General features: G+C 62.4%; 58 protein-coding genes (1 of these 58 cut by a window edge). 30 read left to right on the top strand and 28 right to left on the bottom strand.

Features of this window, described 5'->3' with window-relative positions:
- The first annotated feature begins 53 nt into the window (after positions 1-53).
- Positions 54-1955 carry an ATP-binding cassette domain-containing protein gene (locus ATF69_RS20840; RefSeq protein ID WP_146872133.1) on the top strand — a complete coding sequence of 634 codons (1902 nt, stop codon included), beginning with the start codon at positions 54-56 and terminating at the stop codon, positions 1953-1955.
- A gap of 80 nt (positions 1956-2035) precedes the next feature.
- On the opposite strand, the gene ATF69_RS20835 is transcribed toward ATF69_RS20840, so the two are convergent.
- The 7 genes from ATF69_RS20835 to ATF69_RS20805 all read right to left on the bottom strand — a co-directional run bounded on the left by ATF69_RS20835 (position 2036) and on the right by ATF69_RS20805 (position 8534).
- Entirely contained in the window at positions 2036-3142 is a 1107-nt protein-coding gene (locus ATF69_RS20835; RefSeq protein ID WP_099729194.1) for a protein-glutamate methylesterase/protein-glutamine glutaminase, read from the bottom strand.
- 15 nt (positions 3143-3157) lie between these two features.
- Positions 3158-3907 carry a chemoreceptor glutamine deamidase CheD gene (gene cheD / locus ATF69_RS20830; protein WP_146872132.1) on the bottom strand — a complete coding sequence of 250 codons (750 nt, stop codon included), beginning with the start codon at positions 3905-3907 and terminating at the stop codon, positions 3158-3160.
- A gap of 30 nt (positions 3908-3937) precedes the next feature.
- Positions 3938-4843, bottom strand: a complete 906-nt coding sequence (locus ATF69_RS20825) for a CheR family methyltransferase (protein WP_099729192.1) — start codon at positions 4841-4843, stop codon at positions 3938-3940.
- Between the two features lie 103 nt (positions 4844-4946).
- Complete coding sequence (locus ATF69_RS20820) at positions 4947-5435, bottom strand: chemotaxis protein CheW (RefSeq protein ID WP_015015794.1); 489 nt, start codon at positions 5433-5435, stop codon at positions 4947-4949.
- A gap of 55 nt (positions 5436-5490) precedes the next feature.
- Positions 5491-7635 carry a chemotaxis protein CheA gene (locus tag ATF69_RS20815; RefSeq protein WP_146872131.1) on the bottom strand — a complete coding sequence of 715 codons (2145 nt, stop codon included), beginning with the start codon at positions 7633-7635 and terminating at the stop codon, positions 5491-5493.
- A 40-nt stretch (positions 7636-7675) separates the two neighbouring features.
- On the bottom strand, positions 7676-8038 hold the full coding sequence (locus ATF69_RS20810) for a response regulator (RefSeq protein WP_015015796.1): 363 nt from the start codon (positions 8036-8038) through the stop codon (positions 7676-7678).
- 49 nt (positions 8039-8087) lie between these two features.
- A complete protein-coding gene (locus ATF69_RS20805) occupies positions 8088-8534 on the bottom strand; it encodes a hypothetical protein (RefSeq protein ID WP_056065760.1) in 447 nt (148 codons plus the stop codon).
- 188 nt (positions 8535-8722) lie between these two features.
- Here ATF69_RS20805 and ATF69_RS20800 point away from each other — a divergent pair, with 188 nt between their 5' ends.
- Positions 8723-9832 carry a hybrid sensor histidine kinase/response regulator gene (locus ATF69_RS20800; protein WP_146872130.1) on the top strand — a complete coding sequence of 370 codons (1110 nt, stop codon included), beginning with the start codon at positions 8723-8725 and terminating at the stop codon, positions 9830-9832.
- A complete protein-coding gene (locus tag ATF69_RS20795) occupies positions 9829-10458 on the top strand; it encodes a response regulator (RefSeq protein WP_146872129.1) in 630 nt (209 codons plus the stop codon). Before ATF69_RS20800 ends, ATF69_RS20795 begins: the two co-directional genes overlap by 4 nt.
- Before the next feature lie 9 nt (positions 10459-10467).
- Here ATF69_RS20795 and fliR read toward each other — a convergent pair whose 3' ends face one another.
- The 13 genes from fliR to fliF form a co-directional block, all read right to left on the bottom strand.
- Entirely contained in the window at positions 10468-11238 is a 771-nt protein-coding gene (gene fliR / locus ATF69_RS20790; RefSeq protein ID WP_056065753.1) for a flagellar biosynthetic protein FliR, read from the bottom strand.
- Between the two features lie 125 nt (positions 11239-11363).
- Positions 11364-11633: a flagellar biosynthesis protein FliQ gene (gene fliQ / locus ATF69_RS20785; RefSeq protein WP_015015801.1), complete on the bottom strand. Its 270-nt coding sequence runs from the start codon at positions 11631-11633 to the stop codon at positions 11364-11366.
- Positions 11634-11644: 11 nt separating this feature from the next.
- Positions 11645-12436 carry a flagellar type III secretion system pore protein FliP gene (gene fliP / locus ATF69_RS20780; protein WP_208758755.1) on the bottom strand — a complete coding sequence of 264 codons (792 nt, stop codon included), beginning with the start codon at positions 12434-12436 and terminating at the stop codon, positions 11645-11647.
- Entirely contained in the window at positions 12429-12794 is a 366-nt protein-coding gene (locus ATF69_RS20775) for a FliO/MopB family protein (RefSeq protein ID WP_056065746.1), read from the bottom strand. Before ATF69_RS20775 ends, fliP begins: the two co-directional genes overlap by 8 nt.
- 7 nt (positions 12795-12801) lie before the next feature.
- Positions 12802-13242: a flagellar motor switch protein FliN gene (fliN, locus tag ATF69_RS20770; protein WP_099729186.1), complete on the bottom strand. Its 441-nt coding sequence runs from the start codon at positions 13240-13242 to the stop codon at positions 12802-12804.
- Positions 13232-14236 carry a flagellar motor switch protein FliM gene (gene fliM, locus ATF69_RS20765; RefSeq protein ID WP_056065744.1) on the bottom strand — a complete coding sequence of 335 codons (1005 nt, stop codon included), beginning with the start codon at positions 14234-14236 and terminating at the stop codon, positions 13232-13234. Before fliM ends, fliN begins: the two co-directional genes overlap by 11 nt.
- A gap of 22 nt (positions 14237-14258) precedes the next feature.
- A complete protein-coding gene (locus tag ATF69_RS20760; RefSeq protein ID WP_146872128.1) occupies positions 14259-14855 on the bottom strand; it encodes a flagellar basal body-associated FliL family protein in 597 nt (198 codons plus the stop codon).
- Positions 14856-15050: 195 nt separating this feature from the next.
- Positions 15051-15458: a flagellar hook-length control protein FliK gene (locus tag ATF69_RS23350; protein WP_244303779.1), complete on the bottom strand. Its 408-nt coding sequence runs from the start codon at positions 15456-15458 to the stop codon at positions 15051-15053.
- A 971-nt stretch (positions 15459-16429) separates the two neighbouring features.
- On the bottom strand, positions 16430-16879 hold the full coding sequence (locus ATF69_RS20750; protein ID WP_146872127.1) for a flagellar export protein FliJ: 450 nt from the start codon (positions 16877-16879) through the stop codon (positions 16430-16432).
- Between the two features lie 21 nt (positions 16880-16900).
- Positions 16901-18295, bottom strand: a complete 1395-nt coding sequence (fliI, locus tag ATF69_RS20745) for a flagellar protein export ATPase FliI (protein ID WP_146872126.1) — start codon at positions 18293-18295, stop codon at positions 16901-16903.
- A complete protein-coding gene (locus tag ATF69_RS20740; protein ID WP_146872149.1) occupies positions 18279-19019 on the bottom strand; it encodes a FliH/SctL family protein in 741 nt (246 codons plus the stop codon). Before ATF69_RS20740 ends, fliI begins: the two co-directional genes overlap by 17 nt.
- On the bottom strand, positions 19006-20001 hold the full coding sequence (fliG, locus tag ATF69_RS20735; RefSeq protein WP_056065732.1) for a flagellar motor switch protein FliG: 996 nt from the start codon (positions 19999-20001) through the stop codon (positions 19006-19008). Before fliG ends, ATF69_RS20740 begins: the two co-directional genes overlap by 14 nt.
- Before the next feature lie 36 nt (positions 20002-20037).
- Positions 20038-21732 (bottom strand): flagellar basal-body MS-ring/collar protein FliF, encoded by a 1695-nt coding sequence (gene fliF, locus ATF69_RS20730; RefSeq protein ID WP_146872125.1) that lies wholly within the window; start codon positions 21730-21732, stop codon positions 20038-20040.
- A gap of 175 nt (positions 21733-21907) precedes the next feature.
- On the opposite strand from fliF, the gene fliE reads away from it, so the two are divergent.
- Entirely contained in the window at positions 21908-22219 is a 312-nt protein-coding gene (gene fliE / locus ATF69_RS20725; protein ID WP_056065729.1) for a flagellar hook-basal body complex protein FliE, read from the top strand.
- Positions 22220-22547: 328 nt separating this feature from the next.
- Here the strand turns inward: fliE and ATF69_RS20720 are convergent, their stop codons facing one another.
- The 4 genes from ATF69_RS20720 to ATF69_RS20705 all read right to left on the bottom strand — a co-directional run bounded on the left by ATF69_RS20720 (position 22548) and on the right by ATF69_RS20705 (position 26479).
- The gene (locus ATF69_RS20720; protein ID WP_007860919.1) at positions 22548-22847 is read right to left on the bottom strand and encodes a flagellar protein FliT; all 300 of its coding nucleotides are present in this window, start codon (positions 22845-22847) and stop codon (positions 22548-22550) included.
- 2 nt (positions 22848-22849) lie between these two features.
- Positions 22850-23299, bottom strand: coding sequence for a flagellar export chaperone FliS (gene fliS / locus ATF69_RS20715; RefSeq protein ID WP_121941107.1), 450 nt, complete (start codon positions 23297-23299; stop codon positions 22850-22852).
- Between the two features lie 60 nt (positions 23300-23359).
- The gene (gene fliD, locus ATF69_RS20710; protein WP_146872124.1) at positions 23360-24802 is read right to left on the bottom strand and encodes a flagellar filament capping protein FliD; all 1443 of its coding nucleotides are present in this window, start codon (positions 24800-24802) and stop codon (positions 23360-23362) included.
- A 225-nt stretch (positions 24803-25027) separates the two neighbouring features.
- The gene (locus ATF69_RS20705; protein WP_146872123.1) at positions 25028-26479 is read right to left on the bottom strand and encodes a flagellin N-terminal helical domain-containing protein; all 1452 of its coding nucleotides are present in this window, start codon (positions 26477-26479) and stop codon (positions 25028-25030) included.
- A 325-nt stretch (positions 26480-26804) separates the two neighbouring features.
- Between ATF69_RS20705 and ATF69_RS20700 the strand changes: the two genes are divergently transcribed.
- The 10 genes from ATF69_RS20700 to ATF69_RS20655 all read left to right on the top strand — a co-directional run bounded on the left by ATF69_RS20700 (position 26805) and on the right by ATF69_RS20655 (position 38102).
- Entirely contained in the window at positions 26805-28283 is a 1479-nt protein-coding gene (locus ATF69_RS20700) for a flagellin N-terminal helical domain-containing protein (protein WP_146872122.1), read from the top strand.
- A 275-nt stretch (positions 28284-28558) separates the two neighbouring features.
- Entirely contained in the window at positions 28559-29419 is an 861-nt protein-coding gene (motA, locus tag ATF69_RS20695) for a flagellar motor stator protein MotA (protein ID WP_056065696.1), read from the top strand.
- A 47-nt stretch (positions 29420-29466) separates the two neighbouring features.
- The gene (gene motB, locus ATF69_RS20690) at positions 29467-30399 is read left to right on the top strand and encodes a flagellar motor protein MotB (RefSeq protein ID WP_056065694.1); all 933 of its coding nucleotides are present in this window, start codon (positions 29467-29469) and stop codon (positions 30397-30399) included.
- A gap of 72 nt (positions 30400-30471) precedes the next feature.
- A complete protein-coding gene (gene cheY / locus ATF69_RS20685; RefSeq protein ID WP_010466076.1) occupies positions 30472-30858 on the top strand; it encodes a chemotaxis response regulator CheY in 387 nt (128 codons plus the stop codon).
- 4 nt (positions 30859-30862) lie between these two features.
- Positions 30863-31480 (top strand): protein phosphatase CheZ, encoded by a 618-nt coding sequence (locus tag ATF69_RS20680; protein ID WP_056065691.1) that lies wholly within the window; start codon positions 30863-30865, stop codon positions 31478-31480.
- Between the two features lie 223 nt (positions 31481-31703).
- Positions 31704-32858 (top strand): EscU/YscU/HrcU family type III secretion system export apparatus switch protein, encoded by a 1155-nt coding sequence (locus tag ATF69_RS20675; protein ID WP_056065689.1) that lies wholly within the window; start codon positions 31704-31706, stop codon positions 32856-32858.
- Positions 32855-34936 carry a flagellar biosynthesis protein FlhA gene (gene flhA, locus ATF69_RS20670; RefSeq protein ID WP_056065684.1) on the top strand — a complete coding sequence of 694 codons (2082 nt, stop codon included), beginning with the start codon at positions 32855-32857 and terminating at the stop codon, positions 34934-34936. Before ATF69_RS20675 ends, flhA begins: the two co-directional genes overlap by 4 nt.
- Positions 34933-36429 (top strand): flagellar biosynthesis GTPase FlhF, encoded by a 1497-nt coding sequence (gene flhF / locus ATF69_RS20665; protein WP_146872121.1) that lies wholly within the window; start codon positions 34933-34935, stop codon positions 36427-36429. Before flhA ends, flhF begins: the two co-directional genes overlap by 4 nt.
- Complete coding sequence (locus ATF69_RS20660) at positions 36422-37219, top strand: hypothetical protein (RefSeq protein ID WP_056748013.1); 798 nt, start codon at positions 36422-36424, stop codon at positions 37217-37219. The genes flhF and ATF69_RS20660 overlap by 8 nt, the downstream gene beginning before the upstream one ends.
- A gap of 166 nt (positions 37220-37385) precedes the next feature.
- Positions 37386-38102, top strand: coding sequence for an RNA polymerase sigma factor FliA (locus tag ATF69_RS20655; RefSeq protein WP_056065675.1), 717 nt, complete (start codon positions 37386-37388; stop codon positions 38100-38102).
- A 112-nt stretch (positions 38103-38214) separates the two neighbouring features.
- Here the strand turns inward: ATF69_RS20655 and ATF69_RS20650 are convergent, their stop codons facing one another.
- From ATF69_RS20650 to flgA, 3 genes are all read right to left on the bottom strand, one after another.
- Complete coding sequence (locus ATF69_RS20650; protein ID WP_146872120.1) at positions 38215-38586, bottom strand: hypothetical protein; 372 nt, start codon at positions 38584-38586, stop codon at positions 38215-38217.
- Between the two features lie 42 nt (positions 38587-38628).
- Positions 38629-38949, bottom strand: coding sequence for a flagellar biosynthesis anti-sigma factor FlgM (flgM, locus tag ATF69_RS20645; protein ID WP_056065669.1), 321 nt, complete (start codon positions 38947-38949; stop codon positions 38629-38631).
- 94 nt (positions 38950-39043) lie between these two features.
- Complete coding sequence (flgA, locus tag ATF69_RS20640) at positions 39044-39856, bottom strand: flagellar basal body P-ring formation chaperone FlgA (RefSeq protein WP_244303778.1); 813 nt, start codon at positions 39854-39856, stop codon at positions 39044-39046.
- 231 nt (positions 39857-40087) lie between these two features.
- Here flgA and ATF69_RS20635 point away from each other — a divergent pair, with 231 nt between their 5' ends.
- The 12 genes from ATF69_RS20635 to ATF69_RS20580 all read left to right on the top strand — a co-directional run bounded on the left by ATF69_RS20635 (position 40088) and on the right by ATF69_RS20580 (position 52428).
- Positions 40088-40558 carry a flagellar basal body rod protein FlgB gene (locus tag ATF69_RS20635; protein WP_056065666.1) on the top strand — a complete coding sequence of 157 codons (471 nt, stop codon included), beginning with the start codon at positions 40088-40090 and terminating at the stop codon, positions 40556-40558.
- Positions 40559-40594: 36 nt separating this feature from the next.
- On the top strand, positions 40595-40999 hold the full coding sequence (gene flgC, locus ATF69_RS20630) for a flagellar basal body rod protein FlgC (RefSeq protein ID WP_056065662.1): 405 nt from the start codon (positions 40595-40597) through the stop codon (positions 40997-40999).
- A 31-nt stretch (positions 41000-41030) separates the two neighbouring features.
- Positions 41031-41684 (top strand): flagellar hook assembly protein FlgD, encoded by a 654-nt coding sequence (locus ATF69_RS20625; protein WP_056065659.1) that lies wholly within the window; start codon positions 41031-41033, stop codon positions 41682-41684.
- 38 nt (positions 41685-41722) lie between these two features.
- On the top strand, positions 41723-43003 hold the full coding sequence (gene flgE, locus ATF69_RS20620; RefSeq protein ID WP_056065656.1) for a flagellar hook protein FlgE: 1281 nt from the start codon (positions 41723-41725) through the stop codon (positions 43001-43003).
- A 46-nt stretch (positions 43004-43049) separates the two neighbouring features.
- The gene (flgF, locus tag ATF69_RS20615; protein WP_056065654.1) at positions 43050-43790 is read left to right on the top strand and encodes a flagellar basal-body rod protein FlgF; all 741 of its coding nucleotides are present in this window, start codon (positions 43050-43052) and stop codon (positions 43788-43790) included.
- 43 nt (positions 43791-43833) lie between these two features.
- Positions 43834-44616 (top strand): flagellar basal-body rod protein FlgG, encoded by a 783-nt coding sequence (gene flgG / locus ATF69_RS20610; RefSeq protein ID WP_110961860.1) that lies wholly within the window; start codon positions 43834-43836, stop codon positions 44614-44616.
- Positions 44617-44654: 38 nt separating this feature from the next.
- Positions 44655-45377, top strand: coding sequence for a flagellar basal body L-ring protein FlgH (locus tag ATF69_RS20605; RefSeq protein WP_055398313.1), 723 nt, complete (start codon positions 44655-44657; stop codon positions 45375-45377).
- A gap of 265 nt (positions 45378-45642) precedes the next feature.
- Complete coding sequence (locus ATF69_RS20600; protein WP_146872119.1) at positions 45643-46794, top strand: flagellar basal body P-ring protein FlgI; 1152 nt, start codon at positions 45643-45645, stop codon at positions 46792-46794.
- Between the two features lie 51 nt (positions 46795-46845).
- A complete protein-coding gene (gene flgJ, locus ATF69_RS20595; protein WP_146872118.1) occupies positions 46846-47763 on the top strand; it encodes a flagellar assembly peptidoglycan hydrolase FlgJ in 918 nt (305 codons plus the stop codon).
- A gap of 25 nt (positions 47764-47788) precedes the next feature.
- On the top strand, positions 47789-49765 hold the full coding sequence (gene flgK / locus ATF69_RS20590) for a flagellar hook-associated protein FlgK (RefSeq protein ID WP_146872117.1): 1977 nt from the start codon (positions 47789-47791) through the stop codon (positions 49763-49765).
- 28 nt (positions 49766-49793) lie between these two features.
- Positions 49794-51047 (top strand): flagellar hook-associated protein FlgL, encoded by a 1254-nt coding sequence (gene flgL, locus ATF69_RS20585; RefSeq protein WP_146872116.1) that lies wholly within the window; start codon positions 49794-49796, stop codon positions 51045-51047.
- Between the two features lie 136 nt (positions 51048-51183).
- Complete coding sequence (locus ATF69_RS20580) at positions 51184-52428, top strand: HDOD domain-containing protein (RefSeq protein ID WP_146872115.1); 1245 nt, start codon at positions 51184-51186, stop codon at positions 52426-52428.
- A gap of 68 nt (positions 52429-52496) precedes the next feature.
- Here the strand turns inward: ATF69_RS20580 and ATF69_RS20575 are convergent, their stop codons facing one another.
- Complete coding sequence (locus ATF69_RS20575) at positions 52497-53993, bottom strand: aminotransferase-like domain-containing protein (protein ID WP_146872114.1); 1497 nt, start codon at positions 53991-53993, stop codon at positions 52497-52499.
- Positions 53994-54156: 163 nt separating this feature from the next.
- On the opposite strand from ATF69_RS20575, the gene ATF69_RS20570 reads away from it, so the two are divergent.
- The 4 genes in view from ATF69_RS20570 to ATF69_RS20555 are tightly spaced (at most 5 nt apart) and all read left to right on the top strand, a layout consistent with a single transcriptional unit that may run on beyond the window.
- A complete protein-coding gene (locus tag ATF69_RS20570; RefSeq protein WP_056747996.1) occupies positions 54157-54771 on the top strand; it encodes a LysE family translocator in 615 nt (204 codons plus the stop codon).
- Positions 54768-55685 carry a DMT family transporter gene (locus ATF69_RS20565; RefSeq protein WP_056065632.1) on the top strand — a complete coding sequence of 306 codons (918 nt, stop codon included), beginning with the start codon at positions 54768-54770 and terminating at the stop codon, positions 55683-55685. Before ATF69_RS20570 ends, ATF69_RS20565 begins: the two co-directional genes overlap by 4 nt.
- On the top strand, positions 55682-56152 hold the full coding sequence (locus ATF69_RS20560) for a RidA family protein (protein WP_146872113.1): 471 nt from the start codon (positions 55682-55684) through the stop codon (positions 56150-56152). The genes ATF69_RS20565 and ATF69_RS20560 overlap by 4 nt, the downstream gene beginning before the upstream one ends.
- A gap of 5 nt (positions 56153-56157) precedes the next feature.
- A protein-coding gene (locus tag ATF69_RS20555; RefSeq protein ID WP_108496888.1) for a DHCW motif cupin fold protein crosses the window boundary here: on the top strand, positions 56158-56281 show its start. The gene runs 206 nt beyond the window's last position; the window shows 124 of its 330 coding nt (coding positions 1-124); the start codon lies at positions 56158-56160; its stop codon lies off the right edge, out of view.

The raw sequence follows: 56281 nt of genomic DNA, 5'->3' as shown, positions 1-56281 counted from the left end.
ATGTGACTGGCGCAAAAAATCCCGCCAGAGCGCGACACGGATAATCCCGCTCTATGGCACTTATCACCTTACTGGACGCCCAACTCGCATTTGGGCATGTTGCACTGCTGGATCACGCCGGCTTTTCCCTGGAGACCGCTGAGCGGGTTGGCCTGATTGGCCGCAATGGCGCGGGAAAGTCTTCCCTTCTCAAAATCCTGGGAGGACTTGCCAAGCCGGATGATGGCTCTTTGCAAGTTCAGCAGGGGGTACGCATTGCCTTCGTCGCACAGGAGCCGACGTTAGACCCCGATGCCACCATTTTCAAGGCAGCCTCCGAAGGCCTGCAACGCGTGATCGCTATCCGCGATCAATACCTCTCGGGGGCGGATGGACTGGATCTGGATGCATTGCAATCGGAGATCGAGGCCTACGACGCCTGGAACTGGGAGCAGCGTGTAGAAGAAACCCTGCAGAGGTTGCATCTCGACCCGGAAGCCGTGGTCGGAGCACTCTCTGGCGGCACCAAAAAACGCGTGGCGCTGGCGCAGGCGCTGGTGGCACGCCCTGACGTGTTGCTGCTCGACGAACCCACCAACCACCTGGATCTGGACTCCATCGAGTGGCTGGAAGACCTGCTGCTGGACTTTCCGGGCAGCGTCGTGACCATCACCCACGACCGGTCGTTCCTTGACCGTGTGGCCACCCGCATCGTGGAGTTGGACCGCGGTCAATTGCGCTCCTACCCCGGTAACTTTGCTCAATACCAGATTCAGAAAGAAGAGCAGTTGGCGCAGGAGGCAGTGATCGCCGCCAAGGCCGACAAGCTCCTGGCACAAGAAGAAATCTGGATTCGGCGTGGTGTGGAAGCGCGCCGCACCCGCAGCCAGAGCCGTATCAGCCGCTTGGAACAGTTACGCGCCCGGCGGGAGGCTCGCCGTGAGGTCGTTGGCAGTGTGCGCATGGATGTCGCCACCGGAAGCTCCAACGGCTACCAGGGCAAGATCGTGGCGGAACTGCAAGGAGTGAGCAAAGCCTTCGGCGACAAAACCATCGTTCACAATTTCTCCGGGACGATACTGCGCGGGGACAAAGTGGGCTTGATCGGCCCGAACGGCGCCGGTAAAACCACGCTGCTCAAGATTATCTTGGGCGAACTGCAGGCCGACAAGGGCACCATCCGGCAGGGAGCGAACCTGCAAGTAGCCTACTTTGACCAGATGCGCCACGCTGTCAACCTCGACGCCACATTGGAAGACTTCATCAGCCCTGGCAGCGAATGGATCGAGATCGGCAATCAGCGCAAACACGTCAAGAGCTATCTGAGCGACTTTCTGTTCTCCCCCGCGCGCGCGCACTCCCCAGTGCGGTCGCTGTCCGGCGGGGAACGCAACCGCCTGCTGCTCGCCCGGCTGTTCGCCCGACCGGCCAATGTGCTGGTGCTGGATGAGCCCACGAACGACCTGGACATTGACACCCTGGACCTGCTGGAGGAATTGCTCGAAAACTACGAAGGCACGGTGTTCTTGGTCAGCCACGACCGCACCTTTCTCGACAACGTGGTGACCAGCACCCTCGCTTTTGAAGGCAACGGCCTGTGGCGCGAGTACGAAGGCGGCGTACAAGACTGGTTGCTCCAATCCAAACGCAGTCGGTCACTGCAAGCTGCTGCTGCAACGTCCTCCAAACCACCTACACCGGAAGTTTCAGATCAAAGCACGCCGGAGCGCACATCAAATAAGCCTGCACAGCTATCAAAAAAGAAGCTGAGTTACAAAGAGCAGCGCGAACTGGATCAACTGCCTGGTCTGATCAGTGCACTAGAGACGGAACAGAAATCCCTTCAAGACGCACTTTCCGACGGCTCACTCTTTGGTACCGACCCCACACGCGCGGCAGCCATGACAAGCCGAGCAGCCGCCATCGACGAGGAGCTGATGACCGCGTTGGAGCGCTGGACAGCACTCTCTGAATAGGCGCCAAACCGGTTCATGGCGCGAGGCTCTGGCGGGGACACACATGGTGAAGGCCCGCCGCCAGGGCTCGGTAATCGCCCTTAAATCCGGTGGTGCAGGCGGTCCGTTGTTCCGCGCAACCGGGCAATCAAGGCAGGAGCAATCTGCCCCAGCGGCAGCACCTCGTCGGCGGCACCGTGGGCAATGGCTTCCCGCGGCATGCCAAACACGATGCAGGTCGCCTCATCCTGCACATAGTTGTAGCTGCCGGCGTCTTTCATCTCCCGCATGGCAACAGCGCCATCGTTGCCCATGCCCGTGAGCATGATGCCAAACGCGTTGCGCCCCACCACCGCCGCTGCGGACTTGAAGAGTACCTCGACCGAGGGCTTGTGGCGATTGACCGGAGGGCCATCGTCCACCACCGCCACATAGTTGGCGCCACTGCGCGCCACATGGAACTGTGTGCCGCCCGGTGCGATGTAGGCATGGCCGGGCAGAATCCGCTCGCCATTCACCGCCTCCTTGACGGTGATCTGGCACAACCCGTTCAAACGGGCCGCAAAACTGGTAGTGAACCCGGGAGGCATGTGCTGGGTGATCACGATCGCGGGCGAATCCGCAGGCATCTGGACCAGCACCTCCTTGATGGCTTCGGTACCACCGGTGGACGCCCCAATGCAGATGAGCTTTTCAGTGGAAAGGCGACCCAGCAGACCAGCTGCGGGTACGGCGTGGGGCAAAGGAGTGCCCCCCACAACACTGGAGGCTGGGCCTGCATCACGCACAGGGGCGCGGCGCACTTGTGCGACGGCAGCAACGCGGATCTTGTCCACAATCTGTGCCGCCAAATCGTTGAGCCCGCTGGCCAGCCCCACACGCGGTTTGGCCACAAAGTCGACGGCGCCCAACTCCAGGGCCTTCATGGTGACCTCCGCGCCACGCTCGGTCAGCGTGGAGATCATCACTACCGGAGTGGGCCGCAGACGCATCAAGCGCCCCAGAAAATCAATGCCGTCCATGCGTGGCATTTCAACGTCCAGGGTGATGACATCCGGATCCAATTCGCGAATCATCTCGCGCGCCACCAGAGGGTCGTTGGCCGTGCCAATGCACTCCATGTCCCGCTGGCGGTTGATGATCTCTGACAGCAGACTCCGGACCAGCGCCGAATCGTCCACCACGATCACCCGGATTTTCCTGCTCATTAACTCAAACCTTTATCAAAACAGATCCACAGAACCACCCGACGTGGTCTTGGCAACAGTGGCCGCGTTGCCACGAACCTCCTGGGCCACGAGGGCTTCGGGATGGGCATGCGCCAACCGTTTCACCATCGCTTTGCCAGTCACTGGAAAGAAAACCACCTTGCGCGGATAGATGTCGAGCACGTCCTCGGAGACGATCGGAATGCGCTCAGTGTGCAAATAGTTCAACACAAAATTCGTGTTGCGCTCACCCACATTCATGGTGGTGAAGTTGTGCATCACCTGGGCCCCACCAAAAATCTTGGCCTGCATGGTTTCACGGCGTGCACCGAGCTTGAGCATTTCATTGATCAACAGCTCCATCGCGTAGGAACCATAACGCCCGGATGCGTCCGCCAGATCGCCGTCCGGCAGCATGAAATGGTTCATTCCTCCCACACGTGCGCGGCTGTCCCACAGGCAGGCAGCGATGCATGAGCCGAGCACGGTCATGATGACCATGTTCTCATCCGACACGAAATACTCACCAGGCAGCACCTTCACCGCGTTGTGCTGGAAGTGGTGATCAAGGTAAAAAAACGAGGCCTCTCCTGGCTTGCGGCTGCGGGCCTTGAGCTCCTGCAGCGACGACTCGCGCGCGGGCCCGTTGCCAGAGCTGTAGATATCGGCACTCAGCGGCGCAATACGCGGAGCGCGGCGCCTTTCGGAACTGCCGGGCACAGCAGTAGCATTGGAAGGGGATGAACCTGTTTGAATGTTGGTCATGGTTGCAATGTGCAGGACAACATGGACAGGTCAGCGGCGCTCGTACACCGTCTTGCCACGCAGGGTGAACAGGTCTTTGGACTCGCTGAAGTTCTCGGCGTGCCCCACAAACAACATGCCACCCGGCTTGAGCACGCGGTGGATTCTTTCCAACACGCGCCGCTGTGTAGGGGCATCAAAGTAAATCATCACATTACGGCAGAAAACCACGTCAAAGGGCTCCTTGAATGGCCAATCGTCGCGGATGAGATTCACACTCATGAAGTCGATGGCGCGCCGCAACTCCGGCTTGGCGCGGACCATGCCCGCGTTCCCGCCTTTGCCTTTGAGAAAGAATTTCTGCAAGCGCTCAGGGCTCAAGCCCTTCACACCGTCGAGCCGGTACACGCCCTGCGCCGCGGTGGCCAGCACGCGCGAATCAATGTCGCTGGCTGTCAGTTTGAAAGATGCGTTGGCGCCGAGCGCCTCCAACGCGGTGATCACGATGGAGTAAGGCTCTTCGCCCGTGGAGGCAGCGTTGCACCAAACCCGCCAGTTGGCGGATGGCTTGGAGCGCAGGTGCGACGCGAAAATCTCGAAATGATGCTGCTCGCGAAAGAATGCCGTGAGGTTGGTGGTCAGCGCATTCACGAACTCCTGCCACTCCGGCCCGTCATGGTTCTCCAGCCAGCTCAGGTAGTCGTGAAAGCTGGTGTGCCCCGTGTCGCGCAGCCGCCGCGACAGGCGGCTGTACACCATGGCGTGTTTGCCATCATGCAAGCTGATGCCAGCGCGCTGATAGATCAGCGCCTGCACACGGGCAAAGTCTGCATTGGTCCAGACAAATTCTCGCCCCTGGGCCAGAGGGCCAGAGGGCGCTGCGGCTGCGGCATACGCAGGATCTACCCGGGCTGGGCCTGACCGGACTGACGCCGAAGCACTGGTGGTTTGGGCCATATTGATCGTCCGAGGGGAAGTCCTGTTCGCTCCAAAAGGTCTGTGAGCACAGCTCACAGCCTGACATGCGCCTGCGCCACCACTGGCTGCTGACTGCTACGCCTTATTCGTTGGCGGTCACCAAGCCCATGTCCACGCTGGACATGAGCTTTTCAATATCCAGCAAGATCAGCATGCGCTCGCCCACGGACCCCAAGCCCAAGATGCAGCTGTTGTCGATCGCACTCTCGATATCAGGGGCCGAACGGATGCTCTCTGGCGTCAACTCCATCACATCGCTCACCGAATCCACCACAATGCCCACCACACGGTTGCGCAGGTTGAGGATGATGACCACAGTGAAACTGTTGTAGTCCGCCTGCGCACAGTTGAACTTAATGCGCATGTCCACGATGGGAACAATCGTGCCGCGCAAATTGACCACGCCCTTGATGAAGTCTGGCGCGTTCGCAATGCGGGTGGGAGGTTCGTAGCCCCGGATTTCCTGCACCTTCAGGATGTCGATGCCGTACTCTTCCTGGTCGAGGCGGAACGTCAGATATTCACGAGCACCCGTTGGTGCAGCGTCTGCAGTTTTACCGATCACACTCATGGTGCATTCTCCTTTCATGGCGGCGCAGCGCCCCCAGGGGCGCCCGCACCTGTATCTAGTGGCGCGCCCGACGCACCAAGCCACCCGTGTCCAAAATCAAGGCCACGGTGCCGTCACCCAAAATGGTGGCGCCCGACACATTGGGCACCTTGCGATAGTTCGATTCCAGATTCTTGACGACCACCTGGTGCTGGCCGAGCAACTCATCCACCAGCAAGGCCACACGGCTTCCGTCAGCCTCGACCACAACCATGATGTTGCTGGATTTGTTGAGATCAAAGCGCGGAACCTGGAAGATCTTCTCCAGCGCGATGACAGGCATGTATTCGTCGCGCACCTTGACCAGCTGCGAGCCTTGCGCCACGGTGCTGACATCGTCCGCATTGACCTGGAACGATTCCACCACCGACGACAAGGGAAGGATGTAAACCTCTTCGCCCACCCCCACCGACATGCCATCCATGATGGCGAGCGTCAGCGGTAGGCGAACGGACACCTTCATGCCGTAGCCCTCTGCAGAATCGATCTCTACCGAGCCGTTGAGCGCTGCGATATTGCGTTTGACCACGTCCATGCCGACCCCACGGCCTGACACATCGGTCACCTCATCGGCCGTGGAGAAGCCTGGAGCAAAAATCAGCTGCCAGACATCGGCATCGCTCATCTGATCAGACACCTCGATACCGCGCTCCTGGGCCTTGCTGAGGATCTTCTCGCGCGACAGGCCACGACCATCGTCACGCACCTCGATCACGATCGACCCACCTTGGTGCGACGCCGACAAGGTGATGGTGCCGTGCTCGGATTTGCCCTTGGCGAGACGATCGGCAGGCATTTCAATACCGTGGTCGCAGCTGTTACGCACCAAGTGGGTCAGCGGGTCGGTGATCTTTTCGACCAAGCCCTTGTCCAGTTCGGTGGCTTCACCCAGGGTCACCAGCTCCACCTTCTTGCCCAGCTTGTTCGCCAGATCGCGCAGCATGCGCGGGAAGCGGCTGAAAACGATGGACATTGGAATCATGCGGATCGACATCACCGACTCTTGGAGGTCGCGCGTGTTGCGATCCAGATCTGCCAACCCGGCCAGCAATTGCTGGTAGGCCCCAGCATCGAGGCCCCGGCTGTTCTGCGCCAACATGGCCTGCGTGATCACCAACTCACCCACCAGGTTGATCAGTTGATCGACCTTCTTCACATCCACGCGGATGGTGGTGGACTCCATCTGCGCCTGCATCGCCACCTTGGGCTCGGCGCTCGCCTTGGGCGCAGCTTTGGGAGCTTGCGCGACAGGCGCATGGGCAGCCGCCGCAGCCTCACCATGGGGTGCTCCGGGTGCGCCGTTGAAGAATCCATAAGGCGCTTCGCCCCCGGAGGTATCCACGGCAACCACCGGCTCGTCGTCTGCATCTGCCGCGGCCGCGTCACCTGGAGCGGCAGCATCACGAATCAGCACCTGCTCCTTGGAAACATGGAACGCAAACAGGTCCAACAGATCATCGTTGGTGGACGTCGTTTCCACCGCAAAGACCCGCGTATTGGCCTGGCTGCCCGGGACATCGCGGATCGACCCCAAACCGGGAATGTCTCGGAACAATTCTTTGATCGCGTCGGCCTGCTCGGGGCGGTCCAGTGGCCCGATCTGGATTTCCAGCTGCCGCGGCTGCCCTGGCACAACAGGCGCAGAAACCTTCGGCGCAGGAGCCGGGGCTGCTGCCACCGGCGCGGGTGCAGGAGGAGGCGGCGCTACGACCGCAGACGCAGCATCGCCGGGCACCAAGCCTGCCGCCAGGTCGCTGATTCGGCGAACCAAGGAGGTGGTGGAAACCGCCTCACCTTGTCCACCCGCCTGATGCCGTGCCAGCAGGCTGCGCGAAGCATCCGCTGACTCCAGCAGGACGTCCACCATCTGAGGGATGGGCTGCAGCTCATGCCGGCGCAGACGGTCGAGCAGGGACTCCATCTGATGGGTCAGCTCGGCCACGTCAGAAAACCCGAAGGTGGCAGAACCTCCCTTGATCGAGTGAGCGCAGCGGAAGATGCCGTTGAGCTCTTCGTCGTTGGCACTGCTCAGGTCCAGATTCAGGAGCATCTGCTCCATCTGGTCGAGGTTTTCACCCGCTTCCTCGAAAAAGATCTGATAAAACTGGCTGAGGTCGAAGTCAGCGCCTGCACCTGATCCTTCTTGGTAGGTTTCCGCCATGGTGGGCTCCTGTGTACTAAATGATCTCAGTCAACCCGGCTCAGCGGATCACTTTCTGGATGACTTCGATCAGGCGATTCGGATCAAAAGGTTTTACCAGCCATCCCGTGGCACCCGCTGTGCGGCCCGCCTGCTTCATCTGATCGCTCGACTCCGTCGTCAGGATCAGGATGGGAATGGTCTTGAATTTGGGATGCTCGCGCAGTTTGCGGGTCAGGCCAATGCCATCAAGACGTGGCATGTTCTGATCTGCCAGCACCAGGTCAATGTTGTGCGTCTCAGCCTTTTCGAGGGCATCTTGCCCATCCACTGCCTCCACGACGTGATAGCCGGCACCAGTGAGGGTGAACGACACCATTTTGCGCATGGAAGGTGAATCATCAACGGCAAGGATCGATTGCATGTATGGCTCCAACTGACTTGAATATATAAGGTAACCAGTGATGTGAACGTCAAAACAGGTCCACAGAACCTGCATCCATCTCGCTTTGGGTGACAGGGTTCGGCCTGTCGGGCGCCATCTCCGCAAAGGGCGCGGCATCTTCACCTTCTTCATGCCCCATGGCTTCCGAGGCCAGCCGGAAGGCACAGCCCTGCAGCACCTTGGTGGTGTGCCATATCAGTTGGGAGGCCATGTCCTGGAACTGCAGCTCAGTCACTGCGCTGCGCAACGCCGTACGCGCGGCCACCAACTCCGGGGAGTCCGCCACTACAGCATCTGTCAACATGGCGTTTGCCTCTCCAAACCGCTCCAGCAGGTTGTCGGTGGCGTGGTTCAGCAAGCCTTCCAGGCGGTGCAAGTCGTGCATCACGACCAACAAAGAGTCCTGCAGCTCTGCCGCCACCATGACGGGAACCTGGACAGCAGGTCCTCCAGGCGTTGTTAGCGTAGATTGCATCGTTTCTCCATAGCAGCACGTAGCAGCAAAACACGCAAATACACAGGACTACGATACTTGCATCAGTAACCTGCCAAGGCCCCCGAGCAAACCGGAGCATCCGCGCCCATTGGACGCTGACGCACAAACCATCCCAACCGGACAAACACCCTTGTTTGTTCCAATTTGTATCCTATGATAGCGCTCCTATGGGCCCTGCAACACCAGACCAGACCCTTGAAATCCTCCATCTTGAAGATTCACCGGCCGATCACGAATTGGCAGCGCGTGCGTTGCGCCGATCAGGGCTCCGTTGCCACCTCCAGCGGGTTGACACCCTTTCTGAATTCCAAAGACTGACAGACGGCGGCCACTTTGACATCATCCTGGCAGATTACCGCCTGCCAGGCTTCACCGCATTGGATGCCTGGGCCCATGTGGCGCAAAAACCGCATCACCCACCTTTTGTGCTGCTTTCAGGTGCCATTGGCGAGCCTGCAGCGGTTGACGCGATGCGGCTCGGGGTAGCGGACTATCTGCTCAAGGACGATATCCAGCGCCTCCCGCATGTAATTGCCCGCACCCTGGAAGTGCACGAAGCACGCAACGCGCGCGAGCAGGCTATTGCCGAGCTGGCCACGTCGCAACGCCGCTTGGCCGAGCTGGCCGAGCATCTGCAGACCTCCATCGAGCATGAGCGGGCCGCCATCGCTCGCGAGATCCACGACGACATTGGTGGCGCACTGACCGCAGTACGCTTTGACGTAGCCTGGATAGGGCGCCACAGTACCGATCCTGCCATGCAAGAGCATGCCACCTCTGCGGTGGACATGCTGCAACACGCGATCGGCGCCAGCCAGCGCATCATGATGAACCTGCGCCCACCCATCCTGGAACAAGGGCTGGTGGCGGCTGTCCAGTGGCTGGCCACGGGCTTTGAGCGCAGGACGGGCATCACCACAAGGATGCAGAGCAGCAGCGAAACCATCGATATACCCACCGACATTCAATTGGTGGCATACCGTACTGCCCAAGAAGCATTGACCAATATCTCCAAGCACGCGCAGCCCAGCAAGGTGGACATTGAACTGTCTGACAAGGAAGGGGTACTGACCCTGGAGGTCGCGGACAATGGCCGTGGCATGGATTCCACAGTTCGCGACAAACCAAAAGCCTTCGGCCTCAAGGGCCTTCAAGAGCGTGCACGCACCGTAGGGGGATGGCTGGACATCAGCAGTCGGCCGGGCAAGGGCACGTCGGTCATTCTGTCCGTCCCGTTACCATCTCCTTCAAAATCCGCTCCAGGAGATGCCCAGTGATCCATGTCGTCTTGTGCGACGACCATGCCGTATTGCGGCGCGGCATTCGCGACACACTCGCCGAAGCACCGGACATTCAGGTGACCGGCGAAGCGGGCGGGTACTCTGAGCTGCGTGAAGTTCTGCGCACGGCTGCCTGTGATGTGCTGCTGCTGGACCTGAGCATGCCCGGACGCAGCGGCCTGGAAGTACTGGCCAGCCTGCGCGAGACCCACTCGACCATCCGGGTGCTGGTGGTTTCGATGTACCCCGAGGATCAATACGCGCTGCGCTGCCTCAAGGCGGGAGCCCAAGGCTACGCCAACAAGGCCGGCGATCCGGTGGAGCTGATTGCGGCAGTGCGCACGGTGATGCAGGGGCGCAAGTACCTCACTGCCGAAGTGGCCCAGATGCTTGCGGACAGCCTGGCTCAACCCACGCCGGAGGTGCCCCATGCGGCGCTTTCCGAACGAGAGCTGCAAACCCTGGTCAAGATTGCATCGGGGCGGCGCCTGTCTGACATTGCCGATGAATTGATGCTGAGTCCTAAAACCGTGAGTGTGTACCGCTCACGGGTTCTCGAAAAATTGAAGCTTTCGAACAATGCTGAACTCACCGTTTACGCCATCCGCAATCAGCTGGTGTAACTAACGGCCCTACCTGCCAACAGAGAACAGATCCACGGCTTGTTGCATCAACGCCAACACCGGTTGCTCCAGCATCGGCAACGTTGCCGCTATGCCCAGCATCCCCACCGTGAGCGTGACTGGGAAACCCACCGCATAGATATTCATTTGCGGCGCCACACGCGAGATGATGCCCATGGTCAGGTTGACGAACAAGAGCAGCGCAATCATGGGCATGGCAATCCAGAGCGCGCTGGAAAAGAGCGAAGCACCCAACTCATACAACCGCATCTGTCCCAACGCCTGCAGAAAATTTCCATCGACTGGAAAGCGGTCAAAACTTTTGACCACGGCCATCAATATCAACAAATGGCCATTGATGACAATGAAGAGCAGCATGGACATGTGGCCAAAAAACCGGGCCACGGCGCTGATCTGACCGTTGGAGGTGGGGTCAAAGAACGATGCAAAGTTGAGCCCCATCTGCAGGCCAATGATTTCACCAGCCAGCTCAACGGCTGTGAACACCAAGCGAACCGAAAAGCCGATCGCCAGCCCCACAGCCACCTGCTGCGCCACCGTGCCCAGCGCCTCACGGCCGTTCACGCTGATGACAGGCTGCTCGCCCAGAACACCTTGCGCACACAAGGCCACAAGGAAAGCGAGACCGATTTTTACGCGCATGGGCACGACCCGCATGGAGAACACTGGGGCCACGGAAAACAATGCCAGCACGCGCAAAAAGGGCCACAGAATGGGAGACAGCCATGCCATGATCTGAGCTTCGGAGAAGGTGATCACGCCCCTCCTCCACCGGCGAGGCCGGGGCGCATTGACGGCCAAGGCACGGCCGCCCCCAGTGCTCGTCGCTGACTCCAGCAGCCCAGCATTGTCCTGAGGCCGCCAAGTGCCCAGATTGGCATGTGCTATCCAATCATCGACGGGATCGATTCGATTGTCCGGCGGATGAAGTCCACCAGGGTACTGAGCATCCAAGGCCCAGCAATCGCAAAAACGACCATGGCCGCAATCAGCTTGGGCACAAACGCCAGCGTTGCTTCATGGATCTGCGTGACAGCCTGAAAAATACTGACCAACAAGCCCACCGCCATGACCACCCCCAGCACTGGCATGGAAATCATCAGCAGCAGGGTGAGGGCGTCACGCCCAATGGTCAGCACCATTTGTGAAGTCATGGCGGAATCCTCTAGGTGACGAAGCTGGCGGCCAATGAGCCGATCAGCAGGTTCCAGCCGTCTGCCAGCACAAACAGCATCAGCTTGAACGGCAATGCCACCAACACCGGGGACAACATCATCATGCCCAGGGACATGAGGATGCTGGACACCACCATGTCGATGACAAGAAACGGGATGAAAATCATGAACCCGATCTGAAACGCCGATTTGAGCTCGCTGGTCACAAAGGCCGGCACCAGCACACGGATGGGCGCCGTCTCAGCCGTCACTTTGGGATCAAGACGTGCCAGCCTGGAAAACAGCGCAAAGTCAGATTGCCGCGTCTGCTTGAGCATGAAGCTGCGCATCGGCGCCTCTGCCCTGTCCAGCGCCTGTTCGAAGCTGATGGTGTTGTTGGTATAGGGAACGTAAGCGTCCTGGTACACACGGTCCAGCGTCGGGCCCATGACAAAAAAGGTCAGGAACAGTGACAGCCCGATGATGACCTGATTGGGAGGAGCCGATTGCGTCCCCAAGGCCTGACGCAGCAAGGACAGCACAATCACAATCCGTGTAAAGCCCGTCATCATCAGCAGCACAGCGGGCAAAAAAGACAACGCCGTGAAAAACAGCAGTGTCTGAATGGGTACCGAGTAGCTGGCGCCAGATGGCCCACTGCCAACAACCAGTGGCAATGCGCCCGGACTTTGAGCCCAAGCGGAGCCATGCGCTACCACGCTGGCAACAGCAACGGCCCAAGGCAAAGCACGCCCAGCTGTTCGCGCTACGAGCCTTGGAAGCAAGGATGCGAGCTCAGACATGCGCGGACTTTCCAGAATCAGCGGACGCAGCTCGCATCTCGTGAGCAAACGATGGTTCTGTCGGCAGTGAAACGTTCACGGCGTCCCCAGCCCCCTTGGCCGCCACTGGTAGCACGTGGAGGCAACTGACCTGTTGAGCGGTGACGCCCAGCACCAGCCAAGTACGCGCATGTTCAGGGCCGACTTCCACCGTCACTACCCGCTGTTGAGGGCCGACGGCCACTGCAGACACCACGCGTGACGCCACCCCGGCAGCCAGCGTCCCGGAGGACTGGCGCTGCTGCAGCCGGCGCACAGCCCAGGGAAGCAAAGCCATGGCGCCCACAAAAAGCACCACGACCAGCAGCGTCTGGGTCATGCTCCCACTATCCACGGCTCACCCGCCGCAAACGTTCCGACGGCGTGACCACATCGGTCAGGCGGATACCAAACTTGTCATTGACCACCACCACTTCGCCTTGGGCGATAAGGTAGCCATTGACCAGCACATCCATGGGCTCGCCTGCCAGTGCATCCAGCTCCACCACCGAACCTTGTGCCAGTTGAAGGATGTACTTGATGGGCACTTTGGTGCGCCCCAACTCCACCGACAGCTGCACCGGAATATCCAGCACCATGTTGATGTCGTTGACGGTATCACCACTCGCAGCACCGGAAAATGGTCGCACGGGCTCGCCGGAAAGTGGCCCGCCCTGCTCTGCGTCCGCCGGTTTTTCGTCCGTCCGCTTCTGCTCTTCAAGCGCCTCGGCCCAACCCGCAAACGGGTCATCCGCGCCTGCGTCCTTGTTGTCTTCTTCAGTTGCCATTCTTCTCTCCCAGCCAACTCATGTCCGAAGTGCGCAGGCACTCTTCAATGCGGATGGCGTACTTGGAATTGTGGGTTCCATACTGGCATTCAAAAATGGGAACCCCTCCGATCGATGCACGGATACGGGGCTCGCGGTCCAGTTCGATGAAGTCACCCGGTTTCATGGCCAGCAGTTGCTCCACGGTGGCATCGGCCTTCGCCAGCTCCGCCACCAACGTAACCTCTGCGGATTGGATTTCACGCTTGAGCACGTTCACCCAACGGCGGTCCACCTCAATGGAATCGCCCTGCGTGGACGAATACAGTACATCGCGGATCGGCTCCAGCGTTGCATAAGGCATGCATATATGGATGGCACCCGACAGGTCGCCAATTTCCAGCTGAAAGGCCGTGGACACCACGATCTCGCTGGGCGTAGCAATGTTGGCGAACTGGGGTTGCATTTCCGAGCGCTGGTATTCCAGCTCCAGCGGATAGATCCCCTGCCACGCCTTCTTGTACTCCGCGCAGATCACATCTACGAGCCGGTTGATGACACGCTGCTCGGTAGGCGAAAAATCACGCCCTTCAATGCGGGTCTGGAACTTACCGACCCCGCCATAGAGGGTGTCAATGATGCCGAAGACCAGCGAAGGCTCACAGACGATGAGTCCGCTGCCTCGCAGGGGGCGGATCGCCACGATGTTGAAGTTCGTCGGCACCGCTAGCTCTCGCAGGAAAGCACTGTAGCGTTGCACCGACACAGTCCCCACCGAAATTTCAGGACTGCGGCGGATGAAGTTGAAGAGCCCAATGCGGAAGTTGCGTGCAAACCGCTCGTTGACGATTTCCATCGTCGGCATGCGGCCACGGACGATGCGCTCCTGGCTGGAGATGTCGTAATTGCGTACCGACCCCGCCTCAGCCACTTCCTCAACGGACTTCTGGCTCTCGCCAGTGACCCCTTCCAGAAGGGCATCGACCTCTTCCTGCGAAAGAAATGAATCACTCATGGCTGGTCCTTACCCGGCTGGCTCATTGGATGATGAAGCTCGAAAAGAGCACCTTGCGCACAGGATTGCGCTCTGTGCGCTTGCGCGCGGCGGGGCGTTCCTCTCCATCTCCGTCCTGCTCAGCGGCGGCGGCAGCCTTTGCACGCTCACGCTCTGACGGCACCGAGTAGCCCAGAGGGCGCGAGACTTCGCGCAAGACGTCGGTAGCGAGCTTTTCCTTGCCCTCGCGCTGCAGCAGCTCCGTGGACGTGCGTTGCGACACCAGCATCAGGATTCCACTGCGGATCGACGGCAGGTACTGCTTCACCTGTTCTGCAGTCTTTGCATCCTCCAGCTCCAACGTAATGCCGATCTGCGCAAAGCGATCACCGCCGGGATCAGCCAGATTGACCACCATGTTTTCCAGGGGCAGGAAGGTGGGGGCTACCTTAGGCGCCTCCTTGTGAGCCGCAGGTGCACCGCCGCTCTCTTCGTCCTCAGCGGCATGCGACCGACTGGAGATGAACCATGCTGCTGCGCCCCCTCCGATCACTAGCACAGCCACCACCACGCCGATGATGATCAACAGCATCTTCTTGCTTTTGGCGGGTGCGGCTGCTGCGGGAGTATTGGCTGACACAATGGAATTCCTTGCGATAGGGAACAGGCAGAACGGACGCTATCAAAGTGCAAGCGCAACCTGTTGGCCCATTATGGGTCGGGGGTGTAACCAATAATAGCCAGAATAAAAGCCCAAAACCATGGCATTCACCGCGCTCGCCTGGACTGCGGAGACGGGAGCAGAACTACAGACCGCCCACATCACCCCGCAGAATCAGACGAAGACGTCCACGGCCCGGTCTGTCGCCCCACCACCGCGCGCCAGCGAGGCTGTGCCAGCAGGCACAGCAGATACCACCTGCGCCTGGCGTGCCCCGTCGCGAGGCCGCTGCTGCCCCGCCTCGCCACCACCGGCACGGTCGCGTGCCGATGTGCCCACCGACATGCCAGACAACACCAAACCCTCACTGCGCAACAGATCACTCAACTGCGCCATGCTCTGGTCCAGCAGCTCCCGCGTCTGCTGCTGGTCGCTGCGGAATGAAACGTGCGCTTCGTTGCCCGACAGAGACACAGCCACCTCCACCGGCTGACCATCACGCTGCAGCGTCAACTCCGCGTTCTGGGTCTTCTGGTTCACCCAGTAGGCCACCTGCTCGGCCACCTGCTCTTCTGCACCCAAAGCGTTAGGTTCTGCAAAGACCGTTGCATCGGTGAAGTTGCCCGACTCAACAGCCCCTCCCCCTGACGCACCTTCAGACCAAGCGCCGCCAGCCCCCGCGCCATCGCCATTGGAACGCCCGCCAGCCGATGACTCTGAAGCATGTAACGCCCCAGCAGAAGCCAGTAGACCGTCGGCGAGAGGCACTGCCGCCTCCGTACCTGTGGCAGGATTTGACTGTGCAAGCCTTGACCGATCGAAGGTAACGTCAGCACTCACGCCTGCGAAAGCCCGCTCTCCGGCGGAGGCAACCTGTGTGGCGGAGAAACCATGCACGGCGTTGGAACGCGCAGCAGAGCCCCCCAGCGTGGGTGAGCCCATGGGTGCATCGACCGCACCCATGCCACTGCCTCGTTGAGCGCTAGCGCTCTGCATACGCGAAAAGTTACGTCCGAAGCCGGTCAAGGCCCCTTGCGGAGACCCCTCTTTGAGATCGGCGGATGCATCCAGCTTCGCCGTCTCGGCAACCAAACCTTGAGGGATGCCTCCCAGCAACATGTCGTTGAGCGCAGTTCCCGGGGAAACCATAGACCCTTGCGCACCTGACTGTCCCACTGCTGCGATTCCCCCGAAACCCAGGTTGGAGGACTGGGAGGCTCCCAAGGCAGTCTGTCCGTTGAACGTTCCAACCTCATTCCGGCTTTGTGTTGGAGCAAACAGTCCTTGCCATGCGGCCACGGCAGAAGTGTCTGCCGCAGACAATGACGCTGCATCAGTGCCGTAGTCCACTGACGATAAAAGAGTATCACCCGAAGTATCGCCCAGCGTACTCTCCTCTGCCCCGCCCCCCAACGCCGCCAGCAAAGCCAAAAAACCACCCCCAGCCGCAGGATCGCTAGCGTCTGCGGCAGCAGGCTGGGCCGATGATTTGGCGCGAGTCGTGTGGGCGGGCTGGGTGCCCTGCGAGGAGGCTACTTTGGTCGGTTCCATGTTCAATTCTCCTGGCCCGCGTTGCGATACTGCAGCGCGGCGCGTTCATCGGTCTGTTTTTGGTCCCTGCGCTGTTGCTGCAGGGCGAGGTCGTTGCGTCGCTTGTCTACCACCTTGCGCAGACTGGCCAAACGCAGCTCTGCAGCTAACAGAGCGCGCTGGGCAGCTTGCACCCGCGCAGACTGGTCCCCCACCACACTGGTCTGGATGCTGGCCGCATGACCCAGCCTGTCCATGAAGTGGTAGTGGTGGTACATCACTTCGGGCTGCATGGCCGTATCTGCCTTCATGCCCCAGCGTGACTCGGTTTCACGGGCGTAGTCTTCCAGCTGATCGAGCTGGGCACGTGCTGCCTGCTCGGCAGCCAGCGTGTCCTGCAGCACCTTGCGGGCATCGTCCCGCTTGCGAGAGGCCACTTCGACTGCGACAGAGAGGGCGTTGAGGTTGGACATGATGGCTTCCCTTGTCCGTCGTCAATGGTCCAGCACCGCCGCCATGGCGGCTACGCTGTGGTCCATGGAGGCCGCCTCGTACATGTCCTGCTGCAGAAAACCCGCCATCTGTGGCTGCAGGCGGATAGCCTCGTCCAATGCCGGGTCGGAGCCGCTCATATAGGCCCCCACCTGCACCAGATCCCGGCTCTTCTGGTAGCGCGAATACACCGCACGAAACCGCCGCGCCAGGTCAAAATGCCCGCGAGACACCACGTTGTGCATCACCCGCGATGCAGATTGCTCAATGTCGATGGCCGGGAAATGCCCGGTCTCAGCCAGGGCACGTGACAACACAATGTGCCCATCCAGAATGGCACGGGCAGCATCCGCGATCGGGTCCTGCTGGTCATCACCTTCCGATAGCACCGTATAAAACGCTGTGATGGAGCCGACACCATGCAGGCCGTTGCCGCTGCGCTCGACCAGCTGCGGCAGCTTTGCAAAACAGGACGGCGGATACCCTTTGGTTGCTGGCGGCTCGCCGATGGCCAGGGCAATTTCCCGCTGCGCCATTGCATAGCGGGTCAGTGAATCCATGAGCAGCAGCACATGCTGCCCTTTGTCGCGAAAATGCTCCGCCACCGCAGTCGCGTAGGCCGCCCCCTGCATGCGCAACAACGGAGGCGCGTCGGCAGGTGCAGCCACCACCACGGACCGTGCGCGGCCTTCCTTGCCCAGGATGTCTTCCACAAACTCCTTGACTTCGCGCCCCCGCTCCCCAATGAGCCCCACCACAATCACATCGGCCTGGGTGTAGCGTGCCATCATGCCCAGCAGCACACTCTTACCCACCCCGGAGCCTGCAAACAGCCCCAGACGCTGACCCCGCCCCACGGTCAGCAAGGCATTGATGGCGCGCACGCCAGTATCCAAGGGCTCACGCACCGGATCCCGATCCATGGCATTGATCTGCCGCCGCCCCATGGGCTCCGACACGACATCCTGCACCGGTCCACCATGGTCGAGGGGCAGGCCTTGCGCATCCACCACGCGGCCCAACAAGCCGTCGCCCATGGGCAAACGAAGCACCCCGGCGCGTTGTACGGGCCGTGGAGGCTCGCCCAAGCGAGGCATGGGGATGTATGGCGCAGCCGGCACCACACTCGCGCCACTGGACAGCCCATGGATATCGCCCGCCGGCATTAAAAACGCACGGTCGGCAGAAAACCCGACGACCTCAGCCAACACCGGCGCGTGCCCTGGCATTTGCACCATGCACTGCGACCCCACAGGCACGCGGATCCCCACCGCCTCCAGCACCAGTCCCGTCAGTCGGGTCAGCGTACCCCGCGTCTCCAACGGCGCGCCTTCGGCCACGCGCTCGCGCGCGTCGTCCATGAAGCGGGTCCAGGCAGAGTCAAGGTCGACGGTCATCGCCATCCCCAAGCGTCTCGTCGTCCCAGGGTGACTGCAGCCCCAGCGACGCAATGGCACGCTGCCACCGCTTGTCGATGCTGCCATCAACGACCGTGCCCGCCGACTCCACCATGCAGCCGCCAGCAGGCACAGCGGCATCCGCCATCCACTGCACGCCAGGCGCATTGATCTCTTCGCGCAGAGGCTGGGCCATGGCCTCCATATCCTCCGGGTTGAGCCGGACGGTGGCGGGCCGCCCCTCAGTGACCAGCATGCCCACGGCCTCCCGCACCACTGGCAACAAGGCATTGGGATTGACCGACAGTTCCTGGCGCACCACCTGGCGCGCGATGTCACACGCCAGCTCCAGCACCTGCTGCGCCATGTGCTGCTGCATGTCGATCAGGCTGGCTTCCAGTGTCTGCAGCACGCTTTGCATGCGCTGTGCCGCCTCTTGTCCCTGCTGGGCAATGTATTCATCCATGCGGCGCTGCCACTCGAGCGCCGTCTGCGCCTGCCCTTGGGCAAAGCCCTCTGCATACGCATCGTCGCAAGCCTGCTGGACAAGCGCCTGCTGTGCCGCTTCATCCAGCTCGACGGGCAGCTCCGCCACAGGTTCCGGCTCGGGCTCTGGCTCGACCAGATCGGAGCCGTCTACGGCGGCAAACTTCCACTGCTTGAAGTCGCCGACTTCCTCGCTGGGAATGAACCGCGAATAGGACCGCTGGTTAGACGAAGGCATCATCACCACCGCCTCCGATCACGATCTGGCCTTCGTCAGACAGGCGACGCACCGTCTTGAGGATTTCCTTCTGCTGCGCCTCGACCTCGGACAGCCGCATCGGGCCGCGCGATTCGAGGTCTTCGCGCAGCGCGTCGGCTGCACGCGAAGACATGTTGGAAAGGAATTTTTCGCGCAGTTCGGGCACTGCGCCCTTGAGAGCCACGATGAGGGTTTCGGATGCCACTTCCTTGAGTACCGTTTGAATGGCCTTGTCGTCCAGCTTGAGAACATCCTCGAACACGAACATCTTGTCCATGATCTTCTGCGCCAGGTCAGGGTCGTAGCCCCGGATGGATTCGAGCACCACGGCGTCCATGTTGCCGCCCAGCAAGTTGATGATCTCTGCGGCAGCCTTGACGCCGCCCAGCGAACTCTTGCGGATCTTGTCCCCGCCCGCCAGCACCTTGAAAAGCACTTCGTTCAGGTCCTTGAGGGCTGTCGGCTGGATACCTTCGAGCGTGGCCACACGCAACAGAATTTCGCTACGCTGGCGATCCGTCAGGTGCATCAGGATGCCCGAGGCCTGGTCGCTGTCCAGATGTACCAGGATGGCAGCAACGATCTGCGGGTGCTCGTTACGCAGCAGTTCAGCCACTGACAGCGGATCCATCCACTTGAGACTCTCAATGCCCGAGACATCTCCGCCCTGCAAGATCCGGTCGATCAGCAGTCCCGCCTTGTCATCGCCGAGCGCGCGCTTGAGCACAGCGCGCACGTAATTGCCGGTGTCGGATACCAACAGGCTTTGCGCTGCGGCCGCGTTGGAGAATTTGTTGATGACCTCGTCCACCTTTTCGCGCGACACCGAGCGCATGCGCGCGATGGTCTCGCCCAGCTTCTGCACCTCTTTGGGCGAGAAATGCTTGAACACCTCGGCCGCCTCTTCCTCGCCGAGGGACATCAGCATGATGGCGGCATCGTGGAGTCCTTGGTCGTCCATGGTCGTGGTCCGTGCAATCGGTAGCGGTAGCGGCGACTAAACGGGCTCGCCATTCAGCCAGGTCTTGAGAATATTGGCGACCGCGACCGGATTCTCCTTGGCCAGCGTACGCGCATCTTCCAGGCGCAGCTGCTCGGGGGTCGCGGGCAACACTTCGTCCTTGCGGGCGGGCGCTGCCAATGCCGGGCGCTCGGGTGTTTCTGCCTCCAGCGCGTCCAGCTGTCCACCTGCCACCGGCTTGGCGGCACCGGCCTTGGCCGGCGCTGGGCCCTTGAGCGCAGGACGCACCAGCCCCATCAGCACCAGGGCAGCAAACAGAACCGCACCTACGGGCCAGGCAAAGGTCTTGGCCAGATCAACCACCTCAGGCTGCTTCCAAAGCGGGGTGTCTGTGGTGGGCACTGCGGTCACCTGGAACGGCGTATTCATCAGATTCACCGAATCACCGCGTTCGCGATTGAAGCCAATGGTTTCACGCACCAGCGCCGTCATCTGCTCGATCTGCTCGGGCGTCAGCGCCTTGGTCACGGTCTTGCCCTTGTCCTCGGCCGACTGGTAGTTGACCACGACCGCAGCACTCAGCCGCTTGACTGCGCCTGTACTGCCACGGACCACTTTCACCGTCTTGTCCACTTCATAGTTGGTGGTGGACTCGCGCTTGTTGGACTGCTCCTCAGTCCCCTGTTGGCCGCCCGCGTTGGGCGCAGGGTTGGCGCCATTGATGGGCGCTGCAGACGGAGCGGGAGGCTGATTGGCAACCGCACCGGGCACACCCGTGGCGGTCTTCGTCGCGCTGCCACGGCTTTCCAGCACCTGCTGGCTGCGTACGGCGCTGGAGTCTGGCGTCTGGTTGGGGCGGAATTGCTCGGAGGTGGACTCGGTCTGGGAGAAGTCCACCTCAGCCGTCACCTGCGCCTTGACGTTGTCACGGCCGACCACGGGCTCCAGAATGTCCATGATGCGGCGCGAATACTGCTGCTCCAGCTGCTGCACATACAAGAGCTGCTGGGCATTGATTTCAGCACCGGCCGTGGTGTCGGGCGATTGGGACAACAGCTTGCCCGTGTCATCCAGCACACTCACGGCTGACGGCGCCAGTTCCGGCACGCTGGAAGCCACCAGATGCACGATGCCCGCGAGTTGGGCACGGTCCAGAATGCGGCCGGGGTGCAGGCTCACCAGTACCGAGGCCGACGGCTTTTGCTGCTCACGGAAAAATCCGTTCTGGTTGGGCAAGGCCAGGTGCACACGGGCACTTTGCACGGACGACAAGGCTTGAATGGACCGGGTGAGCTCCCCCTCCAGCCCGCGCTGGAAGTTCAGGCGCTCCTGAAACTGCGTCATCCCGAATTTGTTGGACTCCATCAGCTCAAAACCTGCGACGGAGCCCTTGGGCAGGCCCTGAGTGGCCAGTCGCAGACGCACGTCATGCACGCGCTCCGCTGGGATCAGGATGGCGCCACCACCCTCGGAATACTTGTAGGGCACATTCATTTGGGACAGCTGCGCCACCACGGCCCCGCCATCCTTGTCGCCCAGATTGGAAAACAGTACCCGGTAGTCGGGTTGGCGCCCCATCACGATGGCCGCAACGGCAGCAGCCACCAGCAGCGCCACGCCCGCACCCAGCCGCATGCGCTGCGCCCGGTCGAGGGCGGACAGCCGCTGCAGCCAGTTGGGACTGGCCGGCGTCGGGAGCGGATTGAGAGGGACTTCAGCAACAGCAGACATCTTGCTTTCCATTAAAGCAGGCCCTGCAACAGACCTAGCGTGGGGTCGATTATTCGGTCACGCCTCCAAAATGTTCGCTGGATAAGCCGTCCGTTTGGCCATCTATTCAGAGCGATGCATCCTGGGCCGGTAGCTAGGATACGCAGCATACCGCCATTCCCCTACGGATACCGCCATGGACCTTCGCATCTCCAGCTCAACCGCCCCGCTGACGGGCGCTGGCGTCGCGCGCCGTGCTGCAGCGCCGCAAACCACGGGCAATGAAGTCGGCTTCTCCGGCGCGCTCAAGGGCGCATTGCAATCAGTGAGTGCCGCGCAGAACAAATCTTCCGAGATGCAAAAGGAGGTGCAAATGGAAAACCCCTCCGTGAGTCTGGAAGAGACCATGGTGGCTATCCAGAAGGCGCAAATCGGCTTTCAAGCCACACTGCACGTGCGCAATCGCATGGTGCAGGCGTACACCGACATCATGAACATGCAGGTGTGAGCTGCTGGCGAAGTATGAAGGCCCCGTTCTCAACGGGGCAGCCGTGTGGCACTGCGCTGTGCCAACACAAGAAACTATATTTTTGATAGCAGCAAAGACATGCTGCACTAGCGCCTCAGGCACGTTTAGTGCATCTTTTTGACCCAGAGACGCTTGGCGGTCGAAGTGGCGACAGGTTCAGCACCGCGCACTTTGGCATCCCACTGGACGACACCCCCTCACCCGGGTGCACCGCTAATCCGGCAATCCCAGCCCTGACAAGCAACCATCTTTGACCGCTAGGCCGCTGCCGCACACAGCAGCCCCGGGCGTGTTGCGCGGCCCGCACTCAGTGCATCATCTGGGGCTGCCCCTCGAACAGATGCTCGAACTGCGCAAGCCAGGGCTCTGCCAGGCAGCGGATCTGCGCATCGTTGCGCAGGATGCGCTGCATGATGCGGGTCTTCTCACGGCGGTGCTCAGGCAGCAATTCGTGCTCTTGCGACTTGAAGCGCAGTTGCTCGATCAGCACTGCACAGGCGCCTTCATAGCGCACCACACCATCCCAATCCTTGAGCTTGGCAGCCTCCAGCATCTTGGCGCTGCTGTCTTCAATCGCCTTGTAATAGTCAATCAGCATGTGAGACATGGTCAGGCCTCCACCAGCACGGGCTGGCCCGAGGCGGGCGTTTCGGAAGCACCGGCACCCGATTTCTTGATTTCATTCCACCCGGTTGCCACGGGCTCGATCAGGCGCATGACTTCTTGCATCATGGCGTCGTCGTTACGGGCATTGGCCAGCGTAAGGCGATGGATGCAGTAGTCATAAAGCGCACCCAGGTTCTCCGCCAGTGCGCCACCATCCACTCTGTCAAGCGCTGTGTTTAAGCCCTCCTCAAGGATACGGATGGCTTTGGAAATACTGGTTACCTTGCCCAACACATCGCCACGCGCCAAAGCGCCCCGCGCTGTTGCAATGGAATTGAGAACACCCTCATACAACAGACTGACCAACTGGTGCTGGTCGATCGTGTGCATGCTGGTTTCTACGTTGATGCGCTGGTAGGCGTTGGCTGTACGGGGGCTGTAGGCGCTGAACATGCTGAAAGTCCTTGCGAGTATTACTTTAGTTATCGGCCACAGCCAAAAAAACTGAAGCGCTCAACCCGATGATTTATTCCAGGCAGTCACCTGCTGCGAGATGTACGCGTTCAAGGCATTCAAGCTCGACATCTTTGTATCCAGCGCACTGAAGCGCGCCGTCAAGCTCTTTTCCAGGCGATCCGCACGATCATTGATCGTCTCCACATCCTTGGCATTGAGCTTGAGGGATTGCTCATAGATTTTTGCCTTGCTTGCAAAGAACCCGTCGCTTGCCAGCAATTTGTCCGTGAAGCTCTTGAACTTCCCCGCAAAGCCATCTCCCACACTGCCACCATCCGCGCCGCGGAAGAAGGTTTTGACGTCATCAGGGTTTTCCATTGCCTTGTTGAATTTGGTCGCATCCAGTGTCAAATTCCCAGTCGGCGACACGTTACCCAGTCCACCTTCCGACACCACCCCCACTGCAGACAGATTGCGCAGCGCACCCGAGCTGTTGACGGACTGCAGCGCCGCGCGCAAGGTGTTCTGCAGGGTAACAGCAGCACTGTCCCCTTGCAGCAAACCCGCCGTCTTGGTGCCTGCGTCGTACTTCGTGACCTCATTCAGTGCCTGATTGATCGCGTTGTACGCGCTCACGAAGGCCTCTACATTCTTCTTCACGGCAGAGTTGTCCTTGGCCACGGTGATGGCAACATCCCCTGTTGTGACCTGCAAAGCCGTAAAGGTCACCCCGGCAACGGTGTTGGAAAAGGAATTCGTGGCTGAGGTGACGGCAACACCATTGACGGTCGCATTCGCGTTCGCGGCGTACTCGGTCGTGCCGCCCACGACCAGCCGCGACAGCCCCGCAGAGTCTGCCATGTTGCCGTCGGCATCCACCGCACTCATCCGATACCCGGCATCTTCGCCCGTCGAGGTGCTGCGCAACATCAGGCGCTCACCGGAAGCATCACTCAACACCGTGGCTGTGACGCCCGCTTTGGATCCGTTGATTTTGCTCGCCACGTCCCCCAGCGTATCTGTCGCGCTGATTTCGACGTTGACAGTTCCCGCGCCGCCCAGAGTGAACACCTTGGGCTCCCCGGACCACTTGCCAATATCAAAGGTCAATGTGCCCGCCCCGACGGCCTGACTGACGGGCGACAACGCCACCGAAATAGTAGATTGCGCCTTGGCCAAGTTCTGAACCTGCACGTTGAAAGATGTGGCGGCAGCACCACCCACGGCAGAAACCGACACCGCATCGGATTTGGACGATGTGGCGCTCACCCCATTCCAGCCTGTGACGCTGGCGAGCTTGCTAGCGGCATCAGCAAGCGTGGAAACCAGGGACTTGAATTGGCCAAAGGCAGACACCTTGGCATTCGTCATGGCAGCCTGCTGATTCAGGCCGTTGGTCTTGGTGATCGGAACTTTGACCGCATCCACCGACGCCTTGATCAACCCATTGACGTCAACGTTGCCGCCGAGGCCAATGCCTATGGATGAAAAGCTAGCCATATCTCACCTCCTGAATCCGTGTCGAGCTGAATCAACAGAAATTATCCGAGCCTTTGGCCCATTGCATCCCGCCGATAAGCCCCCAAGAAACGCATCAATCTACCGCGTTGCCGCACGATTGGCAAAAAGCGGAAAGCGGAGGCGATCAAATCGCCTCCGCTTTGAGAGAGGAAGGGCTTGTTCAAAGAACCTACCCTATCTGATTAGCCTGCAGCCAAAGAGTGATTAGCGCAGCAGGGCCAACACACCTTGTGGCAACTGGTTGGCCTGGGCCACCATTGCCGTACCAGCCTGCTGCAGGATCTGAGAGCGCGACAGGTTGGCGGTTTCCGCTGCAAAGTCGGCATCCTGAATGCGACCGCGCGAAGCAGACATGTTCTCGGAGGTACTTTGCAAGTTATTCACCGTGGTTTCAAAGCGCGACTGCAGGGCACCGAAGCTGGCGCGCTGACCATTAACGGACGAGAGTGCGGCATCAATGATTTTGAGTGCTTTGGTAGAACCATCCACAGTGGAAACGTCGATAGTGTTAACCGCCTTCAGCGAGGATGCCGCTGTCGTTGACGCAAGCGCCGAAGTACCAGTCACCGAGTAACCCTTGTCAGATGAAAATTCCAGCGTGCCTCGAGACACGGCCGTACCACCTGCCGCCGCAGCGGCAAAGGCCGTGCCAAAGGTTGGGGTAGTGGCTGCCTCAGCATTCTGTGCCGCAAGCGTGATACCAGGGCCACCGGTAGCGGTGGTGTTCTTCAAATTAATATCGGCCCCTGCCTCATTGGTCAGGACAATACCGTCCGCTGCGGTATTTAGTTTGGCGGTGATACCCGTCTGCGAAGAAACGTCGTTGAACGCCTTGACTGCCTCGGCCAACCCCGCAGCCGTATTGGCCGACACATTGAACGTTACGTTCGCCGCAGTAGCGTTATCACCCTTAACTTCAAGAGACACCGCACCCGCCGCAGCAAACTTGAGTTCAGAGACGTTGCGTGCCGAAGCGGTGACGCCGGTGGCGTCAGACAGGGCGTTGATAGCAGCGGCAGCCGTCGCAGCAGTATCAGTGGCACCCAGGGTCGCCGTCTTGGTTTGCAAACCCGCGACGATCACAGTCCCGGTCAAGGCTGTGGCCGTTGCAGCCGCTTCCACCAGCTTACTGTTATTGATTTGCGCGCCATACGTCGTCGTGCGGAAGTTACCTGTGGTGGCCGTAATGGTCTGGTTGGCATTGGCACCCACCTGAAACGTAGCGGAGCCGAACGAGCCGTCGAGCAGCTTCTGGCCGTTGAATTCCGTCGTGGTGGAAATGCGGTCAAGTTCTGACAGTAACTGACCTACTTCGGCCTGGATCGCCTTACGGTCACCTGCCGAGTTGGTGGCGTTGGCAGACTGTACGGAAAGCTCGCGCACACGCTGCAGGATATCGCCAGAGGCCTTGAGCGAGCCTTCAGCTGTTTGCGCCAAAGAGATACCGTCATTGGCATTGCGCACCGCTTGATTCAGGCCTCGGATCTGAGAGGTGAAACGCTCGGAAATCGCCAAACCGGCAGCGTCATCTTTCGCGCTGTTGATGCGCAAGCCCGACGACAGGCGCTGGATGGACGTGCTGAGCGATGCCTGGCTCATGCCCAGATTACGCTGGGCGGTCAGGGAACTGACGTTGGTGTTGATGGTAGCTGCCATTTGCAAATCTCCTGAAAAGAACTGACTGAACATGGCGTTGCCGCCAACCTGATGCCAGGCAAGGCACCCGGCCATACGGTTCACAGCGCCGACATGGCCTTCTGATGAACGGCGGGCATTTACGTCCCGTTGCAAATGTTTTCGGACGCTGCGGCGAAAACTTTAGGGCGAAACGCACAAGTTGCAGGGTTTTTGTGCGCTTTATCCCGCCACTGCTCACAACGCCTGACTTTCACAATTCACCCATCGTTCCCGTCTTGTCTGCCGGACGGTGGGGCTTCTACCGGCGCAGATTTGGTTTTTCAAGCCTTTAAGGAGCATATCCATGGCAGCCACTATCAATACCAACGTCAGCTCCCTGACCGCCCAGCGCAATCTGGGCATGAGCCAGGCATCGCTCAGCACGTCCATCCAGCGCCTGTCGTCGGGTCTGCGCATCAACAGCGCCAAAGATGACGCTGCCGGCTTGGCCATTTCGGAGCGCTTTACCACCCAGATTCGCGGCCTCAACCAGGCGGTGCGTAATGCCAACGACGGCATTTCCCTGGCCCAGGTCGCAGAAGGTGCGCTGGCGGGGGCCAGCAACATTTTGCAGCGCGTGCGCGAATTGTCCGTCCAATCCGCCAATGCATCCAATTCCGCAGGCGACCGCAAGGCGATTCAGGCCGAAGTGGGCCAGCTGCTGTCGGAGCTGGATCGCATTTCGGTGACTACGGAGTTCAATGGCCAGAAGCTGCTGGACGGCTCGTTCGGCTCCGCTACGTTCCAGGTGGGCGCCAATGCCAACCAGACCATCACAGCCACCACGGGCAATTTCCGCACCACGACGTATGGCGCACAGCTCAAGCAATCGGCACCCGTCGTCGTCACGGCGGCAGCGGCACCAACCGCACTGACAGGCACCTTTGACGTCGCCGGGCTGCAAACGAAAACAGTGACCCTCACGCCGACTGACACGATGGCGACTGCTGCGGCCAAGATCAATGCATTGTCTGAATCCACCGGTGTCTCCGCATCGGCACGCAACCAGGTCAACCTGACAACCTTCGTGGCAGGTGGCTCTTACTCGCTGGCAGTCAAGGGAGATAACACGACAGCCGCCAACGTGACATTTAGCGTCTCAGCTGCCGGAGCCACCGCCGGCGGGCTTGCAGAGGCCATCAAGGGATTCAACGACGTATCGTCACAAACCGGCATCACGGCGAAACTCAACGACGCAGGCGATGGTGTTGTGCTCATCAATGAGTCGGGTGCAAATATCCAGATTCAAAACAACTCATTGGCGGGCAACACTATCGCAGTGGGAGCCTATGACGCAGCAACCTCGGCATCCACAGGCACCCCAACGTTTGTTGCGGGTGTTGCTGCCACGCCCGCAGGCGGATTTGCAACAGCCACAGGTTATCTGGAAATGAGTTCCGACAAAGGGTTTGCCATCACCAACCTGACTGGTACCCCTCCGGTGACGGCAACCGCATCCACGCTAAATGCAGTGAACGTCATAGACGTTTCAACTGTCGATGGTTCGACCAAGGCGCTGAAGATCATCGATTCGGCACTGGCGGCAGTAAACGGTCAACGAGCAAGTTTTGGCGCCCTGCAAGCCAGATTCGAGACCACCATCTCGAACTTGCAGCTTTCGTCCGAAAACATGTCTGCCTCGCGCAGTCGCATTCAAGACGCCGACTTTGCGGCTGAAACTGCCAACCTGTCACGTGCTCAGATCCTGCAACAGGCCGGCACTGCGATGGTGGCCCAGGCCAATCAGATTCCCCAGGGCGTGCTGGCACTTTTGAAGGGTTGAGCACCTGATGGACAAGCCGGGGTCTCAAAAAAGTGCGCAGCTACGGACTACCCACAGAGCATAAGAGGCCAATTTGGCCTCTTTTTTTTGAAACACCTGCCCGCGCCGTGCGCTAGCATGAGTGAGGTGTATAGCTTTGACAGCCATTCGGTCATTGGCCCTGGCTCCTGCAATCCGATACATTTAAGAACAATGCGCTTGCGTCCTGGTGCTCCTTCAATGAGCGCATTGTCGGCAGCGCTTCTCCATTAGCCGTACCTCATACCGCACAAAGCATGTTTGTCATCATCGGTTACGTCGTCTGCCTCGGCTGCATCTTCGGTGTGTACATCATGCACGGAGGCAATATCAGCGTGATTCTCAAGGCACTGCCGTTTGAGATCATCACCATTTTGGGCGGCGCACTGGGCGCGTTTGTGGTGAACAACCAGCCCAAGGTGATCAAGGCCACCTTGGCCGCACTGCCGATGGCGCTCAAGGGTTCCAAATACACGAAAGAGCGCTACATGGAGCTGATGGCGATGCTCTATGACATCCTGCAGAAGGCCCGCAAAGAGGGGCTGATGGCCATTGAGAAGGATGTGGAAGCGCCCCACGAATCCGAGATCTTCAAGAAATACCCCACGGTGGGCAGCGACCACCATGTGATCGAATTCACCACCGATTACCTGCGGATGATGGTGTCGGGCAACCTCAATTCCCACGAGATCGAGGCGCTGATGGACAGCGAAATCGATACCCACCACCAGGAGGCCCATGCTCCCGTGGCTGCGCTGGCCCGGTTGGCAGGCGCCCTGCCCGCCTTCGGGATCGTGGCCGCCGTGCTGGGCGTGGTGAACACCATGGGCTCGGTGGGGCAGCCGCCCTCTGTACTGGGTGGGATGATCGGCTCGGCGCTGGTGGGGACGTTCCTGGGCATTTTGCTGGCCTACGGCGTGGTCGAGCCCCTGGGTGGACTCGTCGAGCAAAAGACCGAGGACGCCGCCAAGGAACTGCAGTGCATCAAGTCCACCCTGCTCGCCAGCATGCAGGGCTACAACCCGGCCACCGCCATTGAGTTTGGCCGCAAGGTGCTGTTCTCCAATGTACGCCCCAGCTTCTCGGAGCTGGAAGGACACGTGAAGGGCAAGAAGTAGCAGCTGCCGCGAATGCAGTAGCCGCGCCGTAACGCCCCACCACCACCATGGCAGAAAAGAAGCTCCAGCCCATCATCATCAAGCGCGTTAAGAAAGGCGGCCACGCGGTGCATGGCGGCGCCTGGAAGATCGCTTATGCCGACTTCGTGACGGCGATGATGGCGTTCTTCTTGCTGATGTGGCTTTTGGGCTCCACGGCCAAAGGTGAGCTGCAGGGCATTGCGGCATATTTCGCTTCGCCGCTCAAAGTGGCGATGACCGGAGGCGACGGTGCAGGCAACAGCTCCAGCGTCATCCCCGGTGGCGGCAACGATCTGGCCAAGGTGCATGGCCAAGTGCGCCGCTCCGATGTGGAAGAAGCTAAGCAGCGCCGCATGAGCATCGATGCCGCACGGGCAGAACGCGCCAAGCAGGACCAGGAACGCATCAAGGCCCTGGAGGCCAAGATCGATGCGCTGATCACCGAGAACCCGCGCCTGAATGAGTACAAGTCGCAGATCCGCATCGACATCACGCCCGACGGGTTGCAGATCCAGATCATCGACGACCAGAACCGCCCCATGTTCGACAGCGGTAGCGCGTTGGTAAAACCCTACATGCGCGACATCCTGCGCGAAATTGGCGCAGCCCTCGGTGGCGTCGAAAACCGCATCAGCCTTGCAGGCCACACCGACGCCGTACCTTATGGCAACAGCGAAAAGGGTTACAGCAACTGGGAGCTATCGGCAGATCGCGCCAACGCATCGCGGCGGGAACTGGTCTCTGCTGGCATGCCAGACGCTAAACTGGGCCGCGTGGTGGGCTTGGCCGCCAGTGATCTGCTGGACCCCAAGAACCCACGCTCCCCCTCCAACCGGCGCATCACCATCACGGTGTTGACCCGGGAGGCCGAAGAACGGCTCATGGGCAAAGGGATTCCTGAAATCACGTCCACAGAACTGTTGACGGAAAAGCGGGAAAATCCCCCCCCAAGCAGGTAACAGTTACGACTTGTCACCAAACCTGCCACCCATGACAATGCTTACAGTAAATCTCGACTGAAAGGGTCCCAAGTGACCACAGCCCTTCGTTTTTTGATCGTTGACGACTTCTCCACCATGCGACGCATCGTTCGCAACCTGCTCAAGGAGAGCGGGTTTGCAGACGCCGACGAGGCCGAGGATGGTGTCGCCGCACTCAACAAGCTGCGCAACAGCAAGTTTGACTTTGTGGTGACCGACATCAACATGCCCAACATGAACGGCTTCCAGCTGCTGGCCGAGATCAAGAAGGACGACAAGCTCAAACACCTGCCCGTCCTGATGGTGACCGCCGAAGCCCGCAAGGAAGACATCGTTGCCGCCGCCCAGGGGGGCGCTGCGGGTTACATCGTCAAACCCTTCACCAAGGCAACTCTGGAAGAGAAAGTGACCTTGATTCTGAAGAAGATGGGGTTATGACACCATGGACGACACACCGGACAACAGCCAGCCTGCCGATGTTCATCACAAGATTGGCCTGCTGACACGTCAGCTTCACGATTCGCTCAACGAGCTGGGTTATGCCGACAAGCTGCGCGGCTCCATGGGCGAGCTGCCCGACGCACAGAGCCGACTTTCCTATATCGCCCGCCTGACGGGGGAAGCGGCCGAGAAGGTGCTCAACCGCGTCGAACAGGCCAAGGCCCAGCACGACTACATTGCGGCGGAAACGCGCCGGGTCGTCAACTCGCTGGTGGCGGACCCGGTGGCGGCCGTGGCCAAAGGCGAGATCTTCAACTTTCTGACCGACGTGGAGCGCGTGACCAAGGAAGCCGACACGCACCTCACCGAAATCATGATGGCGCAGGATTTTCACGACCTCACCGGCCAGGTGATTGCGCGCGTGGTGAACCTGGCAGCCACCATTGAAGAGCAGCTGGTGCAACTGCTCATCCAGACGGCTCCGCCCAGCGCCCAGGTGCCTGCCGAGCCCGCCCGCGCAGCGCATCTTCAGGGCCCGGTGGTGGACCCGGAGAACACCCCCGACGTGGTCACCGACCAGTCCCAGGTGGACGACCTGCTGGCCAGTCTGGGCTTCTGACGCTCCGTTTTCAGTCCGGCAGCCCTGGGGCGCTAGTGCAATATGCCTTGATTGCTATCATTTTTTGAGAATAATGGCAGCAATCCACGGTGCGGGTCAGACACAGAACCGCCACTAGACACACCCCAGGCACCACCGAAAAGAGGGGGCTGCAGCCCCCTTATCAGCCTTTAGATTTCCAGGTCGCTCACGACAATGGCATGACACCAGCCGTCATGCCACCATGGAATCCAGCCAAGAAAAAAGCCTCCCCGCGTCAGAACGCAAGCTGCAAAAAGCGCGCGAAGATGGCCAAGGGGCACGCTCGCGCGACTTGTCGCACCTGGCCATCCTGGGCGCGGGCGCCGCATGCATGCTGCTGCTGGCCCCACAGCTGATGGACCGCATGCAGTGGGCCATGAGCCAGCAGCTGGCGTTCAATGCGGCCACGGTGATGGCGCCAGGCACCATGCTCTCGCGGCTGCAGGACATGGTCATCGTGGGCTTGGTGGCCAGCACGGTGTTTGCCACCCTCACCAGCGCTGCGGGGCTGATCAGCGCCATCGGGGCGGGCGGCTGGATTCTCAGTGCCAAGCCCATCACACCGCAGTTCAACCGACTCAACCCGATCTCCGGACTGGCCAACCTGTTTTCCAAGCAGCAGATGGCCAACGTGGCCAAGATGGTGCTGATGACCGCCATCCTGACCTACGTGGCCTGGAAGTTCCTGGGCAACAGCCTCGAAACGGTCGCCATGCTGGTGCTGCAACCCTCGCCGCTGGCCATTCGCCAGATTGCAGACTGGCTGACCTCGGGCATGAGCCTGTTGCTGCTGGTCGTGTTTCTGGCTGCCTTGGTGGATGTGCCTTTGCAGGCGTTCTTCTTCAAGGAACGACTGAAGATGTCGCACGAGGAAGTCAAGCAGGAGCACAAGGAGTCTGACGGCAACCCCCACACCAAGGGCCGCATCCGCCAGAAGCAGCGCGAGATCGCCGACCGGGCCAGCGTAGGTGCCGTCCCCAAGGCCGACTTTGTGGTGATGAACCCCACCCACTACGCCGTGGCCCTCAAATACGACGAGAAGACCATGAGTGCGCCCCAGGTCATCTCGCGCGGCACCGACCTCATCGCCATGAAGATCCGCGACGTGGCCAAGGAGCACAACGTGCCCGTGCTGCAGTCGCCGATGCTGGCCCGTGCGCTGTATGCCCATGCCGAGCTGGACCAGGCCATCCCCGCGACGCTCTACACCGCCGTTGCCCAGGTGCTGGCCTATGTGTACCGCCTCAAGGCGGCCCTGCGTGGCGAAGGCCGCATGCCCGACAGCCTGGTGGAGCCTTTCGTGCCGCCTGAACTCGATCCGCTGAACCGCACCACGGTGCAAGGTGCTGCCGTATGAACACCTCCGTAAAGTCTTTGCAGCAATGGGCGGGCACCAATGCCAGCGCCCTGCAGGGCCTGTCGGCACCACTGCTGGTGGTGGCGATTCTGGCGCTGATGGTGCTGCCCATCCCCCCGTGGCTGCTGGATGCATTTTTCACGCTCAACATCGCCGTCGCGCTGATGGTGATGATGGTGGCGGCGTACATGCTGCGTCCGCTGGACTTCGCGGCATTCCCCTCGGTGCTGCTGCTGACTACACTGATGCGCCTGTCGCTGAACGTGGCCTCTACGCGCGTGGTGCTGCTCGAAGGCCACCAGGGCCCTGGCGCAGCCGGTGCAGTGATCGAGGCCTTCGGCCACTTCCTGATCGGCGGCAACTTCGCCGTCGGCCTGATCGTTTTTGCGATCCTCGTAGTGATCAACTTCGTGGTGATCACCAAGGGCGCCGAGCGCATTGCCGAAGTGTCGGCGCGCTTCACCCTGGACGCCATGCCCGGCAAGCAGATGGCGGTGGATGCCGACCTGAATGCCGGCCTGATCGACGAAAAAGAAGCCAAGCGTCGCCGTGCCGAAGTGGCGGAAGAAGCCAACTTCTTCGGCTCCATGGACGGGGCGTCCAAGTTCGTTCGCGGAGACGCCGTGGCGGGCATCCTGATCCTGCTCATCAACATCATTGGCGGCTTCGCCATTGGTGTGTTGCAACACGACCTGTCGGCCAAGCAGGCCGCAGACAGCTACATCCTGCTGGCCATTGGCGACGCGCTGGTGGCACAGATTCCCGGCCTGCTGATTTCGGTGGCAGCCGCCATGGTGATCTCGCGCGTGGGCAAGGACCACGACATGGGCCGCCAGATCGTTCAGCAGCTGTTCATGTCGCCCCGCGTGCTGGGTGTGACGGCAGGCATCCTGATCCTGCTGGGTTTGATCCCCGGCATGCCACATGTGGTGTTCCTGACCATGGGCAGCCTGCTGGGTTACGGCGCCTGGGTGATGTACGAACGCCAGAAGGTTCCCCCGGTGGTCGAAGCCCCACCGCCACCCGCCACCGATGGCGAAGCCACCTGGGACGACTTGCAGCCCGTGGACCTGCTGGGCCTGGAACTGGGCTATCGCCTCATCAGCCTGGTGGACAAGAGCCGCCAGGGCGACCTGCTCACCCGCATCAAGGGCGTGCGCCGCAAGTTTGCACAGGAAGTCGGCTTCCTGCCCCCTGCCGTGCACGTACGTGACAACCTCGAACTCAAGCCCAGCGGCTACCGCATCACGCTGCGCGGCGTGGTGGTGGGCGAGGGCGAAGCCTTCCCTGGCATGTTCCTGGCCATCAATCCCGGCGGCATCACCACGCCGCTGATCGGCACGGCCACCACCGACCCTGCCTTTGGCCTGCCAGCACACTGGATCGACGATCGGCAAAAGGAAGCCGCACAAATGGCCGGTTTTACCGTCGTTGATTCCGAAACCGTGATGGCCACCCATTTGTCACACTTGATGCAAGTGCAAGCCGCCAAGCTCCTCAGTCGCACGGAAACGCAGCAACTGGTGGAACACGTGGCCAAGCTGGCCCCCAAGCTCATCGAAGAAGTGGTCCCGAAAATGGTCTCCATCGCAACGTTCCAGAAAGTCCTCCAGCTGCTGCTGGAAGAGTCTGTGCACATCCGCGATATCCGCACCATCATCGAAACGCTGGCCGAGCATGCTGGTGGCGTCTCGGACCCCGTCGAGCTGGCCCGCCGCGTGCGCATTGCGCTCTCGCCCGCCATCGTCCAGCAGATCTACGGCCCCACCCGCGAGCTCAACGTCATTGCCATCGAGCCCGGCCTGGAGCGCCTGCTGGTGCAAGCCCTGGGCAACACGGCAGGCCCCGCGCTCGACCCCGGCGTGGCCGACATCCTCACACAAAAGGCCGCCGAAGTGGCCCTCAAGCAGGAAGAGATGGGCCTGCCCGCCTGCCTGCTGGTTCCCGACCAGATCCGCAATGCCATCTCCCGCCTGGTGCGCCGCGTAGCGCCCCGCCTGCAGGTGCTGGCACACAGTGAAATTCCAGAGACCCACACCATCCGTATTGGGCCGATCCTTAAAGGTGCATCAGCATGAACATCAAACGCTTTACCGCCCCCACCTCCCGGGAGGCTCTGGCCAAGGCGCGCATGGCCTTTGGCGACGGCACGCTGATTCTGTCCAACCGCCCCACGGCCAACGGCGTGGAAGTGGTGGCCACGGCCGAGGACACGCTGTCGGCTCTGGACGGTGGTGCGCCCACCGCTTCGTCCAATCCGCCCCTGCTGGCGCCCAGCACTGCGCGCAGCACCCCACAGCGCGCCAGCCAATTGGCAGCAGCGTCGGGCCTGGGACGCAACCCGGTCGAGGAAGACACCGAACAGCTGGCCATGAGCACGCTGTCGTTCCAGGACTATGTGCGCGAACGCATGCTGCGCCGCCGCCACGAGGCACTGAATGGTCCCTCGGAACCCCAGACACTGTCTGAACGCAGCCGCGACCAGGAACCAGAACGTGAACGCATGCCCGCGCCCTCGGTGGCGCGCCACAACCCGCTGCGCACCATCCCGATGGACATCCCGCCCGAGCCACCGCGCCGTCGACAGGAAGCTCCCAGCGCCCACCTGATCCAGTCGAACAACCAGCAGAGCGTGATGAACGAGCTGCACGCGATGAAAGAGCTGATCGAAGACCGCTTCAACACGCTGGCCTGGCTGGGGCAGGCGCGCCAGAACCCGATCCAGTCCAACCTGATGCTGAAGATGATCCGTGCCGGATACTCCCCATCGCTGGCCCGCGCCGTGCTCGAACGCATGCCCGAAGACCTGTCGGCGGGCGAATCGGTGCGCTGGCTGATGGAGGTGCTGGAACGCAACCTCAAGACCGACCAGACCGATCCCCCCCTTTATGAACAGGGCGGCATCTTCGCCATGGTGGGCTCTACGGGTGTGGGCAAGACCACCACCACCGCCAAGCTGGCTGCCATGTGCGCCCGCATCCACGGCCCCGGCAGTGTGGGGCTGATCACACTGGACACCTACCGTGTGGGCGCGCACGAACAACTGCGCACTTACGGGCGCATGCTGGGCATCGTGGCCCACCTGGCGCACGACCGTGCCGCGCTGCAAGACCTGCTGGGCCTGCTCAGCGGCAAGAAAATGGTGTTGATCGACACCACCGGCGTGGCCCCCAGGGACCCCCGCAAGCGCGACATGCTGGATGTGCTGGACCTGCCCCATGTGAACCGCCTGCTCGTGCTCAACGCCGGCTGCCATGGCGACACGCTGGATGACGTGCTGACCGCCTTCAAAACCGACGGCTCGCAACAGGCCATCCTGTCCAAGGTGGACGAGGCCGTGAAGCTGGGGCCCGCCATCGACGCACTGATCCGCCACCAGATGGTGCTGCGCGGCGTGACCAACGGCCAGCGCGTGCCCGAGGACTGGGAGCGTGCCAACGCCCACCAGCTCATCAGCGCCTCCATGCGGTCGCCGGCGAAGTCGGCTTTCGACCCCAAGGCCACGGACCTGAACTTCTTCTTCTCGCACTCTCCTGACACCGTGACGGAGGGGGGGCTGGTCGATGCTTGATCTGGGTTTTCACCAGGCGGCCAGCCTGCACAGCCTCACCCCGCAGGCAGAGCTGCGGCTGCTGGCAGTCGCCAGCCAGGGCAACACGGCGAGCGGCCTGGAAACGCTATGGCAGATCTGCGCCAGCCTGCAGCGGCTGGGCTATCCGGTGGTGGTGCTCGACGGCACGGCGCAGGAGTCCGACGACAGCCCCGGGCTGCTGCACCTGCTGCAACATGCCACGTGGAATGACGGCGCCAGCCTGAACCTGGGCGCCACCGCATCCTCCCTCGCCGTGATTCCAGCGGCCAAGGGGCTGCAGCATCTGAGCCGCAAGGCCAGCGACAGCACACGCTCGCCCATGGAAAGCTTGCTGCCCTGCTTCAGGACTTACGGCCTCATGGTGATTCACGCACCAGCCTCCACCCTGGGGCCCCTGCTCACCCACACGGCTACGGTGCCGCTGGTGGTCATGGGCAGTGGCGCAGCGGGCGTGATGACCAGCTACAAGAGCCTCAAGCAGATTGCGCTGCACACTGGCTTGCCCTGCATGGTGGCCGCTTTGCTGCACGGCAACACCGCCGCCGAACGCCGCAAGGCCCAGTCCCAACTGATGACCTTGCAGGCATGTGCCGAGCGCCATCTGGGCGGCCCGATACGAACCACCACTATTGCCACGCAGAACCCCCAGGAGCTTCAGCGCCTGGCCTTGCAACTGCTGGAAAATGCGGGCACTATGAACGGAGCGCTGGCTGCGCTGACACCCAGCAACTTGACAGGCATGCCTGCGCATTTTGTCCGGAGCCACTGACCAGAGCCTGTGATGCACCTCTACGTACGCACGTTGACCCGAAACGCTCCCCACGGTCTGGCAAGTTGCTGGCCCCGGGCGGCGGAAAAAGATCGGGTGATGGCACCCCCAAGCGGCTCCAGAACAAGATCGCATACCCGCCCTACCAGTGCATAACACCCTCTCTATGTACACCGCCAAAGGCCAGCTTGATCGCGATGCCATGATCCGCCAGCATGTACCGCTGGTCCGGAGGATTGCGCACCACATGATCGCCAAGCTGCCTCCCAATGTCGAACTGGATGACTTGATACAGGTCGGCATGATGGGGCTGGCCGAAGCCCTGTCGCGCTATGAAGTGGCGCAGGGCGTGCAGTTTGAAACCTTTGCCACCCAGCGCATCCGGGGCGCCATGCTCGACGAGCTGCGCGAGGGCGACTGGATGAGCCGCAGCTCGCGCAAGAGCCAGAAAGACATTGAACACGCTGTGCACCGGCTGGAGCAAAAGCTGGGACGCAGCCCGCTGGAGTCCGAAATAGCCAGCGAAATGGGCATGAGCCTGGCGGACTACCAGAATCTGCTGGGCAAGGTCCGGGGCACCCAGCTGGTGTACCTCGAAGACATGACGCATGGCAACGATGACGAGGATGGGTTTCTGGACCGCCACGTTGCCGACAGTGCGGCTGACCCGGTGGAGCTGCTGCGTGATCAACGGCTCAAGACGTCACTGGTCAACGCCATCAAAACCCTGCCGGAGCGCGAGCAGCACATCATGGGCATGTACTACGAACATGACATGAACCTCAAGGAAATTGCCGCCGTGCTGGGCGTCACCGAGTCGCGCGTGTGCCAGCTGCACAGCCAGTCCATTGCCCGGCTGCGGGCCAAGATGCGCGCGCACTGAGCGCCCCCACCGGCGGACAACAGGCGCCGCACAGGTCGTTGCGGAGGGTCGGGTTACGGGCCGCCGCTTTTCGCGACCGGGCCCACAACCCCTTCAGAACAATGGATGCCGCTCAGCCTGCAGAGCGGTAGATGCGCGCCACACCCGGCGCGGCTCCGCGCGCCCCCAGGCCATCGCCATAGGTAGCCGCCGCATTGGGGGGCAACAGGCCGGCGGCTTGGCGGTCCGTGCTGGCAGCAAGCCGGGCCAGGCTTTCACGGTGCAGGATCAGCATGCTGCGGATCGCATCCGCGCGCTTTTGCAGCGACGCTGGCAAGGGCAACCCCCGCGCGGCCGCCTGCTCCAGCGCACGCGAGAAATCGGCCGCTGCATCACGCAAGGCCGCGCTGTTTTTTTCCAGGGAGGTGGGGTCGGCCGCGAGAAGTGCGGCAGAGACTTGTTCGATCAGCTGCTCAACAGCCGAGAGAGATTCTTCCAGAGACATGGCGCATTGTGCAATGGATTGCGCCCGGGAGCAAAACGCCGGTCAACCCCGCGAGCGGGACAGGATCTCCTGGGCGTTGGACAACAGCTTGTCGGCAATGGCTTCGGCGTCGACCGAGAATTCGCCCTTTTCGATGGCAGCGCGCACTGCCTTGACCTTGCCTGCGTCAAAATCTGCCGTGCTGCGGGTGGCAGGGCTGAGCGCCCGGGCCGCGGTGGACACAGTGACAGGCACACCGGCGGATGACGCCATCAGTGCGTCCTTGGTGGCTCCTTCAGCAGCGCTGGCTGGGGCCTTGGCTTGCTTGGCAAGCCCCGTCGGCGGCAACCCGCCCGGCAGTTCCGGTGTTTGACCTATCTTCATCGCTCTCTCCACCACCCCGTTGGATGTGGGGCATCAGTAGCAATGTTTTCGACCCATTTGGCCCGGACTTTAGCCATTTATTACCGGGGCGTCATCACAGAGTGACATCCACTGTCCCAGAATCATTCACAGTTCCACTTACGATTCGGCCATTCTCCATGCGCACGCGCACAGTCTGCCCGGCAGAGCCTGCGGTCAACGCCTGGCCCGCAGAACTGACCGCATAGCCTGGCCCCTGGGCCACCACTTTCACCTGGGCACCGGCCTTGAACAGCAAGGGGGCACGCACCATGGCCTGGCGCACCGCCTGCCCCGCCACCAGTTGGCGGGCCGCGGTCTGCCCTACCCACAGCTCGGGATTGGCCATGACGGGAGAGGAATCGGCCGCCCAGTCCACTTCGGCCTCTGTGGCGTCATTGGCCGTCAACACGGCACCGGGCGCCACATTGTTGGTCAACACCCAGGCTGGGCCAAACGCCTTGATGGTGACGGGCAAAAACACGTTCCATGCGGTGGCGCCCTCCACGCAGCGCAGCCCCAGACGGGTCCGGCCCCACAGGCGGGCACCTACGGGCAGATAGGGTTCAACGCGCGCACAGGGCGCCAGCCGCAGGCGCGAATCCAGTGAGCCAACACTCACTTCCATACGCAGTGGCAGCGCGGAGGACGGATTGCGGGCCAACGCATCGTCCAGCCAGCGCTGGGTAAGCGGCCCCAGGTCCGCCGCGGGGTCTGCCGCCGACTGGGCGTGCGCAACACCATGGGGGCCCAGCGCAGCCACAGCCAATGCACCCACCAGGCAGAACGTACGCACCAAGGCGCCGGCACGCACAACGTGCGACTGCCGGGTGGCGCCGCACAGCGCGGCGTCGGTGTTGGCGTCAGAGAAAAGGAAGTGGGCGGTCATAGGGGCCTCCTGGGCATCGGCTGGCCAGGCTGCCCGCGCACGGGGTGCTACGGAAGGCAGGGGCCATTTCACCCCTGGAACTATAGGCAGATGACCCGGACGCAAAACCCGGAACTGCGCATCCATTTGCCACTTCTTCGCGCTTTAGAAAAAGGGCGCGGTTTCCATAATCGAGCCACGCCAAAAGCCCCCCGGGGATGGCGACTTTGCAACCGACGGTGTGAGGCACACATGCTTGACAAGATGACCAACCAGCTGAATTTTCACGGCAACGCCCTGGTGCTGCGTGGGGAACGTCAGCGCGCCATCGCCAGCAACATTGCCAACGCCGACACCCCTGGCTATGTGGCACGCGACTTCAAGTTCGGCGACGCGCTGCGCGAGGCCACAGGCATGACTTCTTCCGCCACAGGCACTGCCGGCGCAGCGGTCACGCGGCTGGCAACCGGAGGCTCGTACGGAACCGCAGGCACGACCGATCCGCACCATATTCCGCTGCCCACCGTGAATTCCAGCACCAGCATCGACCGGCAAGGCGCCCTTGGCTATGCGGTGCAAACCCAACCGAGCCTGGACAACAACTCGGTGGACCTGGACCGCGAGCGTGCCAACTTCGTGGACAACGCCGTGCGCTATGAAGCCACGCTGCGGTTCATCAACGGCAACGCCAAAACCATGCTCAGCGCCATCCAGGGCCAATAACCAGCCAGCCCCGCAGCGCAGAAAGCGAGCCACCCCATGTCCATGTTTTCGATTTTCAACGTATCGGGCAGCGCCATCAGTGCGCAGTCGCAGCGGCTCAACGTGGTGGCCAGCAACCTGGCCAATGTGGACGCCGTGGCAGGCCCCGATGGTCAGGCCTACAAGGCACGCCAGGTGGTGTTCCAGACAGCGCCCATGGGGGCCGACAGCTCTGCGGGCGTCAAGGTCAGCGGTGTCAGCGAAAGCAATGTGCCGGGCCGCCGCGTGCACGACCCCAGCCACCCGTCGGCCGACGAGCAGGGGTATGTGACGCACTCCAACGTCAACGCGGTTGAGGAGATGGTCAACATGATCTCTGCCTCGCGCTCGTACCAGAACAACGTCGAGGTCATGAACACGGCCAAGTCGCTACTCCTCAAAACCCTGCAGATGGGCCAGTAAGGCAAGAGCCTGCTCCAAGAAGGACACCACCATGATTCTCAGTGCCACCAACGCCCCCACGGTGACGGACTCGTCCAGCACCAAGGCCAACGCGTCCACCGACCCGGCTGCCGCGCAAGACCGCTTTTTGAAACTGCTGGTTGCGCAGCTGAACAACCAGGACCCGATGAACCCCCTGGACAACGCCCAGATGACTTCGCAGATCGCGCAGATCAACACGGTGACCGGCATCCAGCAACTGAACCAGACCATGCAGAGCATGGCTTCGCAGTTCAACTCGCTGCAGGTCATGCAGGGCACAGCCCTGGTGGGCCGCAATGTGCTGACCGAGGGCTCCAGCCTGGCGGTGGCGGACAAGACCGGCAAGGGCGGCTTCGAGCTGGGCTCGGCCGCCACCAACGTGAAGATCGAGGTCACGACCGCAGGCGGGCAGGTGGTGGACACCATCGACCTGGGTGCCAAGGCGGCGGGCCGCCACACCTTCGACTGGGACGCCAGCCAGTACACCGGCTCCACCGATGGGCTGCAGTTCCGCGTGACGGCCGTCAATGGCTCCACCAAGCTGGACTCCACCGCACTGAACCTTGCCAAGGTGACGGCCGCAGGTGCCGAGGACGGACAGCTGGTGCTGAGCCTGTCCAACGGCAAAACCATCAACTACAGCCAGATCAAGGCCTTGGTGTAACACCAGCCTGCTTCGTATCGCGTCAACAGGAGAACACCATGAGTTTTCAGCAAGGCCTGTCCGGCTTGAACGCCGCCAGCAAGAACCTCGATGTCATCGGGCACAACATTGCCAACTCCAACACCGTCGGGTTCAAGGCCTCGCGGGCCGAGTTTGCCGAGATGGTGGCCTCTGCCATCGGCTCTGCAGGGGGCTCCAATGCAGGCATCGGCGTAGAAGTGGGCGCCGTGGCGCAGCAATTCACCCAGGGCAACCTGACCATCACCGGCAACAGCCTGGACGTGGCCATCAATGGCAATGGGTTCTTCACCCTCACGCTGCCCGATGGCACCGCCGCCTACACCCGCTCCGGCAACTTCAAGCTGGACAAGGAAGGCAACATGATCACCAACGACAACGCGTCGGTGATGGGCTACCCGGTAGACCCGGTGACGGGTCTGCGCACCGGCACCGACCCCATCCCCATGGTGTTCCCGACCGCCGAGCCAATTCCCGCCAAGCAGACCACCAAGATCACGGCGGCCTTCAACCTGGACGCCCGCGCCACCGACGCGGCGGGTAACCCCGCAGCCACGCCCCCCATCCCGGCCACGCCGCGCGCCACCTATGGCACGTCGATCAACGTGTTCGACAGCCAGGGCGTGGCCAAACCGGTGAGCCTGTACTTTCAGAAAACCGCCACCGCCAACACCTGGGACGTATACGACGCCCTGGACGACCCCACCGCTGTGCCGCCCGTGGTGGCCACGCCCATCGGCCAGATCACGTTCGACAACAACGGCGCCATCACCGGCCCGGTGGCCACGCCACCCGCCACGGGCTTTTCGCTGCCGCTCACCATCAACCCCACGCCGCCCAACCCCAATAACCTGCCCACCTATACCGTGGACGTGAGCCTGGACAAGGTGACGCAGTTCGGCAAGAAGTTTGCGGTGTCCAACCTGAGCCAGGACGGCTACACCTCGGGCGAGCTGACCGGCATCAACATCGAGAACAACGGGATGATCATGACCCGTTATTCCAACGGCGTGACGCGTGCCGAGGGCCAGCTGGCGCTGTCGAGCTTCCGCAATACGCAGGGCCTGGCCTCGGTGGGCAGCAACAACTGGGTGGCCACGTTCGAGTCGGGCCAGCCCGTCGTCGGCACCGCCACGGATGGCAGCTTTGGCTCGCTGCGCTCGGGCGCCCTGGAAGACTCCAACGTGGACCTCACGGCCGAGCTGGTGAACATGATGACTGCCCAGCGCGCCTACCAGGCGAACGCACAGACCATCAAGACGCAAGATCAGGTGATGTCCACCCTGGTGAACCTGCGCTGACCGGTTGAACCCCCACTGAACCCGCCCAGGACACCGGAGATCCCCCATGGACCGCATCATCTACACCTCGATGACAGGCGCCAACGCCGCTGCCCACCGGCAGGCGGTGCTGTCCAACAACCTCGCCAACGTGTCCACCGGCGGGTTCCGCGCCGAGATGTCCACCTTCCGCTCGGTGCCGCTGCAAGGCGACGGCGCCAAGACGCGCGTGTTTGCGCTGGAGGCCACCTCGGGCTACGTCAACACCCCCGGCCCTGTGCAACGCACCGGCCGCAACCTCGACGCCATGGCGGCCGGCAATGCCTGGTTTGCAGTGCAGGGGCTGGACGGCACCGAGGCCTACACCCGTGCGGGCAGCTTTGAGGTGTCGGCCACCGGCCAGCTGCTCACTCCCACCGGCCTGCCCGTGTTGTCCGATGGCGGAGCGCCCATCGACGTGCCGCCCGGTGCCGATGTGTCGCTCGGGTCGGACGGTACCGTGACCTCCAAGATCCCGGGCCAGCCCGCCCAGGCCATTGGCCGCCTCAAGCTGGGCACCCCCACGCCGGAAGACCCGCTCAAGCGCGGCGACGACGGGCTGTTTCGCACCACGTCGGGCGACCCCATGCCCAACGACGCCAACGCGCGCATGCTGTCGGGCGCGCTGGAAGGCTCGAACGTGAATCCGGTCGAATGCATGGTCGGGATGATCGCTGCATCGCGCCAGTTCGAGCAGCAGATGAAGCTGCTGCAGACCGCCGAAACCAACGACAAGACCGCCAGCCAGCTGCTGAGCATGAACGGCTGATGCCGCTGCCACCCCCAGCACGCACCCGCCATAAGGAAGCACCATGATCAACTCCCTCTGGATCGCCAAGACCGGCATGTCTGCCCAGCAGACCCAGCTCGACGTCATCTCGCACAACCTGGCCAACGTCTCCACCACGGGCTACAAGCGCAACAACGCGGTGTTCGAAGACCTGATCTACCAGAACCTGCGCCAGGTGGGTGCCAACACCACCGAACAAAACCAGCTGCCCACCGGCCTGCACCTGGGCCTGGGCGTGCGCACGGTGGCCACCAGCCGCAACTTCATGCAGGGCAGCCTGCAGGAGTCCAAGAACAACCTGGATGTCGCCATCAACGGCAACGGCTTCTTTGAAGTGACCATGCCCGATGGCACCGTGGGCTACACCCGCGACGGCTCGTTCCAGGTCGATGCGCAGGGCCGCATGGTCACGTCCAGCGGACTTCCCGTGGTCAACGGCATCACCATTCCGGCCAACGCCACCAGCATCACCATCAGCGCCGAAGGTGCCGTGGCAGTCACGGTGCCGGGCAACACACAGCCGCAGACCGTGGGCAACCTGGCCATGGCCAGCTTCATCAACCCGGCCGGCCTGGAGCCCATCGGGCAAAACCTGTTCAAGGAATCCGCTGCGTCCGGCCAGCCCCAGCAGGGCACCCCCGGCACGAACGGCCTGGGCATCATCAAGCAGGGGTTTCTGGAAGCCTCCAACGTCAACGTGGTGGAAGAGCTGGTCACCATGATCCAGACCCAGCGCGCCTACGAGATGAATTCCAAGGCCATCCAGACCTCGGACCAGATGCTGGCCAAGCTCGCCCAGTTGTGACCGAAAAGCCCCTCGCGCTTTTGCCCAGGACCTTCGCCATGCGCACTTTCACACGCCCTCTTCGCCTGCTGCAGGCACTTGGCTCGCTGCGTGCGGGTATCCCCGCGCTGGGCGCAGCACTGCTGTGTGCCGGCTGCGCCACCCTGTCGCCACCGCCGCCGGTGGACATCCTGCCCACCACCCCACCCCCGCTCGCCGCTGCACCGCGCACCCCGCCCCCGGTGACGGGCGGGCTGTTCCACAACGCCAGCTACCGGCCCGCTTTTGAAGACCGCCGCGCGCGCCTGGTGGGCGACAACGTGACCATTCAGATCGTGGAGAACGTGACGGCCAGCCAGAAGTCGTCGTCCACGGTGGACCGCACCTCCGAAGTCTCTGCCGGCGTGACCGCCCTGCCCTTCACCAGCAAGACCTTCACCGACAAGCTGGGCGTGGGCGCCAATTCGGGCAATGCGTTCTCCGGCAAGGGCGGCACCGAAAGCGCCAACACCTTCACCGGTTCCATCACCGCCACGGTGGTGGATGTGCTGCCCAATGGCCACCTGGTCATCACTGGCGAAAAGCAGATCGGCGTGAACCAGAACGTGGATGTGCTGCGCTTTTCGGGCACGGTGGACCCACGCGCGCTGCAACCCGGCAGCATCGTGAACTCGACCCAGGTCGCCAATGTGCGCGTCGAATCGCGTGGACGCGGCGCACAAAACGAAGCCCAGGCCATGGGCTGGCTGGGCCGGTTCTTCAACACCGTCACGCCGTTCTGACCGCACTGGGTGCACCGCAAGCGCCCATTTCCCCAGTCCTTCCGGCATCCGACGGACGGCTGGGTGCGTCCTTTCACCACTACAAATTTGATAGCTATTGGCGCATTTAGCACTAGCGCCTCTGGCCGTTTTTACTCAAAAACCGCCGCCCACAGCGCTCACGTGCCGTTTCTGCGCGCACCTTGCCGACGCGGCTTCAGACCCAGCCAATAAGCCGGTGAACCCGCTTCTTTTTGGGTTTTAGTTCTGGCCATGGCCTACCACAATGGATGCCATGAAAGCCTCGTCCCACTCCCTCTTGACCCGCACCGCGCGCGTGCTGTGGCTGCTGCTGGCCCTGGTGGCCGCAGGGCTGACAACGCCTGCACAGGCCTTGCGCATCAAGGAAGTGGCGGCGGTGCAGGGCGTGCGCAGCAACCAGTTGACCGGCTACGGCCTGGTGGTAGGGCTGGACGGCACGGGCGACCAGACGACGCAGATGCCCTACACCACGCAGGCCATGTCCAACTACCTGCAGCAGATGGGCATCAGCCTGCCACCCGGCACGGCGTCACAGCTGCAGCTCAAGAACGTGGCAGCGGTGATCGTCACGGCGCAACTGCCCGCCTTTGCCCAGCCGGGCCAGCAGATCGACGTGAACGTCTCGTCCATGGGCAATGCCAAGTCGCTCAAGGGCGGCACGCTCATCGTCACACCGCTGCGCGGCGCTGACGGCGAGATCTATGCACTGGCCCAGGGCAACATGGTGGTGGGCGGCGCTGGCGCGTCAGCCGGTGGCAGCAAGGTGCAGATCAACCACCTGAGCGCAGGCCGCATCCCGCTCGGTGCGCAGGTGGAACGGGCCGTGCCTACCCCGCTCAACGAAGGCGACACCATCAACCTGGGCCTGAACGCCTCTGACTTCCAGACCGCCCGCCGTGTAGCCCAGGTGATCAACGCCAAGCTGGGCAACGGCCTGGCCACCGCGCTGGATGGTCGCACGGTGCAGGTGCGCGCTCCCATCGACCCCGGCGCCCGCGTCGGCTTCATTGCCGACCTGGAAGAGCTGCCGCTCGAATCCTCCACGCCCTCTGCCAAGGTGGTCATCAACGCCCGCACGGGCTCGGTGGTGCTCAACCAGTCGGTCACGCTGGGGCCTTGTGCCATCGCCCACGGCAACCTGTCGATCACCATCAGCTCCACGCCCGTGGTCAGCCAGCCCAATGCGTTCTCGCAGGGGCAGACGGTGGTCACGCAAAAGAGCGACATCACCATCAACCAGGAACCGGGCAACGTGATCCAGATGCCCGCGTCGCCGCAGCTGGCCGACGTGGTCAAGGCCCTCAACACGCTGGGCGCCACACCCGGCGACCTGCTGGCCATCCTGCAGGCCATCAAGGCTGCCGGCGCGCTGAACGCCGAGCTGGAGGTGATCTGACATGGCTCGCCCTGCTGCCGCCGCTGCGCGCACCATCCACCGGGAGCGACCATGGCCCTGACCCTGCCCTCGTCCAGCACCTCCAGCCCCTCGAACGCGCTGGCGGTCGATATCCGCTCGCTCAACTCCCTCAAATACGACGCGGGCACGAGCAACAGCGCACAGGTCACGCGCGAGGCAGCCAAGCAGTTTGAATCGCTGTTCATGCGCGAACTCATCAAGAGCATGCGCGACGCCACCATGAAGTCCGGCCTGATGGAGGGCGAGCAGGCCAACCTGGGCCAGGACATGCTGGACCAGCAGCTGTCGGTCAACATGTCGGGCCTGCAGGGCGGCTTGTCCGAAGCCATCGCCCGCCAGCTTTCGCGCCAGATGGGCGGTGCGGACACCAACTTCTCGGTGCCGTCCACGCTGAGCCTGCCGCAGGCACAGAACCGGTCTGCGACCTCCGCCACCACGTCTTCCGTCGAAACCACCCTGCCCGTCCCCAAGGGCCGCGAAGGCTTTGTGCAGCACCTGAGCGGCACCGCCGAGCGCGTGGCGCAGGAAAGCGGCATTCCCGCCAGCTTCATGCTCGGCCAGGCTGGACACGAAACCGGCTGGGGCAAGAGCGAGATCAAGACCGCCAACGGCGGCAACTCGTTCAACCTGTTCGGCATCAAGGCGGGCAAGGGCTGGACCGGCAAGGTGGCCGAGATCACGACCACCGAATACATCAACGGCACACCGCGCAAGGTGGTGGCCAAGTTCCGTGCGTACGACTCGTACGAGGATTCCTTTCGCGACTACGCCAAGCTGATCACCGACAACCCGCGCTACGAAAGAGCCCAGGCCACCGCCAAGACGGGCTCTGCCGTGGCCTACGCGGCCGAGCTGCAAAAGGCCGGTTACGCCACCGACCCGGAGTACGCCAAGAAGCTCAGCGGCGCTATCAACAGCGCGCTGCGTGTACAGCGCGCCCAGGCGTGATGGACGAGAAGAACCGAGGTAAGCCATGAGTCTGCTCAACGTCGGCGCCCGCGCCCTGCTGGCCAACCAGGTGGCCCTGCAGACGGCAGGCCACAACATTGCCAATGTCAACACACCCGGCTATTCGCGCCAGACGGTGGTGCTGCAAACCGTCCAGGGCCAGTTCACGGGCGGTGGCTACATCGGCCAGGGCGTGGATGTGCAGACCATTCTGCGCAACCAGAGCGAGCTGCTCACGCGCCAGTCGGCCGCGGCTGGATCGACCCAGGCGGCCGACGCCATCCGCGCCCAGCGCCTGAGCCAGTTGCAGGAAGTGTTCAGCGGCGGCACCCAGGGCCTGGGCGCCGCCATCAACGACATGATGAACGCGTTCTCGGACGTGGTCAGCAGCCCCACCGACATCACCGCACGCACGGTAGTCCTTACGCGGCTGGACGAAACGGCCGCACGCATGCGCACCGCCAGCGACCGGATCAACGAGATCGAGTACACCGTCAAGGAACAGCTGCAGAGCAGCGTGACCGCCATCAACAGCCTGGCCACGCAGATGGCGGCCATCAATGAGCAGATCGCCCGGGCCACCGGCAACGGCCAGAGCCCCAACGACTTGCTGGACCAGCGCGACCAGATCATCCGCGACATCAACCAGTATGTGCAGACCACCCAGATCCCGGCGGATGACGGCACCGTGGGCCTGTTCGTGGCGGGCAGCCAGCCCCTGGTGCTGGGCAGCACGGCCGCCAGCCTGTCGATCGACGATGCAACGACTTTCCCGGGCAGCGGACAGTCCAAGCTGTTTTTCAACCGCCCCGGTGCCACCCCCGTGGAGCTGGACGAGAACGTGCTGGGCGGTGGCAGCGTCTCGGGCCTGCTGCGCTTTCAGAACACGGACCTGAGCGAAGGGCGTAATCTGCTGGGCCGCATGGCACTTGCCATCGGCATGACGATGAACGACCAGCAGAACCTGGGCCTGACGCTCGATGGCGTGCCAGGCAAGGATCTGTTCGCCTTGCCCACCAGCATGCCGGGCCACACCAACGGCGCAGGCGTGGGCACGGTGTCGTTCACCGGCCCCACGCAGTTTGCTGCGTCCGACTATGAGATTCGCTTCACCACGGGCACAGCCGGGCAGGTGGTGCGCCTGTCCGACGGTCAATCAACCCCGTTCACCAGCGCTGCCAACCTGGCCACGCTGCAGATCGATGGGCTCAACTTCAACCTGACCACGCCCGGCAACCCTGGCGAGCGCATGCTGTTCAAGCCGTTCAGCACGGCTGCCAACAACATCCAGGCGCTGGTGTATTCGCCGCGCGACCTGGCAGCCGCCAACCCCATCAACGCCGCCATGGGCACGGCCAACGGCGGCACCATGCAGCTGGGCAGCCTCAAGGCCACGGGCCTGCCCAACCCGCCGGGGCTGGTGCTGCCGGCAAATGCCAACCCAGCAGCCATTCCGCCCATCCTGGGGGGTATCCAGTTGCAGTTCACCGCCGGGCCGCCCACGACCTACGACGTGCTCGACCGCGGGACCGCGCCACCCACCTCGCTGGCGACTGCGCAGCCCTACACCTCGGGCCAGCCCATCTCGATCAACGGCTGGCAAATCACGCTGCAGGGCACCCCCAAGACGGGCGACACCGTGGTGATCGGCAATGCGCTGGACCCGCAGTACGGAGACGCCTACACCCGCAACGCAGGCAACGCGAATGCCCTGATGGGCCTGCGCGACGTGAAAATGTTTGACGAGTCCACCCTCACCGACGGTTATGCGGGTGCCATTGCCCAGGTGGGAACGCGCACCCAGAGTGCCAAGTTTGCAGAACAGCTGTCTTCCACCATTGCCGCCAACCTGGAGCGCGACCGCACTGCAGTGTCGGGAGTCAACCTGGACGAAGAGGCCGCCAAGCTGATCCAATACCAGCAGGCCTACCAAGCCTCGGCCAAGATGATCCAGATTGCGCAGAACATTTTTGATTCGCTGATCCAGGGCCTGGGCCGATAAATTCCGCCCCTGGCGTGAGGAGTTCGACATGAGCACAAACATCTACCGCGTCGGCACGGCCAACATGTACGACAACGCGCTGCGCAACCTGGGCGCGCGCCAGACCAGCCTCACCACGCTGCAAGAGAACCTGACGTCAGGCAAACGCGTGGTGCGCGCCAGCGACGACCCAGTGTCGGCAGCCCAGGCCGAGCGGGCCCTCAACCGCCTGTCGCGCATCCAGACTGAACAACGTGCGCTGGAGACCCAGCGCAATGCCATTGCGCAGGCCGAATCGTCGTTGGGTGATGCGGTGAGCTTGGTACAGAACTTCCGCGAGCTGGTGGTGAACGCTGGCAGCGCAACACTCACCCCCAACGACCGCGCCACCATTGCCAACCAGCTGCAGGGCCTGCGTGAGCAACTTGTGGAAGTGGCCAATCGCAAGGACACCAATGGCATCCCGCTGCTGGGCGCGCTGGGCAGTGCCCTGGCACCGTTCCTGGGCCCACTGAGCAGCAGCCCCGACTACGTTTTTGACGGCTTGCCGGGCCAGACCGCCAGCAATGGCGTCACCATCCCCGGCACCGTGGACGGCGACGCCGCCTTCATGTTCGACCCCAACCGCGATGGCGTGTACACCGCTAGTGTCAGCGCGATCCCCAACGCCCGCCAGCTCACCACGACTCCCATCACGCCTGTGGACAAGAGCCTGATCACTGGTGACAACTACACCATCACCTTCAGCGCGGTGGGTCCGGGCGCCACGACCGGCACCAGCACCGCCACCTACACGCTGACCAACACCACGACGGGTGCCGTATCCGCGCCGGTCACAGTGCCTGACTACCCCACCGACAAGCCGGTCACTATTTCCGTCACCGGCATTCCGGGGCTGACCTTCGATATCAAGGGCAACCCCGGCAACGGCGACACCGTCACCCTGCAGCCCAGCCCCAGCATGTTCAGCACGCTGGACAGCGCCATCAATGGCATCCGCAACGCCCCCAACAGCAACGCAGCCATCCAGGCCGTGGGCCAGGCGCTGGCCAACGTGGACGTTGGGCTGGAGCGGCTGCACAACATCCGCGGCTTTGCCGGCGAGCTGCTCAATCGCGCAGACCGCATCACCGGCGACCAGGACAAGCGCTCCATCCAGCTGGAAGGCGACCGTTCGCGGGCAGAGGATCTCGATATGATCAAGGGCATTTCCGACTTCCAGAACCAGCAGGTGGGTTATGAGGCTGCACTCAAGTCCTATGCGCAGGTTCAGAAGTTGTCGCTGTTTAACTTTATTGGCTAGGAGCCTGTGCGGCAGAGGGTGTTCGGGCGCAGAGCCCATCGCACCCTGTGCCAGCAGGCTTCAGCACCGGCTGGTGCACCGTGGCGACACCCATCCCGCGAGCGCTGGCTGGCCCTGTTTTTTTGCCTGAGAGCCCATGGTCCAATCCGTCCTAGGTAGCCTGATCCTGGGCTACCGCCCTTTGTGGAACCGCGCCCGCAAACTCGCAGGCATCCAGCTGTATGCCCACAACGAGGCCTCGGCAACCGTCGATGGCGGGCACCTGCTGCGCACGCTGCAGGAGCTGTGGTCGGCCAGCTCGCCGCCGCTGCTGATCTCGGCACAGACCCGCCAGCTGCTGTGCGACCTGCTCGAAAACGCGCCACGTGCTGCACCGTGGATCGAGGTGCGCGGCGAGTGGCTGTCGGACTCTGCCATCTATGACCGCGTGAAGGCCGCGCACCAGCGCGGGCTGCGCATGGTGTGGCGGGGCGACATGGACAAGCTGCCCGAGCCCGAGATTGCCCGCTGCTTCGACAACAGCCTGCTGACCTTGCGCCCGGAAGACGCCGTGGCTGCGCTGCAAGCCACGCCCCCACGCCCAGGCAGTGCCGCCGCCGCAGCAGGACCTGTTGCCAAACGCACCCCCAGCCCGGTGCTGGCTGGCCAGATGTACGAAAACATCGCCAGCCGGGCACTCATGGAGCACTGTCTGGACCAGGGCAACGCGATGGCGCTGGCTGGGTGGCCGACGGAGGACGTGCTCTACAGCCTGCGCCACCACCCGCAGCAGCCCTCGCACGCGGTGATCTTCAAACTCATGAAGGCCATCGACGACGAGCAGTCGCTGGAAACCTTTGAAGACATCATGGGCGAGGACCCGCTGCTCGCGTACCGCTTCATGGTCTATACCAACTCGGCCGCCCTGGGCCTGCGCACCGGCATTGATTCGCTGCGCCGGGGCCTGGTGATGATGGGCTACAGCTCCATCAAGCGCTGGCTGTCCGACCAGCTGCCCCATGCGAGCACCGAGGCCAACATGCAGCCGGTGCGCGAAGCCATGGTGATCCGCGCACAGCTCACCGCGCGGCTGCTGGACGCGGGCATCGAGAACGACCTGCGCCGCGAGATCTACCTGTGTGGCCTGCTCTCCCAGCTCGATGAGCTGCTGGGCGAGCCCCTGGGCACCATCCTCAAGCGCCTGCCCCTGTCCGAACGCATCTACGACGCCACCGTGTTGCGCACTGGCCCCTACACCGGCGGTCTGCAGATGGCGTGTGCACTGGAGACAGATGACGCCAGCGCCATCCGCCAGCTGTGCGAGACCTTCGAGATGGACCTGGAAGAGGTCAACCGCGCGCTGCTGCGGGTGTTGTCTGACCTGGAAGTGGAAAGAAAGTAGGCCCCTGCGCCGGTTTCGGTGGGCGACACCACCATGCGATTGCGCGACCCCAGGGCAATGTCTGCGGCTCACCGCCCTTGCTCAGCCCGCACACGCTCAAAGATGCGCCAGAACGCCGCGTCCTGCGTCGTTGCAAAGTTGATGCGCATGAGCGTACTGGGTTTGCGCTCGGCATGGAACAACGCACCGGGCGCCAGCAGATAGCCTTCGTCCAGCATGCGCTGCGACAGCGCATCGGTGTCCACCCCGGTCTCCACCCAGCCAAACAGGCCCACCGGCTCGGCCGCAAAGGTGCAGCCCGCCCCCAGGGCGAGCTTGACGCTGCGCGCGCGTGCGGCATCCAGCCGGGTGCGGATGCGTTCGGCGTGGCGGCGCAGCTGGCCCTGCTCGATGCACAGTGCCAGGGCCTTCTCCAGCAGCGCCGGGGTGGTCAGCGTGGCCAGCAGCTTGGTGTCCAGCAATTGCTCCACCAGCGCAGGCGGCGCAGCCATGAAGCCAATGCGCCAGTTGGGCGCCAGGATCTTGGCAAAGCCGCTCACATAGATGGTGCGCTGCAGGCCATCCAGCGCCGTGAGGCGCGTGGCGTGCTCCGGCGCTATGTGGCTGTAGGTGTCGTCTTCCACCACATGGAAGTTGTGCTGGTTGGCCAACTGCAACACGCGGTGGGCACTGCCCGGCGTAAGGCAGTAGCCCGTGGGGTTGTGAAACACGCTCACGCTCACGTAGAGCTTGGGCTTGTGCACCTCGCAGTAGCGCGCCATGACTTCCAGATCCGGGCCATCGGCGCGGCGCGGCACGGGCAGGATGTGCATGCCCAAGGCGGCCAGCCGCGCAAACTCCACTGCCCAGCCGGGCTCCTCCACCATGACCGGGTCGCCCGGGCGCAGCAGGGTGCGGCTCACGATGTCCAGCGCATGCGTGGCCCCCACGGTGGTGATGATGTTCTCAGGCACCGTGTGCACGTTGAGCGTGGACAGCTTTTTGGCCAGCACGCGCCGCAGGCCTGCATCGCCCAGCGGCTCGCCATACTGCAGCGAAAACTCCTGCAGGGCGCGCGAGTTGGTGACCTTGCGCACGGCGGCGGGCATGAAGGTGGACTCCAGCCAGTCGGGCGGAAAGACCCCCATGCCGGGCTGGGGCTTGTCGCTGATCTTGTGGAACATGCCCCGGATCAGCGCCGTGGCGTTGACGGGCGACACCCCTGGACCCGCGCTGCCGGCGGCACGCGCCGCAAACCAGTGCGCCGTGCTCCAGTTGGCGGCAGCACTTTCCAGAGCCAGGTCGTCGGGGCGCGCGCGCGCTTCAAGGTCGCCATCGGCTGCATCCACCGCTCGGCCACTTTCGCGGACAAAAAACCCCCGGTTCTTGCGCGCCTCCACCAGGCCCTGCGCCAGCAGCTGGTCATAGGCCGCCACCACGGTGGACGGGCTCACCCCGTGCTGCTGCGCGCACTGGCGCACCGACGGCAGGCGTGCACCCGGCGCCATCAGGCGGTTGCGGATGCGCTCGGCAAACCGGGCGGACAGTTGTTCGGTCAGCGACTGGGTCGACGATTTCATCAGCATGGTGGCATTCCGCTCGCTGCGCCGCCAGGCGCCGGTGTGTATTGTTTTGCCGGGCAATACAGATTTGCAACTGCGCCGACTGTCTGTACTGGTTGTGTATTGGTAGCAAGATTACATTGAAGGCAAATCCCCCACAAGTCCCCCACCCCTTCCCGCACCCACCATGAGCGTCGCTGAACTCACCGCCCTGCTGCTGTTTTGCACCGCCATGAGCTTTTCGCCGGGGCCCAACACCACCTTGTCCACCGCGCTGGCCGCCAACCTCGGGCTCAAGCGCGCGCTGCGCTTTTGCTTTGCGGTGCCTGCTGGCTGGACGCTGCTCATGCTGGGCAGCGGGCTGGGCCTGGGTGCCCTCATCACCGGCGTGCCCGCCCTGCGCTGGGCGGTGACGCTGCTGGGCGTGGCCTACATGCTCTGGCTGGCTTTCAAGCTCAGCCGCGCAGGCCAGATGACCGCCATCGACACGTCGCGCCTGAACGTGACCTTCTGGCAAGGCGTAGGCCTGCAGTTTGTCAACATCAAGGCCTGGATGCTGGCCCTCACGCTCAGCGCAGGCTGGGTGGTCAATGCCGCAGGGCAGCCCGCCGCCAACCCGGGTGAGCGCCTGGCCATCATTTGCGGCGTGATGATGGTGTTCGCCTTCACCAGCAACTTTGTCTATGCGCTGGTGGGCTCGCTGCTGCGCCAGTGGCTGGCGCAGGGCGCGCGGCTGCTGTGGTTCAACCGCGCGCTGGCACTCGTGCTGGTGCTCACTGCGTACTGGATGCTCACCCTATGAACCGCGCACAGGAAAAAGAAGCCCTGCTCTGGGGCCTGGTCGGCGTCACGCTGTTTGCGGCCACGCTGCCCATGACGCGGTTGGCAGTGGGCTCTACCGATGCGCCCCAGCTGTCCCCCTGGTTCGTCACGTTCGGGCGTGCCGCCGTGGCGGGCTTGCTGTCGATTGGCTACCTGCTGTGGCAGCGCACGCAAGGGCGCCTGAACCTGCCGGTGCGGGCCGAGTGGCCACTGCTGGGCATCACGGCGTTTGGCGTGATTGTCGGCTTCCCGCTGTTCCTGGCGCTGGCACTGCGCCATGTGCCCAGCACCCATGGTGCGGTGGTCACAGCCCTGCTGCCGCTGTCCACCGCCCTGCTGGGTGCACTGTGGTACCGGCAGCGGCCCTCGGCAGGCTTCTGGGCCTGTGCAGTGCTGGGCAGCGGGCTGGTGCTGGGCTTCATGGTGTGGCGTGCGGGCGGCCTGTACCTGGGCGCAGCCAACATCTATCTGCTGATCGCCATGACCACAGGTGCACTGGGCTACATCGGCGGTGCCCGCCTCACGCCCCGCCTGGGGGCCGAGCAGGTCATCTGCTGGGTGCTGGTGTGTTGCCTGCCACTCACCCTGCCCGTGGCCTGGTGGTTCGCTCCCGCCGTGCCCTCCAGCATTGGCGCGATGAGCTGGGCGGGCTTCCTGTATGTGGCCCTGTTCTCGATGTGGATCGGCTTCTTTGCGTGGTACCGCGCCCTGGCGCTGGGTGCCGTGCGGGTCAGCCAGATCCAGCTCATCCAGCCCTTTTTGAGCCTGCTGTTTGCAGTGCCCCTGCTGGGCGAACACCTGGATGCCGTCACCCTGGTGTTTGCAGTGGCCGTGATCGCCACCGTCTTCGTGGGCAAACGGATGCCCGTTCAACAACAAGGAGCCCCCGCATGAGTGCCATGACCCCAGAACAGCGACTGCAACAGCTGGGCCTGGTGCTGCCCACCGTGTCCGCCCCGCGCGGCAACTTTGACGCCTATGTGCTGGACGGCAACACGCTGTACCTGTCGGGCAAGGGCTCGCCACTGCGCAACGACACGGTGGTGGTCCCCAAGGTAGGCCGCGAGATCAGTGCCGACGAGGCACGTCAGCACGCCCGCGAAGTGGGCCTGCAGCTGATCGCCACCATGCAGGCAGCACTCGGAGACCTCTCGCGCGTGCGCCGTGTGGTCAAGCTGCTGGGCATGGTGAATGCGGTACCCGACTTCATGCAGCACACCGAGGTTATCAACGGCTGCTCCGACCTGCTGGTGGAAGTGTTTGGTGATGCCGGACGGCACGCACGCTCGGCCGTCGGTGTCGGCTCCTTGCCACGTGGCTTTGCGGTGGAGATCGAGGCCGTGGTGTCGATCAAGGACTGAAAACCATGCATTTGCAGAACATTCCCTTTGCCACCACCGACTGGGCCAGCATTCCGCGCGAAGAAAAAAGCGCCGCAGCGGGCCAGGCCTTCTGGCGCACCCAGACATTTGGCGAGGTGCGCGTGCGCA

Origin of the sequence: Acidovorax delafieldii, assembly GCF_007993815.1 — a bacterium.
GTDB lineage: Bacteria > Pseudomonadota > Gammaproteobacteria > Burkholderiales > Burkholderiaceae_C > Acidovorax > Acidovorax delafieldii.
Note: the sequence above shows the minus strand (reverse complement) of the source record. Positions and strands in the feature narration are given on the sequence as shown.

Bases quoted from the DNA above. Each gene is read 5' to 3' on its own strand.
- ATF69_RS20840 (WP_146872133.1), top strand. From the start codon at position 54: ATGGCACTTATCACCTTACTGGACGCCCAACTCGCATTTGGGCATGTT.
- ATF69_RS20835 (WP_099729194.1), bottom strand. From the start codon at position 3,142: ATGAGCAGGAAAATCCGGGTGATCGTGGTGGACGATTCGGCGCTGGTC.
- cheD (WP_146872132.1), bottom strand. From the start codon at position 3,907: ATGACCAACATTCAAACAGGTTCATCCCCTTCCAATGCTACTGCTGTG.
- ATF69_RS20825 (WP_099729192.1), bottom strand. From the start codon at position 4,843: ATGGCCCAAACCACCAGTGCTTCGGCGTCAGTCCGGTCAGGCCCAGCC.
- ATF69_RS20820 (WP_015015794.1), bottom strand. From the start codon at position 5,435: ATGAGTGTGATCGGTAAAACTGCAGACGCTGCACCAACGGGTGCTCGT.
- ATF69_RS20815 (WP_146872131.1), bottom strand. From the start codon at position 7,635: ATGGCGGAAACCTACCAAGAAGGATCAGGTGCAGGCGCTGACTTCGAC.
- ATF69_RS20810 (WP_015015796.1), bottom strand. From the start codon at position 8,038: ATGCAATCGATCCTTGCCGTTGATGATTCACCTTCCATGCGCAAAATG.
- ATF69_RS20805 (WP_056065760.1), bottom strand. From the start codon at position 8,534: ATGCAATCTACGCTAACAACGCCTGGAGGACCTGCTGTCCAGGTTCCC.
- ATF69_RS20800 (WP_146872130.1), top strand. From the start codon at position 8,723: ATGGGCCCTGCAACACCAGACCAGACCCTTGAAATCCTCCATCTTGAA.
- fliQ (WP_015015801.1), bottom strand. From the start codon at position 11,633: ATGACTTCACAAATGGTGCTGACCATTGGGCGTGACGCCCTCACCCTG.
- fliP (WP_208758755.1), bottom strand. From the start codon at position 12,436: ATGTCTGAGCTCGCATCCTTGCTTCCAAGGCTCGTAGCGCGAACAGCT.
- ATF69_RS20775 (WP_056065746.1), bottom strand. From the start codon at position 12,794: ATGACCCAGACGCTGCTGGTCGTGGTGCTTTTTGTGGGCGCCATGGCT.
- fliN (WP_099729186.1), bottom strand. From the start codon at position 13,242: ATGGCAACTGAAGAAGACAACAAGGACGCAGGCGCGGATGACCCGTTT.
- fliM (WP_056065744.1), bottom strand. From the start codon at position 14,236: ATGAGTGATTCATTTCTTTCGCAGGAAGAGGTCGATGCCCTTCTGGAA.
- ATF69_RS20750 (WP_146872127.1), bottom strand. From the start codon at position 16,879: ATGTCCAACCTCAACGCCCTCTCTGTCGCAGTCGAAGTGGCCTCTCGC.
- fliI (WP_146872126.1), bottom strand. From the start codon at position 18,295: ATGACCGTCGACCTTGACTCTGCCTGGACCCGCTTCATGGACGACGCG.
- ATF69_RS20740 (WP_146872149.1), bottom strand. From the start codon at position 19,019: ATGCCTTCGTCTAACCAGCGGTCCTATTCGCGGTTCATTCCCAGCGAG.
- fliG (WP_056065732.1), bottom strand. From the start codon at position 20,001: ATGGACGACCAAGGACTCCACGATGCCGCCATCATGCTGATGTCCCTC.
- fliF (WP_146872125.1), bottom strand. From the start codon at position 21,732: ATGTCTGCTGTTGCTGAAGTCCCTCTCAATCCGCTCCCGACGCCGGCC.
- fliE (WP_056065729.1), top strand. From the start codon at position 21,908: ATGGACCTTCGCATCTCCAGCTCAACCGCCCCGCTGACGGGCGCTGGC.
- ATF69_RS20720 (WP_007860919.1), bottom strand. From the start codon at position 22,847: ATGTCTCACATGCTGATTGACTATTACAAGGCGATTGAAGACAGCAGC.
- fliS (WP_121941107.1), bottom strand. From the start codon at position 23,299: ATGTTCAGCGCCTACAGCCCCCGTACAGCCAACGCCTACCAGCGCATC.
- fliD (WP_146872124.1), bottom strand. From the start codon at position 24,802: ATGGCTAGCTTTTCATCCATAGGCATTGGCCTCGGCGGCAACGTTGAC.
- ATF69_RS20705 (WP_146872123.1), bottom strand. From the start codon at position 26,479: ATGGCAGCTACCATCAACACCAACGTCAGTTCCCTGACCGCCCAGCGT.
- ATF69_RS20700 (WP_146872122.1), top strand. From the start codon at position 26,805: ATGGCAGCCACTATCAATACCAACGTCAGCTCCCTGACCGCCCAGCGC.
- motA (WP_056065696.1), top strand. From the start codon at position 28,559: ATGTTTGTCATCATCGGTTACGTCGTCTGCCTCGGCTGCATCTTCGGT.
- motB (WP_056065694.1), top strand. From the start codon at position 29,467: ATGGCAGAAAAGAAGCTCCAGCCCATCATCATCAAGCGCGTTAAGAAA.
- ATF69_RS20680 (WP_056065691.1), top strand. From the start codon at position 30,863: ATGGACGACACACCGGACAACAGCCAGCCTGCCGATGTTCATCACAAG.
- ATF69_RS20675 (WP_056065689.1), top strand. From the start codon at position 31,704: ATGGAATCCAGCCAAGAAAAAAGCCTCCCCGCGTCAGAACGCAAGCTG.
- flhA (WP_056065684.1), top strand. From the start codon at position 32,855: ATGAACACCTCCGTAAAGTCTTTGCAGCAATGGGCGGGCACCAATGCC.
- flhF (WP_146872121.1), top strand. From the start codon at position 34,933: ATGAACATCAAACGCTTTACCGCCCCCACCTCCCGGGAGGCTCTGGCC.
- ATF69_RS20660 (WP_056748013.1), top strand. From the start codon at position 36,422: ATGCTTGATCTGGGTTTTCACCAGGCGGCCAGCCTGCACAGCCTCACC.
- ATF69_RS20655 (WP_056065675.1), top strand. From the start codon at position 37,386: ATGTACACCGCCAAAGGCCAGCTTGATCGCGATGCCATGATCCGCCAG.
- ATF69_RS20650 (WP_146872120.1), bottom strand. From the start codon at position 38,586: ATGTCTCTGGAAGAATCTCTCTCGGCTGTTGAGCAGCTGATCGAACAA.
- flgM (WP_056065669.1), bottom strand. From the start codon at position 38,949: ATGAAGATAGGTCAAACACCGGAACTGCCGGGCGGGTTGCCGCCGACG.
- flgA (WP_244303778.1), bottom strand. From the start codon at position 39,856: ATGACCGCCCACTTCCTTTTCTCTGACGCCAACACCGACGCCGCGCTG.
- ATF69_RS20635 (WP_056065666.1), top strand. From the start codon at position 40,088: ATGCTTGACAAGATGACCAACCAGCTGAATTTTCACGGCAACGCCCTG.
- flgC (WP_056065662.1), top strand. From the start codon at position 40,595: ATGTCCATGTTTTCGATTTTCAACGTATCGGGCAGCGCCATCAGTGCG.
- ATF69_RS20625 (WP_056065659.1), top strand. From the start codon at position 41,031: ATGATTCTCAGTGCCACCAACGCCCCCACGGTGACGGACTCGTCCAGC.
- flgE (WP_056065656.1), top strand. From the start codon at position 41,723: ATGAGTTTTCAGCAAGGCCTGTCCGGCTTGAACGCCGCCAGCAAGAAC.
- flgF (WP_056065654.1), top strand. From the start codon at position 43,050: ATGGACCGCATCATCTACACCTCGATGACAGGCGCCAACGCCGCTGCC.
- flgG (WP_110961860.1), top strand. From the start codon at position 43,834: ATGATCAACTCCCTCTGGATCGCCAAGACCGGCATGTCTGCCCAGCAG.
- ATF69_RS20605 (WP_055398313.1), top strand. From the start codon at position 44,655: ATGCGCACTTTCACACGCCCTCTTCGCCTGCTGCAGGCACTTGGCTCG.
- ATF69_RS20600 (WP_146872119.1), top strand. From the start codon at position 45,643: ATGGATGCCATGAAAGCCTCGTCCCACTCCCTCTTGACCCGCACCGCG.
- flgJ (WP_146872118.1), top strand. From the start codon at position 46,846: ATGGCCCTGACCCTGCCCTCGTCCAGCACCTCCAGCCCCTCGAACGCG.
- flgK (WP_146872117.1), top strand. From the start codon at position 47,789: ATGAGTCTGCTCAACGTCGGCGCCCGCGCCCTGCTGGCCAACCAGGTG.
- flgL (WP_146872116.1), top strand. From the start codon at position 49,794: ATGAGCACAAACATCTACCGCGTCGGCACGGCCAACATGTACGACAAC.
- ATF69_RS20580 (WP_146872115.1), top strand. From the start codon at position 51,184: ATGGTCCAATCCGTCCTAGGTAGCCTGATCCTGGGCTACCGCCCTTTG.
- ATF69_RS20575 (WP_146872114.1), bottom strand. From the start codon at position 53,993: ATGCTGATGAAATCGTCGACCCAGTCGCTGACCGAACAACTGTCCGCC.
- ATF69_RS20570 (WP_056747996.1), top strand. From the start codon at position 54,157: ATGAGCGTCGCTGAACTCACCGCCCTGCTGCTGTTTTGCACCGCCATG.
- ATF69_RS20565 (WP_056065632.1), top strand. From the start codon at position 54,768: ATGAACCGCGCACAGGAAAAAGAAGCCCTGCTCTGGGGCCTGGTCGGC.
- ATF69_RS20560 (WP_146872113.1), top strand. From the start codon at position 55,682: ATGAGTGCCATGACCCCAGAACAGCGACTGCAACAGCTGGGCCTGGTG.